Below are 43,104 nucleotides of genomic sequence, written 5' to 3'. Positions count from 1 at the left end.
AACATCAATGGAGGATAGGCCTGGTGAGTTGATTAACCTGTGGCCGTTTGCTTCCAAAATTATGGTGCCTGGAACGGATATCGTATCTCGATCGTTCATTCGCATTGCTGAGTCCACTAGGCCACCCATCCCTTCCCCGAAGCAAATTACGCTGCTCGTGCAGGGATTGGAGCCGTTTTGAGGGTTGGGGGCGGTGCCCAGCATCGTCAACAACACGGACGAGTGGTTTGCGATGCTCAAGCGTGCGGCGAGTGCAGGTGTAAAGAAATTGGTCTTGGCTGATCCGGGTCGTAGTCCTTTCTTAAAACTAGTGGATAAATGTTATAAACGCTGGGATTGCGACATGCATACCTGGTATTGCCTCGAGCCGAAACGTTTCACCGGTAGTTTGCTGATTGTGAATCTGGATAAGAAAGCTGACTAATGGAAGCAGTAAGCAAGGGCATCGTCCCTGATGCGCTGGGCAATTATTTTGTTCATGAGAAATTCCTTCTCGTATCGTTATTGTCAGGTTTTGGTGTTACTTCAAGCGTTTAGATAATTACACCTCGTTGGGTTCAGTTTCAATTGCACGGGTACCGAACACCTTGGTGTAATCCAATTGTGGCTCGGCAAATCGCTGGCCAATTGCTGCCACCTTTTCCACTTCTTTGATGGGAGTTGCGGGAATCGCAGTTGTTGCAGGAATAAAAGGCGCAATTGGTTTAACGTGTTCATAACGGCCAGATGCAATCACTTCATTTTCATCCAATGCCTTCTTCAATAGTTGTTGCACTTGCGCGCTGGGAGACTCGGCAGGGCAGGCGATCATATCCATATAATCAATACCCAAGCGATAGGGTGGCCAACCATTTTCCAAACCGGTTTTTACCAATTGGCGATAGCAATTTTTCGCACGCGCGACATCTTCGGGGTTTTTACGATCAAACAACACTGGAATCGTGCCTGACAGTGTACGCGATGAGCGTGAAGTTACGGCGAGCAGCGGGTCAAATCCGTTATCGGTCAAACATTTGCTCATCACGGTGCGATAGCGTTCCACTTCATCGGATGTAAACGGCACCAGCGGCGCATACCATAAAATGCCGGCGCCATCTTTTGCGGGGTGTGAATTCACATCGAGTTTTTTTGCGGTCGGGTCGAGTGCGTAAGCAATTTTTAAAAACGCGACTATCGGATAACCTTCAACAGTACCGAGAGTATTCACCAGTGCACCAAAGTGACGGCGCAAGGATGAGAAACCCCATTGTGGTAAATAATTCTGGATTTTTTGCAGTTGTTTAATTTGGTTCGGACTAAAACTCCATACGCGGCAATTTTTTAACCGGCGGCGAATATCTTTTACTGAGCCTGCAACCGCTGCACGTGAACCGTACAGTGTCCCTAGTCCTGTCCATGCAGAAATTTTGCGCTCTTTGGCGAGTTGTTTTAAATAATTTGCACGCGCTTCATCCGTTAGGGTCGATGCTAAAGGCGTATCGACTTGAGTGGAGAGAATACGGCAATCGTTCATCATAATAATGCCGCCGATACCGGGAATATCTTCTGCAAGTTTATTCAATTCGGATTGGCTATTGATGAAAGCGTCATTGGTTTTCCATTCGAAGACTAAAATTCGGGTAGCTTCGGGTGAGCGAGCCAATTGCACACGCGCTTTGGTGACTATGCCGAAATTGCCTTGCCGTAATAATCCCGCCCATGAGTAACCGGTGCCCGCATTCCAGCGCTTGGCCATCTCGGGGCAATTTAAATCCTGATAGGTGTGGCGAAACTCGGTGCCGTTGCCCCAGTAACCTTCCAATTCACTGATGGCATCAAAGTGATCGGTAATGGGTGTTAAGCCATAACCGCCGTCGAGTGCATTGCCGAGAATATTGCCGTTAGGGCCAACGCCGGTGGTGGGAACTAATAAATCCGCGCCGCTTTTTTTAATCGCCGCATGTAAATCCGCTTGAGTAACGCCCGGTTCAATTAATGCGGTAGACGATTGCACATCGATATATACGCGGCGCAGTTGCGATAAATCCACAATAAAACTGCGGCTGTCTACGGGTAGCGAAGTACCGTAACCAAAATTGCGTCCTCCGCTGATTGGCCAGAGCGGTATTTTAAATTCATTGGCGAGCGCTAATACTTCCTGAATTGCATCCACTTCTTTAATGACAATGGCACCGGCGGGCAAACGTTGGCTTGCGCCTGTATCTGCTCCGTAATGAAAAGCCGCTTCTTCACGACTCAAGACTTTGGCACCGGGAATACGCAATACTTCGCTGAAAAAAGAGGTAGTCATGTTCATCTTCCTTTCAAATGCTGAATGACAAAAATTGCTTGAAGAGCAAAGGTGGGCTTGTTACTGCTCGCTTAAAAATGTTCAAAAATTCGACACATTTGCAGCAGTCAGACAAGCATCAGCAAGAACTATGACAAAACTAAATTTCTTAATGTTTTCAATGAGTTTAATTATTATTTTGTGAATGATGCCATCAAATTGACGCTTCAATCCTGTGGCGCGTTTTTAGTTTTAGTGATTTAAGCGACAGCGGGGCAGATAAGAAGTGCGGTTGTAATAATAAAAAAATGTGCACTATTAATTTTGCGGAAGTAGGTAAGGGTGGATAATTTGCGTGGAGTGTTAATGGATTAATAATCAAAAATTATGTGCTGCATTCGAATGGAATAAAGCGAGCATTGCTCGCCTTATTACACTGGATTCTTTGCTGTGTTTGTACCAGCAGATCCGTTTGTTTACACCAGCAATTTCTCCAGCGTGCGCTCATAAATTCTGGTCAGCTTATTCAAATCCTCGGCACTAATACATTCATTCACTTTATGGATGGTTGCATTGATGGGGCCAAGTTCAACTACCTGCGCACCTGTTGGAGCAATAAAGCGACCGTCTGAAGTGCCACCCGAGGTTGATAATTCCGTATCCAATCCCGTTTCCATTTTGATCGCATCTACCACCGCATTTACCAAATCCCCGCGCGGTGTTAAAAACGGTTGGCCGCTTAAAATCCACTGCAGGTCGTAGTTAACCTTGTGCTTGTTCAAAATCGCTTCGGTGCGCTCACGTAAAATTTGCTCAGTCAATTCGGTAGAAAAACGGAAGTTAAATACCACCTCCACTTCACCGGGAATCACATTGGTAGCTCCGGTTCCGCCATTGATATTGGATACCTGAAAACTGGTTGCCGGGAAAAATTCATTGCCATTATCCCAATGTTCGGCAGCAAGTTCGGCGAGGGCAGGGGCGAGCTTATGGATAGGGTTGTCCGCTAGGTGCGGATAGGCAACGTGACCTTGGATGCCCTTCACTTTCAAAATCGCGCCCAGTGAACCGCGGCGGCCATTTTTAATCACATCACCCACCACCTTGGTACTGGAAGGCTCACCCACAATGCACCAGGTCATTTTGGTGTTCTGCGCTTCCAGCCATTCCACGACTTTCACGGTGCCGTTAATAGATGGGCCTTCCTCATCGCTGGTGATCAAAAACGCAATGCGGCCTCTGTGGTTAGGATGTTGCGCAATAAAGTTTTCGCAGGCGATTACCATGCAAGCGAGCGAGCCTTTCATGTCCGCCGCACCGCGGCCATGTAACATGCCATCAATAATTTGCGGCTCAAAGGGAGGGTTGTTCCAGTTGGCCTCGGGGCCTGTGGGTACTACATCAGTGTGGCCCGCAAAAGCGAGAAGAGGGCCGCTATCACCACGAATGGCCCAGAAGTTGTCCACTTCGCCAAAACGCAACCGCGAGGTTTTAAAGCCAATCGCTTCAAGGCGTTTAATCATCATTTCCTGGCAGCCGTCATCTTCAGGGGTTACTGAGCGGCAGCGGATCAGGTCGGTGGCGAGTTGCAAAGTGGGGGTTAACGCAGCAGTCATGGTGTCATCCGGCAGTTGGGCATCAATTCGGGAAAAGTTCGCGGTGAATTTTACGCGATTTTGCGCCGGATTCGATGAGTCCTGCGGATAAAAAAGCCCCTGCCGCAATTGAGCCAAGGCTGCGGCAGAGGAGGTGCATTAAAACGGGTTAGTTGATGGGGATACGTTTGGTCTCACTGGCTGGCAACGCCTTGCGCGCGACACTAATGTCCAGTACGCCATTTTTCATGCTCGCGTTGATACTGCCTTGATCACAGTCATCGGGTAGTGCCAGCACGCGTTGGAAACTGCCGTAACTGCGCTCAACGCGATAGTAATGGCGATCTTTTGTTTCCGATTCTTCTTTCTTCTCGCCACGAATGGTGAGCACGCCTTTATTGAGCTCAAGGGTAATATCTTTTTCGGTCACACCGGGTGCTTCCTGGCTGTTGTGGTATGCCTTGTCATCACTCGCTACGTTCAGTTTGGCTTGAAAGCCAGCTGCACTGAAGATGCCGTCGTCTGGCCAGCGGGCGTTGAATGCCGGCAGCGAAAAACCGCGAAATGCATTATCAAACAATCGATCAATTTCACGATGTAATTGCAGAATCGGGTGCGCTGTGTTTGGAGCGGTTTTCTCCTCGGTTTTTTCCAGGTTACGTTTTACGGGAATAGTGGATGTTTTATTGGTTTCTTCATGGGTAAACCAATTCCAGGGGTTAAGTTGTTGCAGGTTCATAAATGCCTCCTATCGCAAAGCAAATATCGCAAAGAAGATGTCATCACTGCTCAATCAATTGAGTAAATCAGCGGGAGCAAAACAATTGCCCCCGCTGTTTACCTTAAGCGGCTTTGCTGGTATCAGCATTGTGTTGGATCAAGTTTCCGCTGTTGTTAATGGCGATGTTTCTGGGTTTCATCGCCTCCGGAATTTCTTTTACCAAACTGATACTCAACAAGCCGTTATTGAGCTGGGCACCAGTCACTTCTACGTGGTCGGCCAAGCTGAACTTGCGCTCGAAACTGCGTGTGGCTATGCCCTGATGCAGATACTTGCGCTCCTCTTTACTGTCTTCGGCTTTTTTGCCGCGCACAGTCAGTACGCCGCGCTCGGTTTGGATATCCAACTCGTGTTGCTCAAAGCCCGCCACCGCCAGGGTGATGCCGTAGCGATTTTCGCCGGTAACTTCGATGTTGTAAGGTGGATAGCCAGCCGCGCTTTGATCGGCGCGTAGAGCTGTATCTAACAATGCACCTAAACGGTCGAAACCTATGGTGCTGCGATAGAGGGGAGAAAGATCAATTGCGTTCATAAAATATCCTCCGTAGGAAGCGATAGAAAATAAAAACAATTAATAGGTGATGGCTCGCACGCGACACCAATCACGTTTCTTATCTAGGGTTACGCCGGGAGGATTCAAGCTTTTGTTTTAATAATAAATATTTATTCTGCGCTAAATGTTTATAAAAATTATTACTAATATTTTTGTGTAATGGGATCTTGAACTTTTTATTAACGTCCCTATCTAATCTCGCGTCTTCGTCCACTACGATTGTTTTCTGGGAATCATCCCGTTACTGAGGAAAAAACAATGTATAACGCGATCACTCAGCTGCGTTCCCGGCGTGCCTTGTATTGGCGTCCGCCGCCAAATTAATTCCCCTGTTTTCCCTAACTGATTTGTGCTACTTCCTCGCCTGAAGGAAGTTGTTACGCCCATTATTTTTGCTGCTTTTTCATTCGTTCATCTAGTTACTTTAATTTGTCTATCCAAGGGAGGCTTTTATGCTGACAGTGTCAAAACTCAAGCGTGCCTATGGTGATTTTGTCGCGGCAGATGCTGTGGATTTTTCCATCGCCAAAGGTGAAATTGTCGGTTTGCTTGGCCATAACGGTGCGGGTAAAACCACCGTGATGAAAATGCTCAGTGGCTATCTTGAACCTAGCGCCGGCCAGATATTCTTCGAGGGAAAACTGCTTGCCGATCACTTGAAAACCCTGCAGCAAAAAATTGGTTATCTGCCCGAGAGTTTGCCGGTGTACCCGGAATTATCGGTTGGCGAGTATTTGGATTATGCCGCTGAACTAAAAGGATTGCGTGGCCTTGAAAAACAACAGGAGGTAAAACGTGTTGTTAATGCAACGGATATTGCTGCGAAATTACTCGCGCCTATTGCAACACTATCGCGCGGTTACAAACAGCGTGTGGGTGTTGCGCAGGCTTTGCTGGGTAAGCCACGGCTGCTCATTTTGGATGAGCCTACCAACGGCCTTGATCCGCAACAAACGTTGCAGATGCGCGAGTTAATTCGCGCAATCGCTAAAGATGCCACCGTTATTTTATCTACTCATATCATGCAGGAAGTAGATGCACTCTGTGACCGTGTATTGATGATGCGCGCAGGGCACTTGGTGCTAGATGAAAAGTTGGCGGATTTGCGTATTAGCCGCTCGCTGTTGCTGAGATCCAGTCTCGCGGCTGACGCGCTGCAAAAAACACTCAGTGTTGTAACGGGAGTGAAGGCAATTGATTTGCTTGTGCACAATCAAGATGAGAGCCATGCGCGTGTGCATTTGGGTGAGGCTGGCGATGTAAAAGCAATCAGCGCTGCAATTGGCAAAGCGATTATCGCCAGCGGTGCAGAACTTTATCAATTGCAACCGGAAACCCGTGACCTTGAAAGTCTGTTCCGCGAAGTGAACAGCAATCTCCCTTTAACCAATGTATCGTCCAATAATAAAAAGGAGGTGCTAGATCATGCAGCCTAAAAATACGATTGTGCGCATCGCTAACAAAGAAATCTCATTGTTCTTTTCATCGCCTATTGCCTATTTATTTTTAGCAGCTTTTGCGGGCATAACCCTGTTTACGTTTTTCTGGGGTGAAGCCTTTTTTGCGCGCAATATTGCCGATGTTCGCCCGCTGTTCGAGTGGATGCCACTCTTGCTGATATTCCTCGCCAGCACGCTCACTATGCGGATGTGGAGTGAAGAGCGGCGCAGCGGTACTTTGGAATATGTACTGACTCAGCCTGTGCCCTTGTGGCATTTTGTGTTAGGGAAATTTCTCGGTTGCGTTGCATTGTTGGTGGTTGCATTGGTGATTACCTTACCGCTGCCGATCACCGTTGCTGTTCTGGGTGATTTGGATTGGGGGCCGGTAATTGCAGGCTATCTTGCAACATTGCTGTTGGGAGCGGCTTATTTAAGTATTGGTTTGTTTGTGTCTTCGCGCAGCGATAATCAAATTGTGAGTTTGATTACTGCGGTGGCCTTGTGCGGTGTGTTTTATTTGTTGGGCAGCAAAGCGATTACCGACTTTTTTGGAACCGCTGCCAGCGAATGGCTGCGCCTGCTCGGCACAGGTTCGCGCTTTGAATCGATTACACGCGGTGTGATTGATGTGCGCGATCTTTATTACTACCTCAGCCTGATTCTGATTTTCCTTGCACTCAATACCTTCGCGCTGGAGCGCGAGCGCTGGGCGGCAACAGGTAATAGGCAACATCACCAAGGCTGGCGTGTGCTTACCGGTTTATTGCTGGTTAATGCCCTTGGCGCAAATCTTTGGCTTGGGCAAATCAACAGCCTGCGGGTTGATGCAACACAAGGTAATCAATATTCCATTTCTTCAGCGACTGAGCATTATCTGAATCAACTGCAAGAACCGCTGTTGATTCGCGGTTATTTCAGTAGCAAAACCCATCCTTTACTATCGCCTTTGGTGCCGCAAATTCGCGACTTGATTAAAGAGTATGAAATTGAAAGTCACGGAAAAGTGCGCGTGGAATTTATTGATCCGGCAACCAATCCTGAACTGGAGCAAGAGGCTAATCAGAAATACGCGATACAACCTGTGCCTTTCCAAATTTCTGATAGATATCAAGCATCGGTGGTGAACTCCTATTTCAATGTGCTGGTGCAATATGGCGATGAGTATCAAGTGCTCGGTTTTCGCGATTTGATCGAAGTCAAAACCGGTGGTGAAGCCGATCTGGATGTCAAATTGCGCAACCCCGAACACGATTTGACGCGCGCAATCAAAAAAGTGTTGCACAGCTATCAAGCTGGGGGGAATTTATTTGACACCGTAAAAGGCGAGCTGGTCTTCAATGCCTATGTATCAGCTGATTCCGCTCTGCCGCAGCCACTACAAGAATTTAAACGCGCGCTTGAAACTGAAATGAAAAAGCAGCAAGAAAAATCGGCTAATCGTTTGAAAGTCAATTTCATCGACCCTGCTGCAGACGGCGGAAAAGTGGGTGAGCAAATCGCGCAGGACTACGGTTTTAATCCCATGGCAACCAGTCTGTTGAGCAATGAGCGTTTTTATTTTTATCTGACCCTCGCACAGGGTGATCAGGTGGTGCAAATTCCACTCGATGATATGAGTGCTGCCAGCTTTGAGCGTAACTTTGCATCGGCATTAAAACGCTTTGCCAGCGGCTTTACCAAAACGGTTGCTTTTGTTGCACCTGAAGCGGCCATGGCAAGTCACTACCAAGCGCAAGGAACACAGTTTGGTCAGTTGGAACAATTTCTCGGTGCTGAATTAAATGTGGTGCGCGAAGATCTGCGCGATGGTTCGGTCAGTGGTGAAGCGGATGTACTCTTCCTTGCTGCGCCTAAAGATCTGGATGAGAAACAATTATTTGCTGTGGACCAATTCCTGATGCAGGGCGGTACTGTTATCGCAGCCACTTCGCCTTATGCTGCATCTTTAAGTCAGCGTAGCCTGAGTTTGCAAAAGCAGGAAAGTGGCTTGAGTGCTTGGTTAAAACATCACGGCCTAAGCATTGATGAAAAACTAGTGATGGATAAGCAAAGTGTGCCTTTCCCGCTGCCGGTTAACCGCAACATCGGCGGCTTTAGTGTGCAGGAAATGCGCATGTTGGATTATCCCTATTTTATTGATGTGCGTGCGGATGGATTAAATGCTGAGAGTGCAATCACCAATAGTTTGCCACAAGCGACAATGGCTTGGGCTTCGCCGATTGTGTTGGATGTTGATAAACAAAAATCGCGCAAAGTAACTGAGCTATTGCGCAGCTCGGATAAATCCTGGGTTAGCGGCGATATGAATATTGCGCCGCAAATTACCAGCGAAGGCATTACGCGCTACCTGCCTAGCGGCGAACAAAAATCGCAATTGTTAGGCGTAATTACCCAGGGGCGTTTTGATTCATTCTTTGCAGGAAAAGAATCGCCGCTATTGAAAAAAGAGAATGCCGATTCCACCAATACGCAGAGCGCGCAATCTGATGCAAGTAAGAATATCGGCAGTGTTATCCAACACTCGCCCGATTCTGCACGCATCATTTTGTTTAGCTCAAATGACTTCCTAAGCGACCCTGTGGTGTCTATGGCGGGCATGGCTAATGGCGGCCAATATTTGAATAGTTTGCAATTAATGGCCAACACATTTGATTGGGCGCTGGAAGATGAAGGGTTGATGAGCATTCGCGCGCGCAGCAACTTCAACCGTACCTTGCCAACCATGGAGCAAAGTACACAAGCATTCTGGGAATACTTGAATTATGGATTGGCTTTGCTGGCGCTGGCGGTCGTCGGGTTTGTTCAGTACCGCGTCAAGCGCGCACGCGAACAACAATATCGCCAATGGTTGGCCAGTTAATCGCAAATACAATTTGCCCTGACTAGAGGTAATTATGATGAATCAATCAGTCACTATTGATGTAAGCAAGGCGCAGGAACAGTTATCCGCATCTGCGTCACCGCTAAAATTATGGCAGCGGCGCTTGACGATTTTATTTATAGCGCAAGTGTTGTTGATACTAGGTGTCTTCGCGTACCAAGAAAATTCGCGCGTACAGGTCGATGCACAACCCTTGCTTGGCATTAAATCTGCCGACATAGACCGAATGGTCATTCAGGATGCCAGCAACAAAGTCACCTTGCAAAAAACCGGCAGCCAATGGCAGTTGCCGGAGTTGCATCAACTTCCTGTTGATAAGCAAAAGTTGGATGAGATATTGCAAAAACTGGATGGCACAAAACTGACCTGGCCGGTGACAACCACAGCAAGCAGTCATCAACGATTTGAAGTTTCCGGAACCAAATTCCAACGGCGAATCGAACTGTTTCAGGGCGATGCCAAAAAAGCAGATCTTTGGTTGGGATCCACACCCGGCTTCAAAAAAATTCATCTACGGCGTGAGGGTGAGAATCAGGTTTACGCTGTCGAGCTAACAGCATTTGAATTTGCGACTGCATCAAATGATTGGCTCAAATCCGATTTGTTGGCAGTCAAGGATGTAACCTCAATCAAAGCTTCTGACTATGAGCTGCAAAAGAATGGTGAAGCCTGGACGTTCGTTGCCACCACTCACGATGCAAATACACAAAAGGTAAATGCAACTAAAGTAACGGAGTTGATGAATGCGTTTGGTAACTTGCAAGTTCAGGAGGTGGTAGCACAAGTACCCCAAGGCGAAACCACAAAAGTATCAGCCAAATCTGCTGCGGGTGAATTTCACTATGAATTTACTAAAGCGGGGAGCGACTATTTTGTGAAACGTAGCGATCGCGATCTGTATTTCAAGCTGTCGCAGAATGAGTTTGAACGCATAGCTAATGTGAAAAAGGTTTCACTACTCGCAAGTGAATCCACTTCCAGCAATACAGCAGCTGATCCTGTTTCTAATTTGGTAAATCAGTCAATGCAGGGGATATTAAATGGCGAGAAATCCAACTAACCGCTATATTTATCTCTGTTGAAAAAAAGCCCGACAGGAAACTGCCGGGCTTTTTTGCAAACAATGGCACGATAACTTTATGTGGGACTTACCCCGCCAACCCCACATAAACCTCATGCACGTCATCGTCATTATCAATCGCAGCAAGGAATGCTTCGACTTCTTCCAGCGCCTCGCCAGATAAGCTCACAGGGTTTTTAGGTTTGTAGCCGAGTTTGGCTGACACTACAGTAAAACCTTGGTCGGGTAATGCTTTTTGTACCAGATCCAAATCGGTTGGGTCTGTATAAAAGGTTGCGGTGCCATCATCGTCTAATTCGAAATCTTGTGCGCCTGCTTCAATCGCTGCGGTTTCGATATCGGCATCTTTATTCGCGGCATTCGCTTCGATAATGCCCAAGTGATCAAAATCCCATGAGACAGAACCTGAGGTGCCGAGTTGGCCTTTGCGGAATAAACCGCGAATATTGGAGATGGTGCGGTTGACGTTGTCGGTGAGGCATTCAACGATCACAGGAACTTGATGTGGTGCATAACCTTCGTAGGTTACTTTTTCATAACTGGCGGCGCCGTCGAGTTGGCCTGAGCCTTTTTTGATCGCGCGCTCTAACGTTTCGCGTGTCATTGAGGCTTTTTTTGCTTGGACGATGGCAAGGCGCAGGCGTGGGTTCATGTCCGGGTCTGCACCGGCGCGTGCAGCGATCATGATTTCTTTGGTGAGTTTGGTAAAAATTTTACCTTTAGCACTCGCCGCTTCTTCTTTGTGTTTTGCTTTCCATTGTGCGCCCATAATTATCGCCTCGTTGTTTGCACAAACCCACTGTGCCTGGTTTATTGTTAGAGGCGCTGCTTACTGCGCCCACCTTGAATGTCGAAAAATAATGCGTTGAAAGCAGGGCGCTGCAAGCGGCGCCCCTACTATTAATTTTTGTGCAGTGCAGTATTTAATTGCAGCGCACTTTTATTGGTTACTACTTCCACTCGACCAGTGATGGAGTTGCGACGGAATACCAAATCAGAAACGCCTGCCAGTTCGCGCGCTTTTACCGTTTTTACTTCGCTACCTGCATCATCCAGCACCACTACTTTTGTACCTGCCGTGATGTAAAGGCCAGATTCTACTTTGCAGCGGTCGCCCAAGGGAATACCGATACCAGCGTTGGCGCCGATCAAGGATTCCTTGCCAACAGAGATCACAATATTACCACCGCCGGAGAGGGTGCCCATAGTGGAGCTACCGCCGCCCAGATCGGAACCGGCGCCTACAAATACACCGGCAGAGATGCGTCCTTCAATCATCGCTGGGCCTTCGGTGCCCGCGTTAAAGTTAACAAAACCTTCGTGCATGATGGTGGTGCCTTCGCCTAAATAGGCACCCAAGCGCACGCGCGCGGTGTGTGCAACACGTACACCTTTAGGTACAACGTAGTTGGTCATTTTAGGGAATTTATCGACGCAGGAAACTTCCAGTTCTTCGCCATTCAAACGAGCTTGCAGTTGACGCGCAGGCAGTTCGTTGACATCGATAGCGCCCTGGTTGGTCCAGGCAACATTCGGCAGTACACCGAAAATACCGGCGAGCACAGTGTTGTGCGGTTTAACCAAGCGGTGCGATAACAAATGCAATTTCAAATAGCCTTCCGGCACTGATGCGGGGTTGGTATCTGTTGCGAGTAAGGTGGCAACCAGTGGGCGTTTGCTATTGATCAGCGCTTTTGCGATTTCAGCTTGCGCGCTATCGCCCGCTATCGTGAGTGCCTGTGCAATTTCGCCCGCTTGATTATTGGTTAAGGCGATCGCTTGGTTACCTTCGGTGTAACCTACAATATTGGCAATGGCTCGCGCGCTTGCTTCTGAAGGACTCAATACTGGGTGCGCATAAAACACCTCCAGCCATTCACCTTTTGCGTTCTGTGTGCCTATACCTAAACCGAGTGCGTAGAGTTGAGTCATTTTTTTTCCTGACGATAGTTCAAATAATTAATTAAAAATGGTGGTGTATTCAGTGTCTTTAAACCGGACATGTTTTTTGTCGCGGGTATCGAGCAATGGGCGCTTTATGAGTGTTGGATTTTCACTGATAACCGTTGCCGCATTGGCTTCGTTGAAGTTGGTTTTAGTGGCTTCGCTCAATTCTTTCCAGGTGGTGCTGCGTTTATTGACGAGCGTTTCCAAACCGATTTCTTCAATCCAGATTTTTACTTGCGCTGCGTTTAAACCATCGGTACGAAAATCGTGAAAGTGATAATCGACCTTATGTTGTTCAAGCCAGATGCGCGCCTTTTTGACTGTGTCGCAATTTTTTATACCGTATAAAGTGATCATAGGTTTAGGGTTTCAATACAATTTTTGGTTTTTTTCGCGTCGGGTAACAAGTCCTGCATATTTCACACACGGTGCCATCGCAACCCCGTGCCGAGCAGAACTCACGGCCGTAATAAATAATTTGTAAATGCAATGCATTCCAGGTGTCTTGTGGAAAAAGACGTTTTAAATCTTTTTCGGTTTGCACCACATTTTTTCCGTTCGTTAGACCCCAGCGCTGCGCGAGGCGGTGGATATGGGTATCCACAGCAAATGCTGGCACATCAAACGCCTGACTCATGACCACGCTTGCCGTTTTGTGGCCTACACCCGGTAAACGTTCAAGCGCGTCCCAATCAGCGGGAACCTGGCCTTGGTGTTCATCAACCAGCATTTGCGATAACACCGAAATCGCTTTGGATTTTTGTGGCGACAAACCGCAGGGACGAATAATTTCCTGAATTTTTTCGACGGGCACTTTTGCCATATCGAAAGGGTTATCTGCCAGTGCAAAAAGCGCTGGTGTTACTGTGTTGACTCGTTCGTCTGTACACTGGGCCGAGAGCAAAACGGCGATTAATAGTGTGTAAGCGTCCTTGTGGTGCAGTGGAATCGGCGGGTTAGGGTAGAGGCTTTGCAGTTTGTGCAAAATAAATTCTACCCGTGCCGCCTTACTTAGGCTCTTGCTCTCACTCATAGCGATTGCACAAATGCCTTGATTCGCTCTGCTGCCTGGATGCATTCAGCCAGTGGTGCAACCAGTGCGAGACGCACATAATGTTCGCCGGGATTAATGCCGCCCGCTTCACGCGCTAAGTAACTGCCGGGTAACACTGTGACTTTTTGTTGGGCAAATAATTGCTGGGCAAAATTTTCGCCTTTGATCGTTGTTTTAGGCCAGAGATAAAAACTGGCATCGGGTTTTGCTACATCCAGCACCCCGTCCAGTATTGCCAGGACTGCATCGAACTTTTGGCGATAGGCTTCGCGGTTGTCGATCACGTGACTCTCATCCTGCCATGCGGCAACACTGGCAAGTTGGGTTGGAACCGGCATGGCGCAGCCATGGTAAGTGCGATAGAGCAAAAACTTTTCCAGGATTTTTGCATCACCGCCAACAAAGCCGGAACGCAATCCCGGCAAGTTGGAGCGTTTGGATAGACTGTGAAATACCACACAGCGGGCAAAATCATCGCGACCTAATTCTGCGCAGGCTTGTAATAATCCAATCGGTGGGTGTTGTTCATCAAAATACAATTCTGAATAGCACTCGTCCGAGGCGATAACAAAATCATATTGGTCAGCAAGCGCAATTAATTGTTTTAGTTGCGCGCTACTCATGACTGCGCCAGTTGGATTGCCCGGCGAGCAAATAAATAATAGCTGACAGCGTTCCCACACGGATGCTGGCACTGCGGCAAAGTCGGGGATAAAATTATTTTCCGGTGTGCAGTTTAAAAAGTAAGGCTCAGCACCGGATAAAATCGCGGCACCTTCATAAATCTGGTAAAAAGGATTAGGTGATACAATTAACGGGTTTGGTTTGCTGCGGTCAACAATCGCCTGTGCAAATGCAAAGAGCGCTTCGCGGGTGCCATTTACGGGCAGTACATGTTTTTCCGCTGTAAAGGTTCCGCTTTTTAAATGGAAGCGTCTGCTTGCCCAAGAGGCGATAGCTTCGCGCAATTCCGGCAAACCCTTGGTGGTGGGGTAATTGGATAATTTACCCAAATTTTTCACCAGAGTTTCCAGAACAAATGCCGGCGGCTCATGTTTGGGTTCGCCGATGGACAACATAATATCGGTGAGCTGTGCAGGTGCAGTTACTGCCGCTTTGAGGGCGGCGAGCTTTTCAAACGGGTAGGGATGTAACTGGTTTAAATCCGGGTTCATAGTGTGTTGTCAAAATAAATTAAAGTTTATCGACGCGCTTATCCAATTGCTCGCAAATTTGTTGTTGTAGTTTTTCGCAGAGCTCTGGGTCGCTCAGGGGTTTTCCTTCGCTGGTGGCGATAAAAAACATATCTTCTACGCGCTCGCCCAGGGTTGCGATGCGTGCATTCAATAATTGGATATCAAAATCCATAAAAATACGGCCAATACAGGCAAGCAGGCCAGGGCGATCCGGGCTGATGACTTCAAGCACGCTGCAATTGCGAATCGTATCGGTATTGAGTGTGGTGCGCGTAGGTGATGCAAAATATTTCAGGCGACGCGGTGTGCGGCGGCCGATTACGTCGCGGTAGTTTTCGTCCACCAAACTGAGTTCATCCATTAGTGCTTGCTGGATTTTTTTCAGCAGAGTGGGGTTGTTGCCTAGCGGCTGACTGTTTTCATTGAGCACAAAAAAGGTATCAATAGTGTAGCCGGATTTGGAGCTGTAAATCTTCGCATCCTGAATGCTGAGATTCGAGTTGCTGAGTGCCGTTGCGGCAGCAACAAATACGTTTTTCTGATTTTTGCTGTACACGAAAATTTGTGTTGCACCGGCCAATTCTTTACTAGTGGTTTTTTTGATCAGCACCAACGGTTTGTCATCGGTACGGGCAGCAATTGCTTCTGTGTGCCATGCGATATCAACAAAGTTTTCGCGTAGGAAGTAGTCGTCACCCATGTCGCCCCAGAGTGCGAGTACTTGCTCTTTGCTCAAACCTTTGCGCGCAAGTTTGCGAATCGCTGCTTGTTGCGTCTCGTCAATTAAATCCTGCTTATCGACGTTGTTTTCCAAGCCGCGACGTAGTGCGCGGCGGGTATCCAAATACAAATTGCGCAGCAAGCTCGCGCGCCAGGTGTTCCACAATTCTTTGTTGGTGCCATTGATGTCGGCAACGGTGAGGCAATATAAATAATCCAAATGTAACTGGTCGCCCACAGTCAGCGCGAAATTATGGATGACCTCTGGATCGGAAATATCTTGCTTTTGTGATACCTGCGACATCAACAAATGTTTTTCAACCAGCCAGCAAATCAAACGCGTTTCGCGCGGTGATATGCCGTGGCGCGCGCAAAATTCTTCTGCATCGACTGCACCGAGCGTGGAGTGATCGCCACCGCGACCTTTACCGATATCGTGATACAAACCGGCGATATAAAGCAGCTCCAGTTTGGGTAGGCGATTCATAATAGTCGCGGCGACCGGAAAATCTTCTTTTGCCGATGGCAACAGGAAGTTACACATGTTCTGCACTACTTTGAGCGTGTGCGCATCGACAGTGTATATGTGAAATAAATCGTGTTGCATTTGGCCGGTAACCTGGCCGAATTCCGGCAGGTACAAACCGAGAATGCCATAGCGCGACATGCGCTTTAATTGTTCAACCAAACCGGCGGGCTGCTGCAGTAATTTAATAAACAGCTGGGTGTTTTTTGGACTGGAGCGGAAGCTGTCATCAATTAAGTGGCGGCTCTCGCGAATCCACCGAATAGTAGATGCACGCACGCCTTCAATCTGTGGGTTTTGCGCCATCAGCACAAACATTTCCAGCAGTGCCGACGGGTTTTCTTCAAAGACATAGGTATGTGTTGCTTCGATATAGTTGTCGCGCAATTGGAAGCGTTCGTTGATCGATACCACGCTTTTGGTTTTGCCTTTTTGCAATATGGCTTCGGACAAAAATTGCAGTACTACATCGTTGAGTTCGCGCAACGCGAGCACGGTGCGGTAGTACTTGTGCATGAATTGCTCTACTGCCAAGCCTTCCTTGCCATCGACGTAGCCAAAAAATTTTGCGATCTCGCGCTGGTAATCAAACAGCAAGCGCTCTTCCGGACGTTTGGCTGTCATGTGCAGCGCATAGCGCACGCGCCATAAATATTCTTCACCGGAATTGAGCAGGGAAAATTCTTCGTCGGTAAAAAATCCTTTACCTTCCAGCTGTTTAATCGTGCGTACACCAAAGTAACGCTTGGTAACCCAATTGATGGTTTGGATGTCGCGCAAGCCGCCGGGGGCGTTTTTGATATTGGGTTCGAGGTTGTATTCGGTATCGTTGTACTTTTTATGGCGATCCAATTGTTCCTGATATTTTGCGCGGAAAAATTCTTCGATCGGCCAAATTTTATCGGGGTTTGATTCTTGTAGCAGTTCATAGCGCAGCGATTGGTCGCCGACCAAAGTGCGCGATTCCATAATGTTGGTGGCGACGGTGATATCTGTGCGTGCAATTTCAATCGTTTGTTTGACGGTGCGCACGCTGCTGCCGATTTCCAAACCTATGTCCCACAGGAGCGTGAGAAATTTTTCGATATTGTCTTTGCAGCTTTCCAATATTTCAGGGCGGTGCAAAATTAACAAATCGATATCGGACCCTGGATGCAACTCGCCGCGTCCATAGCCGCCAACGGCTTCAAGACTTATGCTGTCCGGCCATTCAAATTGATACCAGGCGTAGTGCAATACACAGTCGATAAATAACGCTCGTTCATACACCAGTGCGCGTATGTCTTCACCTTCAATAAAGCGGCGATTGGCTTGGGTGCCCGCTGCGTTAATTGCGTCCTTAAAAACCGTGATGATGGGTTTTTCGGCCAGCGCACGACGAAAGCGGCTCTGGTCAAAGAAAAACAATGGCCGCTCAAAGTAGGGCACCGCATTAATCGACATGGGTTTACTGGATTCCTGAGGAATTGACGGCTGGGCTGTTGCGGTGGTTGAGGCGGGTTTGTTAAAAACCCGCTTTAAAAAATCCGGCAGGCTCATCGCTTAAAAAACTTCGCCGGTGCGTGCGGTTAGTACTTCCACGCCGTCTTTAGTCACCACCATGGTGTGCTCCCATTGCGCGGAAAGGCGGCCGTCTTTTGTCTCTACTGTCCAGCCGTCATTTTTCAATTTGGTTTGCGGTTTGCCCGCGTTAATCATTGGCTCGATGGTAAAGGCCATGCCTTCTTTTAATTCCATGCCGGTGCCCGGGCGACCGTAATGCAGGATTTGTGGATCTTCATGGAATACTTTGCCGATCCCATGGCCGCAATATTCGCGCACCACCGAGTAATAGGCGCCTTCAGCATGCTGTTGGATGACATGGCCGATATCGCCCAAGCGACATCCTGGTTTCACCAGTTTGATGGCTTTGTACATGCATTCCTGGGTGATATTAACCAAGCGCTCAGCGTGCGGGGCGGGCGGGCCGACAAAATACATAGCGCTGGTGTCGCCGTGGTAGCCCTCGTAAATCACGGTCACATCAATATTGATGATGTCGCCGGTTTTAAGGACTTTTTTATCGGAGGGGATTCCGTGGCAGACCACTTGATTGACCGAGGTGCAAATCGATTTGGGAAAACCGCGATAGCCGAGGCAGGCGGGAATGGCTTTTTGCACATTCACTATATGATCGTGGCAGAGCTTATCCAGCTCGGCGGTGGTCACGCCCGGTTGTACGTGTGGTCCAATCATTTCCAGCACTTCGGCAGCCATACGGCCAGCGATGCGCATTTTCTCGATTTCTTCCGGAGTTTTGATAGTAACTGACATGAATTCAGGCAATCTCGGCGGGTAATTAAAAAGATGCCGCATTCTAAACGATTCTATGCCGGTTTGACCAAGATCAATCCTTTATTGGTGTAATAGCCAGAACTCGTAGCCCGCTATGAAGCTTAGCGGAATACGGGATGCCTCCCGTTTCCGCCCTAACACTTGTTATTGTGCAGCTCGCGCTCGCAAACTGGTCAGGGTATGAATCACCCCGCGCAATTCTGCCAGGCCTTTCATCCGCCCAGCGTATGAGTAGCCTGGGTTGATGCCTGGCTTGCCAATTTCATCGCCCATTAAATGGCCGTGATCCGGACGCATGGCGATCTTGGGAAGATTGATTCCCGCTTTTGTCCGACGCTCTTCTTCATCTAATAAGGCATCAATCAGGCCGACCATATCGTTGTCGCCGTCGAGATGATCCGATTCAAAGAAGGAGCCGTCATCTTCGCGTTTGATATTGCGCAGATGCACAAAGTAAATCCGCTCGCCAAATTCACGCGCCATGGCAACCAGATCGTTATCGCAGCGCGCGCCGTAAGAGCCCGCACACAGTGTCAGTCCATTGGCGGGGCTGGGGACGGCGTTGAGCAGCGCGCGGGCGTCATCAGCAGTTGAAACTACGCGCGGCAATCCGAATAACGAGAATGGTGGGTCATCGGGGTGGATGCACATGCGTACGCCCGCTGCTTCGGCGACGGGGATAATCTCGCGCAGGAACGCAAACAAGTTGGCGCGCATGCCTTCATCGCCCATTTGGATAAACAGGTCGATAGCGGCGCGGATACCATCGCGATCATAGGAGCCTTCACCGCCCGGTAAGCCGGCGATGATATTTTTTTCCAACAGGACTTTTTCTTCATCGCTCATGACATCCAGGCGCGCCTTGGCTTTGGCGAGCACATCCGGGCGATAGGATTGTTCGGCACCGGGGCGCTTCAGTATATAGGCATCGTAAGCGGCAAAATCGCTCATTTCAAAACGCAGGGCGCGCGCATTATTGGGCAAGGTGTAATTGAGGTTGGTGCGCGTCCAATCGACCACTGGCATAAAGTTGTAGCAGACATCGTAAACACCGGCAGCGCCGACGTTGCGGATCGACTCTTTATAGTTGTCGATATAGTGCTGGAAGTTGCCGGTGCGGGTTTTGATGTCGTTGTGCAACGGGATGCTTTCGATCACCGCCCATTCAAGGTCGCTGGCTTCGATTAAGCGTTTGCGTTCGAGGATGTCCGCCATCGGCCAGGCAGCTCCAGTCGGGATATGGTGCAAGGAAGTCACTATGCCGGTTGCGCCGGCTTGGGCGATATTTTCAAGGCTGACTGTGTCTTTAGGGCCAAACCAACGCCAGGTTTCTTTCATTGTGGGCTCTCTGGAGATCATTATGGTTGATTGCACTAGTGTACAAGTTGAAGTCGGCGCAGCCTAGGGGGCTAAGCAGTTCCTTACACTGTGAAAATCCGCCCCAAACTGTGTTTTGGGTTCCTCCAGTGGGATTTTTGTGGTATAAAGCGCGCCTCTTTTTGGGATGACTAGTTCACCCGCAAGAGAATCATTGTTTTTTAACGTAATTTACCAACGTCACATATATACCGACACGCAAAACCTGGGTGCCCAATGCTCGCTCAAGCGAACATGATGGTTGGTTAGCGGGGTATGTAGAGGCCTAACCCAGTAGGAATACTAAAATGCCACAAGTAAGCATGCGCGACATGTTGTCTGCCGGTGTCCACTTCGGTCACCAAACCCGTTACTGGAACCCAAAGATGGGTAAATACATCTTCGGTGCACGTAACAAGATCCATATTATTAACCTTGAGCACACCGTTCCTGCATTCAACGAAGCTTTGGCTTTGGTGCAGCAAATGGCGTCGCAAAAGAAAAAAATTCTGTTTGTTGGTACCAAGCGCGCTGCGCAAAAAATTATCAAAGAGCAGGCTGAACGTGCTGGCCAGCCTTTCGTAAGCCACCGTTGGTTAGGTGGTATGTTGACCAACTACAAAACCATCCGTGCGTCTATCCGTCGTCTGTCAGAGCTGACTACCCAAAGCCAGGACGGTACCTTCACCAAGCTGACCAAAAAAGAAGCTTTGATGCGTACCCGCGATATGGAAAAGCTGGAGCGTTCTATCGGTGGTATCAAAAACATTGCTGGCTTGCCTGATGCAATGTTTGTAATCGACGTTGATCACGAGCGTATTGCCATTCAAGAAGCTAACAAGTTGGGAATCCCTGTTATTGGTATCGTTGATACTAACAGCAACCCTGAAGGCGTTGACTATGTAATTCCAGGTAACGACGACGCCATTCGTGCGATCAAGTTGTACGTTGCTGCTATTGCTGACGCTTGTCTGGAAGGTGGTAAATCAGCATCTTCAGTTCCAAACAAAGATGAATACGTAGCTGCCGAAGGCGCTGCTGAGTAATCGCAAGCAGTAATCAAACGACCATAAAACTCCAGTAGCCTGCATACAGGTACTGAGTTGTCGGAAGAGGGGGCTTGGCCCCCTTTTTTCAAAATTGAATTCGAACATTTCTATAGAGGAAACAACCATGACAGCTGTTACTCCTGCATTGGTAAAAGAACTGCGCGACCGTACTGGTTTGGGCATGATGGAATGTAAAAAAGCGCTGGGCGAAGCCAATGGTGATGTTGATTTGGCGATCGAAAACCTGCGTAAAGTATCTGGCTTGAAAGCGGCTAAAAAAGAAGGCCGTACTGCGGCTGATGGTGTTGTTGCGGTTAAGGTTGCTCCAGACAACAGCTACGGTGTAATCGTAGAAGTTAACTCTGAAACTGATTTCGTTGCGCGCGATGCCGGCTTCCTGGCTTTCGTAAACACTGTGTTGGATAAAGCGTTCACTACCAAGCAATCTGACGTTGCTGCTGTTATGGCGGGCGAGTTGGAAGCGGCACGTGAAGCACTGGTACAGAAAATCGGTGAAAAAATCAGCGTTCGTCGCATCAGCTTGGTTGAAGGTGGCGTAGTTGGTGGTTACTTGCATTTGAACAACCGCATCGCGGTATTGGTTCAATTGGAAGGTGGCAACGAAGAAACTGCTAAAGACGTTGCTATGCACGTGGCTGCGGTTAACCCACAAGTGGTTAGCTCTGACCAGATGCCGGCTGACGTAGTAGAGAAAGAAAAAGAAATCATCCGTGCTCAACCAGACATGGCTGGTAAACCAGCTGAGATCGTTGAGAAGATGATTGTTGGCCGTATCAGCAAGTTCCTGAAAGAAGCTAGCTTGGTTGATCAAGCTTTCGTTAAGAACCCGGAGCAAACTGTTGCCCAATTCGCTAAAGCAGCGGGTGCAACTGTGAAGAATTTTGTGCGTCTGGAAGTGGGCGAAGGTATCGAAGTTGCAGTAGTAGACTTCGCCGCTGAAGTTGCTGCACAAGTTGCTGCATCAAAAGCCTAATTAGTTGTTGCTGATCAGCTTTTAAAAACCCGCACAGGGTAGCCTGTGCGGGTTTTTTGTTGGCGGCGGGATGTGAGTTGGGTTGTGAAAAAGAGGCTGGGTGGGCGCCACCCCGCCTCTTTTTTTCTGTTACACTGCACCGATTTTTTCGGCCCCTCAGCATGGGTGGGCATTAGCGGCTAACTCATTGTTTTGGAGAGCATTTATGTCCGGCCCAAGAGATAAAAAGTACAAGCGTATTTTATTGAAACTCAGCGGCGAAGAGCTGATGGGTACCGAGGGTTTCGGGATTGACCCCAAGGTGCTCGACAAAATGGCCTTGGAAATTGGCCAGTTAGTGGGCATAGGTGTGCAGGTGGGATTGGTAATCGGCGGTGGCAATTTGTTCCGCGGTGCGGCGCTCAGTGCCGCTGGCTTGGATCGTGTTACCGGCGACCATATGGGCATGTTGGCCACAGTGATGAATGCCTTGGCGATGCGTGATGCCTTGGAGCGGTCCAATATTTCTTCCCGTGTTATGTCGGCCATTCCCATGAGTGGTGTGGTTGAACATTATGATCGCCGCCGCGCCGTACGTTTTTTGAATTCTGGTGAAGTGGTTATTTTTTCTGCCGGTACCGGAAATCCCTTTTTTACTACGGATTCCGCCGCTTGTTTGCGCGGTATTGAAGTCGATGCCGATATCGTGTTGAAGGCAACCAAGGTGGATGGTGTTTACTCCGCTGACCCGAAAAAAGATCCAACCGCAACCAAATATGATCGCCTTTCTTACGATGAAGTCTTGGATAAAAAGTTGGGTGTGATGGATCTGACGGCTATTTGTTTGTGCCGTGAGCACGATATGCCGGTGCGTGTATTCCGCATGAATAAAACCGGCGCACTGTTAAATATCGTTGTAGGTAGCAACGAAGGTACTTTGATCGAAGAGGACAAATCATGATTAATGACATCAAAAAAGACGCCGAAGCGCGTATGAAAAAAGCCGTTGAAGTGCTTTCTTTGAATTTCAATAAAATTCGCACTGGCCGCGCACATCCAAGCTTGTTGGATGGCATTCTTGTTGATTACTACGGCACTCCAACGCCGCTGGCGCAAGTGGGTAACATTAATATTGAAGATGCACGTACCCTGTCTATTAGCCCATGGGAGCGCAACCTGGTTCCGGCTATTGAAAAAGCGATTATGAAGTCGGATTTGGGTCTAAATCCATCCACCAACAATGGCTTGATCCGTATTCCGCTGCCGATGTTGACGGAAGAAACGCGCAAGAATTTTATCAAGCAGGCGCGTGCTGAAGCAGAGAATGGCCGTGTTGCTGTGCGCAACGTGCGCCGCGACGTATTGGGCGATGTAAAAGCGCTGCTCAAAGACAAGGCAATCGGCGAAGACGATGATCGTCGTGCACAAGATGAAATCCAAAAAATTACCGACAAATATATCGCCGAAGTTGATAAGGCTCTCGCTGCAAAAGAAGTGGATTTAATGGCTGTTTAATCCGCATCACCCGGTTGGGGCTGGCGCTGTGTATGGCTGCCCCGATCTCACCACACAGCACCACTACACAATACTTATAGACACCAGATTACAAAAAGCAAAAACGGGTTATCGATCTATTCGATAAAAACCTGCTGCCGGGAGAGTATGCGTGACTGACAATAGCCTTCGCCACGTGGCGATCATTATGGATGGCAATAATCGCTGGGCTAAACAGCGCGGTATGGCGGGAGTTTCCGGACATAAAGTGGGTGTGGAGCGCATCCGCGATGTGATGGCGGCATGTCAGGAAGTGGGAGTGGAAGTCCTCACTGTATTTGCATTTAGTAGCGAAAATTGGCGTCGCCCGCCGGTGGAGGTGGAGGCACTTATGTCGCTGTTTCTGCTGTATCTCAAAAACGAAGCCAAAGCGCTCAAGAAAAAAGATGTGGCACTGCGTGTGATTGGCAATCGCGAGCGCTTTAGTCCTTCTATCCAAAAAGCCATAGCTGCCGCAGAAGAATTGACGCGCGGTGGTAAAACTACGTTGGTCATTGCGGCCGATTACGGCGGCCGCTGGGATATTGCTGAGGCGGCAAAAAAGCTCGCACTCCAGGTTGCGGGAGGTGAATTGGATCCGGCGGCAATTACCGAAGACTCACTACACGAGCACACTTGTCTTGCAGACTTGCCGCCGCTGGATTTATTGATCCGCACCGGTGGTGAAGTGCGCATCAGTAATTTTTTATTGTGGCAGTGCGCTTATGCCGAGTTGTTTTTCAGCGAAAAACTCTGGCCGGATTTTGATGGTGACGAGCTGAAAAAAGCCGCTGCCAGTTTCCATGAGCGCCAACGCCGTTTTGGTATGACGGGCGATCAAATCGATGCGGGGGCAGTCCATGCTTAAACAGCGTGTTATTACCGCTCTGGTGCTTGCCGTTATTTTCCTCTCGGCCTTATTTGGTTTGCCTGCCGGTTATTTTTCATTTTTTATTGGTGCTGTTTTATTAATTGGCGCTTGGGAATGGGCTAGTTTGTCTGGGTTTTCCGCCCTGTGGCAGCGCCTTGTTTACTCTTTCACGCTCCTGATTCTCCTGATTATTGCGTCGCGCTATTTGGGTTTTGAAGGAGAGGCTAGCCCCCAACTCAATAATTTGGTTATCCGCGATTTATTAATTATGGGTTGTGGTTGGTGGGCGCTGGCGTTGTTGTTGGTGCAAGGCTATCCCAGCAGCAGTGTGCTCTGGGGGCATAAAGTATTGCGTCTAGCGATGGGCGTAATGGTGTTGATCCCCACGTGGGTCGCTCTGGTTTACGTTCGCCAGCAACACAATGGCGCTTGGTTGGTGCTCTTGCTGATGCTGGTTGTCGCGGTAGCGGATAGTGGCGGCTATTTTGCCGGGCGCCGTTTTGGCAAGCACAAGTTGGCACCGGCAGTCAGCCCGGGTAAAACCTGGGAAGGATTTGCTGGGGGATTTTTAGCAAATTGCCTGCTTGCTCTGATTCTTAGTGAGGTGTTGGGCGCGAGCCTGCTGCTTATGCTGGCGTTGATTGTCCCTACCAGTTTGATTTCGGTATTAGGTGATTTGTTGGAGAGCATGGTCAAGCGTCATGCAGGGGCAAAGGACAGTGGTAGCATTTTACCCGGCCACGGCGGCATTCTTGATCGTGTAGACGGTATTACTGCCGGTGCTCCGGTATTTGCGTTGGCGCTGCTGGCAAGCGGCGCGTTTAGCTCGGGTGTGGGTGTTTAAATGCAGACTATGCCTCAGCAAATTACTATCCTTGGTGCGACCGGCTCAATCGGCGTCAGTACATTGGATGTTATTGCTCGCCATCCGGGGCGCTATCAGGTATTTGCGTTAAGTGCCGATCGTCGTTGGCAGCTATTGGCAACTCAATGTTTGATACACAAACCCCGTTATGCAGTACTTAATGATCCAGCCGCTGCGCTTGAATTGGAGCGCGAGCTGCGCCGTCAGGGCGGTGCAACGGAAGTGCTACAAGGCGCAGATGCTTTAGCAGCAGTTGCAGCGCATGAGCAAGTCGATACCGTTATGGCTGCAATTGTGGGGGCGGTTGGATTGCTACCAACTTTGGCTGCGGTTAAGGCGGGCAAAAAAGTTTTGCTTGCCAATAAAGAGGCCTTGGTAATGGCGGGTGGATTGTTTACCCGCGCTGTGGCTGAACACGGTGCAGTCCTGTTGCCCATCGACAGCCAACACAACGCTATCTTTCAATCTCTCCCCAATCATCGCACTGATTATCTGGCCGAAGGCCTTAAATCGAGTGGTGTGAGAAAAATCCTGTTGACGGCGTCTGGCGGCCCTTTCCGTAATACCCCCATCGCCGATCTTGCCAAAGTGACGCCCGAGCAAGCTTGCGCCCATCCCAACTGGAGTATGGGGCAAAAAATTTCGGTCGATTCAGCCACTATGCTGAATAAAGGGCTGGAGCTAATTGAAGCCTGCTGGCTGTTCAATACCCACCCGCAGCAGGTGCAGGTGGTAATCCATCCGCAGAGCGTTATTCACTCTATGGTCGAATATATCGACGGTTCGGTATTGGCGCAGCTGGGTAATCCCGATATGCGCACACCTATTGCCCATGCCTTGGCTTGGCCAGAGCGGATTGAATCGGGTGTGTCCAGCCTTGATCTTATCGCTACCGCCCGGCTCGACTTCAGTGCGCCGGACTATGAGCGTTTTCCATGTTTGCGCCTGGCGCAGCAGGCTGCAGAGGTTTCTGGCTCAGCACCGGCAATACTCAATGCTGCCAATGAAATCGCAGTAGCTGCATTTTTGAATCGTACAATCCGCTTTGACCAGATAGCCTCGGTTATCGACCATGTGCTTTCGCATCTTTCATCCTGTGATCCGCACAATCTGGCACAGATCCAAAGCGCCGATGCAGAAGCTCGCGCTCTGGCGCAGCAGTTGATTGCGCGCTGGTGACTTTTATCCTGAGGCAGTATCCATGGAATTAATCCAGACGATTGTGTCTTTTCTGGTGGCTTTGCTAATTCTGGTTTCAATCCATGAATTCGGACATTTTTATGTTGCGCGGCGCTGTGGCGTGAAGGTGCATCGCTTTTCCATTGGTTTTGGCAAAGTACTTTGGTCATGGCGGGATAAGCTGGGTACCGAGTATGCTTTGGCAGCATTGCCGTTGGGTGGTTACGTCAAAATGCTGGATGAGCGCGAGGGCGATGTGGTGCCGGAAGAACGCCATTTGGCCTTTAACAATAAAACGGTATGGCAGCGTATTGCGATAGTAGCGGCTGGCCCGCTGGCTAATTTTTTATTGGCGATACTGCTGTTTTGGATACTATTGCTGCAAGGGCAGCGCGATTTAATTCCAGTCATTGATAAGGTGGTGCCGGGTTCAGTAGCGGCCCAAGCGAGCTTGGAATCGGGGCAGGAAATTGTCGCAGTCGATGGGGAGCCAACGCCGACCTGGCAAGCACTCAACAAGGCTTTGCTGAATCGTTTGGGTGAAACAGGCAAAATCAGCTTTACGGTTGCCTATCCGGACTCTCATTTTAATTATGAATCTGAAGCCCAGTTGGTTGAGTGGCTGCGTGATTCAGCCGATCCCAATCCGATAGAGGGGTTGGGCATTACTTTATCCCTCCCAAAAATCCCCCCTATTGTGGGCGAGGTTCTTACCTCCAGCCCCGCAGAGAAAGCCGGTCTAAAAACAGGCGATAAGATTCTCAAGGTGGATGATTTGGCGATCGATGACTGGCAAACCTGGGTTGAATACGTGCGCAAACATCCAGGCAACGCATTGCAAGTCAGTTTCGAGCGAGATGCGCAGATTTTGCAAGTAACCCTTATTCCAGAATCGGTGGAGGAAGATGGGCAGCGTCTTGGGCGTATAGGTGTTGGGGTAAAAGCTTACACTGTACCGGAAGAGATGATCCGCTCTTATGACTATTCTATTGCCGGTGCCTTTGTGGCCAGCGTCAACAAAACCTGGGAAACCTCGGGATTTGTTCTTTTATCAGTCAAAAAATTGATTCTTGGCGAAATTTCCACGAAAAACTTGAGTGGACCGATAACCATTGCTAAGGTGGCGGGCTCTTCGGCCGAGAGCGGCCTGAGGAGCTTTATTGGTTTTGTCGCCCTGCTCAGTGTATTCCTGGCAGTCTTCAACCTTTTACCTATCCCGGTACTGGATGGTGGGCACTTATTTTATTACTTGATTGAAGTAATTAAGCGGAAACCGGTGTCCGACAAAGTGCAGATGCTGGGGTATCAGGTTGGGCTCTTTCTGGTGATCAGTCTAAGTATCCTGGCGCTGTATAACGACATAATGCGGCTTTGATCTGGCAGTTCTGTGCCGGGCTGCGACCAACATTCATTTATGATTAGAACAGATTCTATGAAGCGAGTTTTGATGCGAGTTATTGGCTGTTTTCTGGCGCTATTCCTGTCTTTTGCGGTACAGGCGCAAACCTTTCGTGTAAGCGACATTCGTGTAGAAGGTTTACAACGTGTGTCCGCAGGTACCGTCTTTAGTGCCATGCCTATCCGTGTTGGCGATGTTCTTACCCAGGCTGATATTCAAAATGCGACCCGCGAATTATTTAAAATCGGCTACTTCTCCGATGTTGCTATCAAGCGTGATGGCGATGTACTGGTATTGGTGATCAAAGAGCGCCCAGCCATCAACAAGATCGAGCTGAAAGGCAACAAAGCCATCAAAACTGAAAACCTGATGGACAGTTTGAAAGATAATAATTTGTCTGAAGGGCAAATTTTCCAGCGTGCAACTTTGGAAGGTATCACCCAGGCATTGCAGCGTGAATATGTGAACCAGGGCCGCTATGGTGCGAGCGTGAATATCGAAATTGAAGATATGCCGCGCAATCAGGTAAAAGTATTGGTAAAAATTGATGAAGGCAGCCCTTCGCGCATTAAGCAAATCAATATTGTAGGCAACAGTAGTTACACTGAAGAAGAGCTGATTGATTTGTTTGAATTGAAAACGACCGGTATGTGGTCGTGGATTTCTGGCAATGACAAATACAACAAAGAGAAAATGAAAGGGGATTTGGAGCGCCTTGAATCCTGGTACATGGATCGCGGCTACCTGAATTTCAAAATTGATTCATCGCAAATTTCACTGAGTCCCGACAAAGCTAAAATTTTTATCACAGTGAACATTACCGAAGGTGATATTTACCGTGTCAGTGACATAGATCTCGCGGGTGATCCGGCCATTGATGAGCAGATTATTCGCAGTATGATTTTGATGCGTAAAGATCAAATCTTTTCGCAAATACTTATGACTACGTCAGAAGAATATGTCACCAAGCGTTTAGGTAATGAGGGTTATACCTTTGCCAAGGTAGAAGGTATGCCTGAGCGTAACGATGCTGACAAAACGGTAAAGATTACTTTTTTCATCGAACCCGGTAAGCGCGCTTATGTAAACCGGATTAATTTCCGCGGCAACACTAAAACTGTCGATGAAGTATTGCGGCGTGAAATGCGCCAGATGGAAGGCGGCTCAGCTAATTCTGCACAAATCGAAAATTCCAAAGTGCGCTTGGAACGCTTGGGCTACTTTAAAGAAGTGAAAGTAGAAAACAAAGAAGTTCCCGGCACATCTGATCAAATTGACGTTGAATACACCGTTGAAGAGCAACCATCAGGCAGCATGGGACTGCAAGTGGGTTATGCACAATATTCAGGTTTGCTTTTCTCTGCGAGCATCCAGCAAAACAACTGGTTTGGTACGGGCAAACAAGTGGGCTTCAGTTTTAGTCACAATCGTTATCAAACTGCCTATAACTTCAATTACAACGATCCTTACTTCACGCCTGACGGTGTAAGCCGTGGTATGAGTTTGTATTACACCAAGAGCGACTATGGTTCATACAACGTAACGCCATATAGTACTAACGTTTATGGTGGTAAGCTGAATTTTGGTTACCCGATTTCTGATATCGAGCGTATTGGTTTTGATATTGGTTTGCGCAGTCTGGAAGTGGAGCCGACAAGTTATTCTTCTCAGGAAATTATTCGTTCACCACTTTGGAATCCAAACACAGGCTACATCACGCAGGCTCAATATTACGAGTTAGTTCAAAAATTGAATAATGGTATCGATTTTCCTAATGGCATTTTTACGCCACAGGCATATAGCGAAGAAATGCTAAATGCACCTGGCTTTCTGGATGTCTATGGTGACACGTTTAATGATGCACAAGTGAGCATGTATTGGTTGCGCTCAACACTAAACCGCGGAGTGTTGGCTAATCGTGGAGCGTCACAACAACTTACATTCGAGCTGTCGTTACCTGGCGGTGATTTGCAATATTATAAATTTGACTACACAGGGCAAATATTTACACCGCTTACAAGATCACTGACTTTGCGGTTGCATACCCGTTTGGGATATGCGGGAGCATATGGTGATCTGGATGAATTGCCCTTCTTTGAGCATTATTACGCGGGAGGGTTTGGTTCAGTGCGTGGTTTTGAACGCAATACACTCGGCCCGCGTAGTTCACCGCAACGCACTGCTGTTAGTACGCCAACGATATGGGACGACCTAAATGGTGATGGTGACTATACTGGTGATGCCGGAGAGGTCGGGGGGGGGGCTTACATACTGTGTGAAGACCCTGATGCGCCTGGGGTTGGTTCCAGCGGTCAGAATGGTGTAGTGCGTGTATGCAATCCCGGTGAATTGATCAGTGATGCGATTCTAGGTAGTACGTATACCAGTAGAACCCGTGGTGCATTTGGTGGAAATGTGCTGATTCAGGGCGGCGCGGAAATTTTATTCCCGCTACCCTTCATCAAGGATCAGCGTTCTATTCAGACAACGTTCTTTTTGGATGCAGGTAATGTCTTTGATACAGATTGCGGTGCAACACAGCTCAATTGTTATGGTGTTGATATAGACCGTATTAACGCATCTGTGGGCTTCGGTTTAACCTGGATTTCAGGTTTTGGTCCTATGACGTTTAGTATCGCCGAACCGTTTAGGGAGAATGAGGCAGATCGTACAGAGGTGTTCCAGTTCTCCTTGGGACAAACTTTCTAACAATAATTTTTCAATATCATTTCAAGAGGAATAGATTGTGACTGTCACACAAAAAATGTTTGCTGTAGTTGCATTGTCGCTTATGTCAGCTGTTTCATGGGCACAAGGTAAAGTGGTTGTGCTCGATCCAACTGGTGCAGTGATGGGTACTGCCGCAGCAAAAGCTAAATTTGAAAAATTGCAAAAGAGCGCAGAATTTGCTGCCGCTAAAGCAAAGTTAGAAGGTTTACAAGCAGACATAAAAGCATTGCAAACCGAATACCAAAAAGATGGATTGACTTGGAGTGCAGAAAAGCGTGCCGAGAGCGAAAAGAAATTGCAGAGCCTTGGTCAGGACTACCAATTCCAAGGTAAAAAATTGCAGACCGAGCAACAAGCTTTGATGCAACAAATCATGCAAGAGATCGGCCCAAAAATGGAGGCGGTTGTTAAGCAATTAGTTGAGTCAGAAAATATCAGCATGATTGTTGATGCGAAGGCCGTCATGATGTCAAAGCCAGAAAATGATTTGACTCCCAAGGTGACTGCCTTGCTTGATAAAGCCAAATAAGATCGGGCTTTCTGTACATGAAGCGTTCTTATCTATTGGCTGAATTGGCGCAACTGCTGGGTGCAGAGTTGCGTGGTAATGCAGAGCAAGAGATAAGCGCGCTCGCCACTTTGCAGTCTGCTGGTTCAACAGACTTAAGTTTTATTGCTAATCCTGCCTACAAAAAGTACTTGTCTGCAACGCAAGCTGGCGCATTGCTTGTCAATGCCGAGCTTGCCGGTGCGTTTGAGGGTAATAAGTTAGTGGTTAAAAACCCTTATGTCGCTTACGCCAGGTTGTCTGCGATATTTGAATTTCTCCGCGCCCCATATTCCGGCATTCATCCCGCAGCAGTTGTAGGCAATGATTGCATCTTGGGTGAAAGAGTTTCTATTAGCGCAAATGCAGTTATTGGCGATGGAGTGATCTTGGCTGATGGTGTGATTATTGGTGCAGGCAGCTATGTGGGTAATGACAGCGTAATTGGAGCCAATACCCGAATTGCGGCTAATGTCAGTATCTATCATGGTGTTAGCATTGGCGCTGACTGCATGCTACATAGCGGATGTGTAATTGGCGCTGATGGATTTGGTTTTGCACCTGATGCTAGTGGCTGGATTAAAATCCACCAACTAGGTGGAGTACAGATTGGCAACAAGGTTGAAATTGGGGCTTGTACTTGCATTGATCGCGGCGCGCTTGACGATACTGTTATCGGTGATGGCGCTATTATCGATAATCAGGTCCAGATTGGCCACAATGTGCGCATAGGCAAAAATACCGCCATAGCTGCGCATACTGCCATCGCAGGTAGCACTACAATTGGTGCTGGTTGCACTATTGCAGGTGCAGTTGCTATCGCCGGTCATTTAACACTTGCAGATAAAGTGCATATTACGGGTAGGAGTATGGTGTCTGCGTCAATTTCTGAACCAGGTTCTTATTCATCCGGTACACCCTTGGCTCCAACAAAAGACTGGCGTAAAAACGCAGCACGTTTTCGCCAGTTAGATGCATTGGCAACACGCTTAATAAAACTCGAACGCACTCATGGTGCGGAATAATTTTTTCATTGATCGCTTGGGGTTTGTACCATGATGGACGTTAACGAAATTCGCGAATACTTACCACACCGCTATCCCTTTTTGTTGGTGGATCGCGTGGTGGAATTGATTGAAGGTGAGTCAATTATCGCGTACAAAAATATTACTGTTAACGAAGAAGTCTTTAATGGTCACTTTCCGCAAAGCCCCGTATTTCCAGGCGTTATGATTATTGAAGCTATGGCGCAGGCATCAGGTATCCTTGGTTTCAAAACCATGAATAAAAAACCGCAGGATGGGTCGATCTATTTGTTTGCCGGTGTGGATGATGTGCGTTTTAAGCGGCAGGTAATTCCTGGTGACCGTTTGCAACTGGAATCGCGGGTTATTTCGGAAAAACGTGGTATTTGGAAATTTGAATGTAAAGCCAGTGTTGACGGCGTATTGGCAGCATCTGCCACTATTCTTTGTGCAGATCGCAAAATTTAATTCGCGTTAGCCTGATATTAGCGAGAAGATATTTTGATAGATTCATCTGCAATTATTCATCCTAGTGCCAAACTGGCGGCTGATGTTCAGGTCGGCCCTTGGACTGTCATTGGCCCTGATGTTGAAATAGGTGAGGGCAGTGTAATTGCCTCTCATGTCGTGCTTAAAGGCCCGACCACTATCGGCAAGCACAACCGTATTTATCAATTTTCATCGGTCGGCGAAGATACTCCTGACCTGAAGTACAAAGGTGAACCAACCCGTTTAGTTATTGGCGATAATAATGTGATTCGCGAAGGCGTAACTATTCACCGCGGTACTGTGCAGGACAGGGGGGAGACGACTATTGGTGATCACAATCTATTAATGGCGTATGTCCATGTCGGGCATGACAGTGTGATCGGCAATCACTGCATTCTGGTGAATAACGCAGCGCTTGCTGGCCATGTGCATATTGGCGATTGGGCAATTCTGAGCGGATTTACCTTGGTGCACCAGTTTTGCAAAATCGGTGCGCACAGCTTCTCTGGTATGGGCAGCGCGATTGGAAAAGATGTGCCCGCTTATGTGATGGTCAATGGCAGCCCTGCTGAAGCAAAAAATATTAATGTGGAAGGGTTGCGTCGGCGTGGCTTTACCAAAGACGATATCAATTTGCTAACCAAGGCCTATAAAACGATTTATCGGCGTGGTTTGACGCTCGATGAGGCACTGACTGAATTGAATCCATTAGCTGCAGAATCCCCAGCATTACAGGTGTTGATTGATTCTTTAAACAGTTCAACGCGCGGTATTGTCCGTTAATTAGTTTTCTGTTGTGTAGTCACCTAGATAGTTGTCTAGAAAGTTACCTGCACAGTTTTCTCCTCGAAGAACACGCTAAAAATCTGGAGGCTGAGTGTCTGATCACATACACATAGGTATTGTTGTCGGAGAGGCATCCGGGGATATTCTTGGCGCAGCACTGATGCAAGAGTTGCGCCGCCACTTTCCCACAGCAGAATTTTCCGGTATTGGTGGCCCGCGTATGCTAGCGCAGGGTTTTCACTCGTATTTCCCCCAGGACCGTTTAGCGGTGATGGGGCTAGTTGAACCCTTGAAACGCTTACCGGAATTGTTGCGTATCCGAAAATTTTTACGCGAGCATTTTATTGCTAATCCTCCCGCCGTATTTATCGGGGTGGATTCACCCGACTTTACAATTCCTCTTGAAGCATCACTCAAAGAAAAAGGTATTAAAACGGTTCATTATGTCAGCCCATCCGTCTGGGCTTGGCGACAGAAACGCATTATTAAAATTGCGCGTGCAGTTGACTTAATGTTGACACTCTTGCCTTTCGAAGCAAAGTTTTATCAAGAACATAATGTGCCTGTGGAATTTGTTGGGCATCATCTTGCCGATGAAATTCCGTTGCATGTCGATAAAATTGCCGCACGCAAATTACTGGGCTTACCTGAAGAGGGGCGCATAGTTGCACTTTTGCCCGGTAGCCGCGCGAGCGAAGTGGAGCGGATGGGTGAATTGTTTATGCGCACGGCCGTTTACTGTTTAGAACAGGATCCCAGTTTGCAATTTATTATTCCTGCCGCCAGTCCGGATCGCTATCGCCAATTACATATTGAATTGAATGAGTTTGTCGATTTTCCTATCGAATTAATGAATGGTCATTCCCATGAGGCCATTGCAGCAGCAGATGTGGTTTTATTGGCATCAGGTACGGTGACGCTTGAAGCCTTGTTGTTGAAAAAACCCATGGTGGTTGCCTACAAGATGGCGCCACTCACATTCAAAATTTTATCTTGGTTAGTAAAAACACCTTGGGTTTCATTACCTAATTTGCTGGCGCAAAAAATGTTGGTGCCGGAATTGTTACAAAACAACGCCACTCCCGAAACGCTTAGTGCGGCGGTAATGAACTATTTTGAAAATCCTGATGAGGCACAAGCATTGAGTCAGACGTTTGCACAAATGCATATCGAATTAAAACGCGATGCTAGTGCCCGTGCTGCTGATGCAGTAGCTCGTTTAATTAAACAACAGTAATTTAAACAGGTGTTTTTGTGCTTGAACCTTTTATCAGTGTATATCAAGGCGTGCTCGGTGCTGGTTGTGATGAAGTTGGGCGTGGCCCTTTGGCGGGTGATGTAGTTGCCGCTGCCGTTATTCTTGATCCGGAAAATCCTATTGCAGGTTTGGATGATTCCAAAAAACTCACCGAAAAAAAGCGTGAACAACTATTTACTGAAATTCAGCTGAAAGCCAAGAGCTGGTGTATTGCTCGCGCGTCGGTTGCTGAAATTGATAAAGTAAATATTTTACAAGCCAGTTTGCTTGCTATGACTCGCGCGGTTCAAGGGCTACATATTCAGCCTGAGCACGTGCTGGTAGACGGCAATAAATTACCTAAATGGCATTATCCTGCTGAAGCCGTTGTGAAAGGTGATAGCCGGGTTGCCGCGATAAGCGCTGCTTCGATTCTGGCCAAGGTAACCCGTGACCGTGAAATGGTTGCGCTGGATAAAACCTATCCGGGATATGGTTTTGCAGACCACAAAGGTTATCCCACCAAAGTGCATATGGATGCCTTGGATAAATTGGGTATTACACCCATTCATCGCACTTCCTATGCGCCAGTGCGCGCCAAAATTGAACAAATGAAATTGTTTTAATATTCGAGCCCATTCAGAAAACGCTTATGCCTGCTGCTAATTTTGTCCACCTGCGTTTACACACTGAGTTTTCACTGAGCGATAGCTTGGTGCGAATTAAATCGCTCGTGAAGCGCACGGCAGAATTAAATATGCCTGCTTGTGCGATTACTGACCAAACCAATTTTTATGGTCTAATTAAATTTTATAAGGCGGCACAAGGTGCCGGCGTCAAGCCTATTGCCGGTAGCGATTTTTGGATTGCGAGCAGCGACAATGAAGGTAAGCCAACGCTCATCACTTTATTGGCGATGAATGATCGCGGGTACAAAAATATTATCGAGTTGATTTCGCGTGCATGGCGTCATGGCCAACAACAAGGTGTTGCCTACTTGCAGCGCGAATGGATTAGCGAGTACAGCGAAGGCGTAATTGCCTTGTCCGGTGGGAAATTTGGCGATGTGGGTATGGCGCTACTCGGCGGTAGGACACCGCAAGCTAGTGAGCTACTATATGGATGGATGCAGGATTTTCCCAATCGCTTTTATTTGGAATTACAGCGTACCGGGCGCGAGAACGACGAAAACCATTTGCACGCTGCAGTTGCACTTGCAGCAGAAATGAATTGCCCCGTTGTTGCAACTAATGATGTACGGTTTTTAAAAGCTAGTGAGTTTGAAGTACACGAAGCACGTGTGTGTATTAGTGAAGGTCGCGCACTCGATGATCCGCGTCGAGAGCGACGCTATAGTGATCAACAGTATTTGCGTTCTGCCGAAGAAATGACGGAATTATTCAGTGATATTCCGGAAGCAATCGCGAATACCATCGAAATTGCCAAGCGCTGTACTATTACGATTCAGATGGGCAAATACTTTTTGCCTGAGTATCCGGTTCCTGAGGGTTTAACCGAGGCAGAATTTTTTCGAAAAATTTCACATGAAGGATTGGATCAACGGCTCGAACGTATTCTCGACAAATCCTCTCCCGATTATACCGAGCGCCGCAAAGTCTACGAAGATCGTTTGACGTTTGAATTGGATATTATTAACCAGATGGGGTTCCCTGGTTACTTCCTGATTGTAATGGACTTTATCCAGTGGGCGAAAGATCACGATATTCCCGTAGGACCCGGTCGTGGTTCGGGCGCGGGCTCGCTCGTTGCCTATTCATTAAAAATTACCGATCTTGATCCGCTTCAATACGATTTGCTGTTCGAACGTTTTCTGAACCCTGAGCGGGTTTCCATGCCGGACTTCGATATCGATTTTTGCATGGACAACCGTGACAAGGTTATTTCTTACGTTGCCGATAATTACGGCCGCGATGCTGTAAGTCAAATCATTACCTTCGGTACCATGGCTGCAAAAGCGGTAGTGCGCGATGTGGCGCGGGTGCAGGGAAAATCTTACGGTCTCGCCGATAAACTTTCCAAGATGATTCCACCCACGCCGGGTATGACGCTTGCGCAAGCACTTGAAGAAGAGCCGCAACTTAAAGAATTTATCGAGCAGGATGGTGATGCCGGTGAAATCTGGGAAATGGCGGTGCAGCTTGAGGGGTTGACGCGTAACGTAGGTAAGCACGCAGGTGGTGTCGTTATTGCCCCCACCAAGCTTACGGATTTTTCGCCGCTCTATTGCGATGAAACTGGCGGTGGTTTGGTTACCCAATTTGATAAGGGTGATGTGGAAGAGGCGGGCTTGGTGAAGTTTGACTTCCTCGGTTTACGCACGCTCACGATTATTGATTGGGCGCGCATCATGATCGATAAGCAGCGTATTAAAAAAGGCGAGAATCCCCTCGATATCAGTGCAATTCCCCTCGATGATCCCAAAACATTTGGCTTATTAAAACGCGCTGAAACCACCGCGGTATTCCAGTTGGAATCGCGCGGTATGAAAGATTTGATCAAGCGCCTGCAACCGGACAATATCGAAGACCTGATTGCGCTGGTGGCACTGTTTCGCCCCGGCCCACTTGAGTCTGGCATGGTGGACGATTTTATCAACCGTAAACATGGTCGCGCGCAAGTCGCGTATCCCGATGCAAAATTCCAGCATCAAAGTTTAAAGCCGGTACTGGAGCCGACTTACGGCGTTATCGTTTATCAGGAACAGGTAATGCAGATTGCACAGGTGCTTGCCGGTTATACGCTCGGCGGTGCGGACATGTTGCGTCGTGCAATGGGTAAGAAAAAGCCAGAAGAGATGGCCAAGCAGCGTGAAGTGTTTGAAAGCGGTGCAAAAAATCAAGGCGTTGATCCTGAGCTAGCGATTAAAATTTTTGATTTGGTAGAAAAGTTTGCAGGTTACGGTTTTAACAAATCTCACTCTGCGGCCTATGCAATTGTCTCCTATCAAACCGCTTGGCTAAAAGCGCATTATCCTGCGCATTTTATGGCGGCGACTATGTCTTCGGACATGGATAAAACCGATAAGGTGGTTACCTTTATCGAAGAATGTCGCACCATGAAATTAAAATTGTTACCGCCGGATGTTAATTCCGGTGAGTTTCATTTTACAGTGGATGATGCTGGTAGAATTATTTATGGTCTGGGCGCTATTAAAGGATTGGGTGAAGGTCCGGTTGAATCGATTATTGCGGCGCGCAATGAAGGCGGCCCTTTCAAGGATTTATTTGATTTCTGTGCGCGTGTCGATCCACGCAAAGTAAATAAGCGTGCAATGGAAGCCATTATCCGCTCCGGCGCTGCCGACAACCTCGGACCGACGAGCAATACACCGCAACACAATATTGACCATGATCGCGCGGTGATGTTTGCAGCGATGGGTGAGGCTGTTAAAACAGCTGAACAAGCTATGGCAAATACGAATGCCGGTATGATGGATTTATTCGGCGCGGTGATTGCCAATGACGACTCCAATACTGATGTGTATAGGGAATTTCGCCGTGTACGTACTTGGACAATGAAAGAGCGTCTGAACGCAGAAAAAGAAACGCTCGGGTTGTATCTCACCGGCCATCCCATTGATGAATACGAAAGTGAACTCACGCATTTGGTTAGTTCGCGTATCGCCAATTTAAAACCTGAAAAAGGTACGCAGACCATTTCCGGTTTGGTTATTTCACAACGCATTGTGAAAACCAAACGCGGCGATAATATGGCGATCCTGACAATTGATGATCGCACTGGGCGCATGGACATTACTCTTTTCGCCGAAACGTTTAATAACTCGCGTGATGTTTTATCCAAAGATGGTCTGTTGGTTATTAGTGGTCAAGTCAGGTTCGACGATTTCAGTGGTATGTTAAAAATGAGTGCTGATAGTTTGCGCTTGCTCGCTGATGTGCGACAGGAAAAAGTGCGTGAACTTTGGCTTGAGTTGGAATCCGGCACGCTGCCTGCCAGTTTTTCACGCGAGTTGGGTGAGATGTTGGATCCCTATCGCCAGTCACCACAGCAAGAAGCACGTTGCGCGATTGTTGTTGATTATTTACGTAGCGATGCGCGTGCGCAATTGCGTTTCGGCAGTCAGTGGAATGTGCGCCCGGAAGATGAATTATTACAGCGCTTGCGCGATAGCTATGGCAGTGCAAAAGTGCGCTTGGTTTATTAAAACTCGCTTTGTGATCATCATCAAAAGGCTGCCATTTGCAGTCTTTTTCTTTTTTAATCTATAACTGTTCTTTAGATAAACTTGTTCTAAAAAACCAGTCGCTACAGATTCTTTCAGTCTCTCGCTGCCGCCACATCCATCTAAACTCTAATTGAAAGGTCTAAAAAACTGAATGATGGAGGGCAGTAATATGTCATCAATTCTTGTTAAAGATTATATGCAGGCCAATGTGCAGGCGATTAAAGCGGATGCCAGTGTGCGCGAGGTGGTTGAGCATTTACTCAAATGGAATATCACTGGCGCGCCGGTGGTGGATGCGAGCATGAGCGTGGTGGGTTTTGTGTCGGAACAGGATTGTATGAAAGAGATGTTAAACAGTGCTTTCTATGCTGAGGATTCGGCTCAGGTCGCCAGTATTATGCGGCGTGATGTGCTGAGCGTAACGCCGGATACCAGTATCCTGGAAATCGCGGAAACCATGCTTGGCAACAAACCTAAAAATTACCCCGTTGTTGAACATGGCAAGTTGGTGGGGTTGATCAATCGTCGGCACATATTACAGGCATTAAAACAGCACAACGGTAGTTATTTCTCTCCAGCGCGTGAGCGCACCTCGTTTTCTGTGGCACCAGTGATTGTGCAATAGCGTCTAGCCATCCCGGATTTATCCTCTGTAGGGTAAATCCAGGTGCGGCCTCTTTCCAGTCTGATTTAGCCCATGAGCATCCCTTCATTTTCGCTGGAAAAGATCGACTAAATCGCCCATTTCGCGTAAGGTAGCGCCCCAATTGTGTTGCCTGTCAGGCTGACTAAAAAGCCATCAAATAGCAGACTGCAGCACTCACCCCATAAGTCAAAATGGTAGTTTACTACCCGGATCAAGAGCTCGCTATGAATCTGAATTATCTGGATTTTGAACAGCCCATCGCCGAACTCGAAGGCAAGATTGGAGAGTTACAACTGGTTGGCAATAGTTCCGATGTGAACATTGCCGATGAAATCGCCAAGTTGCGTGAAAAGAGTACCAAGCTGACTGAGACAATCTATTCCAAGCTGACCGCTTGGGATATCGTAAAAGTCGCCCGTCACCCGCACCGCCCTTATACGTCTGACTATATTTCCCGTGTGTTTACCGAGTTTGACGAGTTGCATGGTGACCGTCATTTTGGCGATGACGCGGCAATTATTGGTGGCGTGGCACGTCTGGATGGCAAACCGGTGATGGTAATTGGCGAAGAAAAAGGCCGTACCGTTAGTGAAAAAGTCATGCGCAACTTTGGTATGCCGCGTCCGGAAGGTTACCGCAAAGCCCTGCGACTGATGGAAATGGCCGAGCGTTTCAAGCTCCCGGTATTGACACTGATTGATACTCCCGGTGCCTATCCCGGTATCGACTCGGAAGAGCGTGGTATTTCTGAATCTATCGCACAAAACCTGGCAGTGATGTCGCGTCTGCGCACACCGATTGTCTGTACAGTAATCGGTGAAGGTTCTTCTGGCGGCGCCTTGGCGATCGGTGTAGGTGACCAGCTCAACATGCTGCAGTATTCCACCTATTTCGTTATCTCCCCTGAGGGTTGCGCCAACATCATTTGGAAAACCGTTGCTAAAGCACCAGAAGCAGCCCAAGCTATGGGTGTTACCTCAAAAATTTTGCAAGACTTGGGCATTGTTGATGAAACTATTCCTGAGCCTCTGGGCGGCGCCCATCGCAATGTGGATGATATGGCGAAAAAACTGCAAGAGCGTTTAGTGGCTCAGGTTGATCGTTTGAGTAAAGAGCCAATCGATGCATTACTTGAGCGCCGCTATCAGCGTTTGATGAGTTATGGTAATTGATCCAAAATAAAATTTTGAATAGAAAAACCGCTGATGAGAGTCAGCGGTTTTTTTATTGGCGTCAATTGATGATCAATTTTCCCGCTTGAAAATGCTGTCGGAAATCTCGCGGAAAATATTGCGCCTGCGCGGTCTGTTTTCGTTTTTGATTTCATTCTCTATTTGCTGTGCCGGGGTTTCTTGTACCAAACGCAAACCAATGGACTTGCGCGACTTGCTCGCGGTAATTGCTACTTGTGAGTAGGCGGTAATAGCTTCGACTTTACTGACAAATGATCCACCGCGCACCGCACGTTTCAGGCAGGCTGTTGCTGGTGTTTTATCGGCACAATCATTTACCCATTCGGCTGCATTTCCCGCAGTATCGTGGATGCCAAAATCATTGGGTGGAAAACTGCCTACCGGCTGCGTTTTGTTATTGAAGAAACTTGCCCAGAAAGACTTGCAGCCACGGCGACAATTCGCTCGCTCTTGCGCATCATCTTCATTGTTACCCCACCAATAACTGCTGGTCGTGTTTCCACGCGCGGCATATTCCCATTCGGCTGCTGTTGGTAAGCGATAATGTTTTCCGGTGGTTTTGCTGAGCCAATTGGCGTAGGCGATGGCATCGTCCCAGCTGATATTAATGACCGGGCGCTCACCGCGACCCCAGCCCATATCGTCAGGTAACGCGCGATTGGTTGCCAGCGCAAAAAAATCGTATTCATTAAATGTAATTTCGTAGCGACTGATTAAAAAATTATTTTCCAGCACTACAGTGTTTGCGGTGTTGCTATTGGAATCACCCATTAAGAATGGGTTGCTATAAACCTCTACCATTTCTGGTAATGGCAGCTGGTTTGGGTTGGCAATCTGTGTGGATTTCTGCAGTGCAATATCCCAGGTTTGGTTGCGTGCATTAAGTCTTATCCATTTGGTTTTGGTGGTATAGCCCGGGTGGCTAATTTCAATATGGTAAGCGGCGGGGGCGAGCGGCATGCCGATAGAGTATTTTTCTTTGATATTGAGTATACGAACTCGTGCTTCAGCGGGTATAGGATTAATCGTTAGCGGCAATAAATTGTCGCTCATATTTTGGTGGGCGTTTGTTGTCTTATCACTCTCGTGTGCAGACAGCTGTGCCCATTGTTCGCGTGTGCTAGTGTCGGGTTGTTCATCAACGAACATAAAACCTATCGCCAATAGTGCAAGTAAACCTAGCGAACCATAAACCCAGCGCAGTTTGTTGCGGCTATCGCTAAATACGCTTGTTGTTGGATCAGCTATATGACCAGGTGCCGCGACAAGTGTCTGCTCTAATTGCGAGCCGGTGATGATGGCTGGCTCTGCTGGGGATGTGGAAAATTTTCTCGTTATCGTATTAAAAAAAGCGGCAGATTTATTTGCAAAAAATCGTAGGTCTTGTGCGATGAGACTGCCTAATGTCTTGATCAAATGAACAGATTTCACTGCGCCATCGCTACTCACCAGCGGCGATTTGTTGCTAGCAATAGGTTCGATCACATCAATCAACTCGCGCGCTGTTTGGAAGCGCTGCTCCGGCTTTTTGGCGAGCAGTTTGTCCATTATCGACTGTAGTGCAAATACATTCAGTGGAAGTTTGGGGGCTTGCTCGTGAATATGTTTTATTCCCAATGCGAGCGAACTATCTGCTTGAAACGGACGCTTGCCGGTAAGCATTTCATAGAGCACTACACCAAGGCTGTATAAATCTGAGCGTTCATCGCTGGTCTCGCCCTTGGCTTGTTCCGGGCTCATGTAATAGGGCGTGCCGATTACTGCTCCCACTTGCGTCATATTCGCTTTGGATTTAATCGTGCGTGCTATGCCAAAATCGGTGAGTACCGGTGAATCATCTTCACGGAATAAAATATTTTCTGGTTTGATATCGCGATGAACATAGCCTTTGCTGTGAGCATGTTCCAGCGCAGCGGCAATTCCCAGGGTAATCTTTAATGCAACTTCAGTGGTAATGCCTTGCGTGATTTTTTCATCCAATGAGCCTTTGGATAAAAACTCCATTGAAATGTAATTAAATTCTTCGTGTCGGCCTATGTCATAAATCGGGATAATATTCGGATGGGAAAGCTGGCCAATGATGGTAGCTTCGCGCTGAAAGCGCTGGTGAAATTCTGGATCCTTATCCAGCGACGGTTTCATGATTTTAAGTGCGACAGTGCGCCCAACGCTGTGCTGGGTGGCTAGATAAACAGTCGCCATGCCGCCACTGTTTATTTTTTTGATCAGGGTGTAGCCGGGGATTTGCATTTTTATAAATAAATCAGATTTGTATTGGCAATCAGGGAGGCTGTGCAAGCAGCTATTTTAGCGGAATTTGCTGAATAGAAACTGGCTAGTTTGCACAAATCCATTTGCGCAAAACAGATAGATCATTATTTTTTGGGTGCACCAGGTTTGCGGCCTGGAGTTTGTCCGGTGGGACGGTTGTGACTATGTTGGTTACCCGTTTTGGCGCCAGTGAATTCTTTTTTTACCGAGGCGCCAGTGCCTTTAGTTGCGGTAGTTTGTGCATTGAACTTCTTGGCGCTTTCAAATTTATCGCCAAAAGCTTTCGCCGCAGGCTTGCTTGCTGCTTTAGCCGTAGCCGGGTGATTGTTGGTCTTGCCCCTAAACTTACCTGCAGTGGGTTTGCCCCCT

At 48.0% G+C, this 43,104-nt stretch carries 37 protein-coding genes; 23 read left to right on the top strand and 14 right to left on the bottom strand.

What is annotated here, in order from left to right; translation table 11 throughout:
- A partial coding sequence (locus tag ACWA6V_RS00185) for a hypothetical protein (RefSeq protein ID WP_449520605.1) occupies positions 1-181 on the top strand: 181 nt, incomplete at its 5' end.
- A gap of 12 nt (positions 182-193) precedes the next feature.
- Entirely contained in the window at positions 194-424 is a 231-nt protein-coding gene (locus ACWA6V_RS00180; RefSeq protein ID WP_449520604.1) for a hypothetical protein, read from the top strand.
- Positions 425-541: 117 nt separating this feature from the next.
- Here the strand turns inward: ACWA6V_RS00180 and ACWA6V_RS00175 are convergent, their stop codons facing one another.
- The 4 genes from ACWA6V_RS00175 to ACWA6V_RS00160 all read right to left on the bottom strand — a co-directional run bounded on the left by ACWA6V_RS00175 (position 542) and on the right by ACWA6V_RS00160 (position 5,177).
- Complete coding sequence (locus ACWA6V_RS00175) at positions 542-2,290, bottom strand: FAD-binding oxidoreductase (RefSeq protein ID WP_449520603.1); 1,749 nt, start codon at positions 2,288-2,290, stop codon at positions 542-544.
- Between the two features lie 455 nt (positions 2,291-2,745).
- Positions 2,746-3,885, bottom strand: a complete 1,140-nt coding sequence (gene dapE, locus ACWA6V_RS00170) for a succinyl-diaminopimelate desuccinylase (protein WP_449520602.1) — start codon at positions 3,883-3,885, stop codon at positions 2,746-2,748.
- A 148-nt stretch (positions 3,886-4,033) separates the two neighbouring features.
- Positions 4,034-4,603, bottom strand: a complete 570-nt coding sequence (locus ACWA6V_RS00165) for an Hsp20/alpha crystallin family protein (protein ID WP_449520601.1) — start codon at positions 4,601-4,603, stop codon at positions 4,034-4,036.
- A 103-nt stretch (positions 4,604-4,706) separates the two neighbouring features.
- Positions 4,707-5,177, bottom strand: a complete 471-nt coding sequence (locus ACWA6V_RS00160) for an Hsp20 family protein (RefSeq protein ID WP_449520600.1) — start codon at positions 5,175-5,177, stop codon at positions 4,707-4,709.
- A gap of 473 nt (positions 5,178-5,650) precedes the next feature.
- Here ACWA6V_RS00160 and ACWA6V_RS00155 point away from each other — a divergent pair, with 473 nt between their 5' ends.
- The 3 genes from ACWA6V_RS00155 to ACWA6V_RS00145 are packed head-to-tail and all read left to right on the top strand — an operon-like array spanning position 5,651 to position 10,581.
- Entirely contained in the window at positions 5,651-6,634 is a 984-nt protein-coding gene (locus ACWA6V_RS00155; RefSeq protein WP_449520599.1) for an ABC transporter ATP-binding protein, read from the top strand.
- Positions 6,624-9,500, top strand: coding sequence for a Gldg family protein (locus ACWA6V_RS00150; protein ID WP_449520598.1), 2,877 nt, complete (start codon positions 6,624-6,626; stop codon positions 9,498-9,500). The genes ACWA6V_RS00155 and ACWA6V_RS00150 overlap by 11 nt, the downstream gene beginning before the upstream one ends.
- Before the next feature lie 34 nt (positions 9,501-9,534).
- Positions 9,535-10,581: a DUF4340 domain-containing protein gene (locus ACWA6V_RS00145; protein WP_449520597.1), complete on the top strand. Its 1,047-nt coding sequence runs from the start codon at positions 9,535-9,537 to the stop codon at positions 10,579-10,581.
- A gap of 88 nt (positions 10,582-10,669) precedes the next feature.
- On the opposite strand, the gene ACWA6V_RS00140 is transcribed toward ACWA6V_RS00145, so the two are convergent.
- The 8 genes from ACWA6V_RS00140 to uxuA all read right to left on the bottom strand — a co-directional run bounded on the left by ACWA6V_RS00140 (position 10,670) and on the right by uxuA (position 19,717).
- Positions 10,670-11,371, bottom strand: coding sequence for a YebC/PmpR family DNA-binding transcriptional regulator (locus ACWA6V_RS00140; protein WP_449520596.1), 702 nt, complete (start codon positions 11,369-11,371; stop codon positions 10,670-10,672).
- 131 nt (positions 11,372-11,502) lie between these two features.
- Entirely contained in the window at positions 11,503-12,534 is a 1,032-nt protein-coding gene (gene dapD, locus ACWA6V_RS00135; RefSeq protein WP_449520595.1) for a 2,3,4,5-tetrahydropyridine-2,6-dicarboxylate N-succinyltransferase, read from the bottom strand.
- A 27-nt stretch (positions 12,535-12,561) separates the two neighbouring features.
- Positions 12,562-12,906: an ArsC family reductase gene (locus ACWA6V_RS00130; protein WP_449520594.1), complete on the bottom strand. Its 345-nt coding sequence runs from the start codon at positions 12,904-12,906 to the stop codon at positions 12,562-12,564.
- 4 nt (positions 12,907-12,910) lie between these two features.
- On the bottom strand, positions 12,911-13,582 hold the full coding sequence (nth, locus tag ACWA6V_RS00125; protein WP_449520593.1) for an endonuclease III: 672 nt from the start codon (positions 13,580-13,582) through the stop codon (positions 12,911-12,913).
- Positions 13,579-14,778 (bottom strand): succinyldiaminopimelate transaminase, encoded by a 1,200-nt coding sequence (gene dapC, locus ACWA6V_RS00120; protein ID WP_449520592.1) that lies wholly within the window; start codon positions 14,776-14,778, stop codon positions 13,579-13,581. Before dapC ends, nth begins: the two co-directional genes overlap by 4 nt.
- A 19-nt stretch (positions 14,779-14,797) precedes the next feature.
- Positions 14,798-17,488 (bottom strand): [protein-PII] uridylyltransferase, encoded by a 2,691-nt coding sequence (locus ACWA6V_RS00115; RefSeq protein WP_449520609.1) that lies wholly within the window; start codon positions 17,486-17,488, stop codon positions 14,798-14,800.
- A gap of 99 nt (positions 17,489-17,587) precedes the next feature.
- Positions 17,588-18,358, bottom strand: a complete 771-nt coding sequence (gene map / locus ACWA6V_RS00110) for a type I methionyl aminopeptidase (protein ID WP_449520591.1) — start codon at positions 18,356-18,358, stop codon at positions 17,588-17,590.
- Between the two features lie 165 nt (positions 18,359-18,523).
- On the bottom strand, positions 18,524-19,717 hold the full coding sequence (gene uxuA / locus ACWA6V_RS00105) for a mannonate dehydratase (protein ID WP_449520590.1): 1,194 nt from the start codon (positions 19,715-19,717) through the stop codon (positions 18,524-18,526).
- Positions 19,718-20,043: 326 nt separating this feature from the next.
- Between uxuA and rpsB the strand changes: the two genes are divergently transcribed.
- The 18 genes from rpsB to ACWA6V_RS00015 all read left to right on the top strand — a co-directional run bounded on the left by rpsB (position 20,044) and on the right by ACWA6V_RS00015 (position 40,443).
- Positions 20,044-20,781, top strand: coding sequence for a 30S ribosomal protein S2 (gene rpsB / locus ACWA6V_RS00100; protein ID WP_310071629.1), 738 nt, complete (start codon positions 20,044-20,046; stop codon positions 20,779-20,781).
- Positions 20,782-20,908: 127 nt separating this feature from the next.
- Entirely contained in the window at positions 20,909-21,778 is an 870-nt protein-coding gene (gene tsf / locus ACWA6V_RS00095) for a translation elongation factor Ts (protein WP_310071632.1), read from the top strand.
- A 205-nt stretch (positions 21,779-21,983) separates the two neighbouring features.
- Entirely contained in the window at positions 21,984-22,718 is a 735-nt protein-coding gene (gene pyrH / locus ACWA6V_RS00090) for a UMP kinase (RefSeq protein WP_133683125.1), read from the top strand.
- Entirely contained in the window at positions 22,715-23,272 is a 558-nt protein-coding gene (gene frr, locus ACWA6V_RS00085) for a ribosome recycling factor (RefSeq protein WP_310071639.1), read from the top strand. The genes pyrH and frr overlap by 4 nt, the downstream gene beginning before the upstream one ends.
- 151 nt (positions 23,273-23,423) lie before the next feature.
- A complete protein-coding gene (gene uppS / locus ACWA6V_RS00080; protein WP_449520589.1) occupies positions 23,424-24,158 on the top strand; it encodes a polyprenyl diphosphate synthase in 735 nt (244 codons plus the stop codon).
- On the top strand, positions 24,151-25,005 hold the full coding sequence (locus ACWA6V_RS00075) for a phosphatidate cytidylyltransferase (RefSeq protein WP_449520588.1): 855 nt from the start codon (positions 24,151-24,153) through the stop codon (positions 25,003-25,005). The genes uppS and ACWA6V_RS00075 overlap by 8 nt, the downstream gene beginning before the upstream one ends.
- A complete protein-coding gene (ispC, locus tag ACWA6V_RS00070) occupies positions 25,006-26,205 on the top strand; it encodes a 1-deoxy-D-xylulose-5-phosphate reductoisomerase (RefSeq protein WP_449520587.1) in 1,200 nt (399 codons plus the stop codon). It abuts the gene before it with no gap.
- 22 nt (positions 26,206-26,227) lie between these two features.
- Positions 26,228-27,580, top strand: coding sequence for a sigma E protease regulator RseP (gene rseP / locus ACWA6V_RS00065; protein WP_449520586.1), 1,353 nt, complete (start codon positions 26,228-26,230; stop codon positions 27,578-27,580).
- Positions 27,581-27,652: 72 nt separating this feature from the next.
- Positions 27,653-30,313 (top strand): outer membrane protein assembly factor BamA, encoded by a 2,661-nt coding sequence (gene bamA, locus ACWA6V_RS00060; RefSeq protein ID WP_449520608.1) that lies wholly within the window; start codon positions 27,653-27,655, stop codon positions 30,311-30,313.
- Positions 30,314-30,368: 55 nt separating this feature from the next.
- On the top strand, positions 30,369-30,863 hold the full coding sequence (locus tag ACWA6V_RS00055) for an OmpH family outer membrane protein (RefSeq protein ID WP_449520607.1): 495 nt from the start codon (positions 30,369-30,371) through the stop codon (positions 30,861-30,863).
- 17 nt (positions 30,864-30,880) lie between these two features.
- Entirely contained in the window at positions 30,881-31,906 is a 1,026-nt protein-coding gene (lpxD, locus tag ACWA6V_RS00050; protein ID WP_449520585.1) for a UDP-3-O-(3-hydroxymyristoyl)glucosamine N-acyltransferase, read from the top strand.
- Positions 31,907-31,936: 30 nt separating this feature from the next.
- Positions 31,937-32,374 carry a 3-hydroxyacyl-ACP dehydratase FabZ gene (gene fabZ, locus ACWA6V_RS00045; protein ID WP_310071660.1) on the top strand — a complete coding sequence of 146 codons (438 nt, stop codon included), beginning with the start codon at positions 31,937-31,939 and terminating at the stop codon, positions 32,372-32,374.
- A gap of 33 nt (positions 32,375-32,407) precedes the next feature.
- Positions 32,408-33,178 carry an acyl-ACP--UDP-N-acetylglucosamine O-acyltransferase gene (gene lpxA / locus ACWA6V_RS00040; protein ID WP_310071663.1) on the top strand — a complete coding sequence of 257 codons (771 nt, stop codon included), beginning with the start codon at positions 32,408-32,410 and terminating at the stop codon, positions 33,176-33,178.
- A gap of 94 nt (positions 33,179-33,272) precedes the next feature.
- Complete coding sequence (lpxB, locus tag ACWA6V_RS00035; RefSeq protein ID WP_449520584.1) at positions 33,273-34,418, top strand: lipid-A-disaccharide synthase; 1,146 nt, start codon at positions 33,273-33,275, stop codon at positions 34,416-34,418.
- Positions 34,419-34,468: 50 nt separating this feature from the next.
- Positions 34,469-35,044 (top strand): ribonuclease HII, encoded by a 576-nt coding sequence (gene rnhB, locus ACWA6V_RS00030; protein ID WP_449520606.1) that lies wholly within the window; start codon positions 34,469-34,471, stop codon positions 35,042-35,044.
- A gap of 26 nt (positions 35,045-35,070) precedes the next feature.
- Complete coding sequence (gene dnaE, locus ACWA6V_RS00025; RefSeq protein WP_449520583.1) at positions 35,071-38,604, top strand: DNA polymerase III subunit alpha; 3,534 nt, start codon at positions 35,071-35,073, stop codon at positions 38,602-38,604.
- A 190-nt stretch (positions 38,605-38,794) separates the two neighbouring features.
- The gene (locus tag ACWA6V_RS00020) at positions 38,795-39,250 is read left to right on the top strand and encodes a CBS domain-containing protein (protein ID WP_449520582.1); all 456 of its coding nucleotides are present in this window, start codon (positions 38,795-38,797) and stop codon (positions 39,248-39,250) included.
- 245 nt (positions 39,251-39,495) lie between these two features.
- The gene (locus tag ACWA6V_RS00015; RefSeq protein WP_449520581.1) at positions 39,496-40,443 is read left to right on the top strand and encodes an acetyl-CoA carboxylase carboxyltransferase subunit alpha; all 948 of its coding nucleotides are present in this window, start codon (positions 39,496-39,498) and stop codon (positions 40,441-40,443) included.
- A 72-nt stretch (positions 40,444-40,515) separates the two neighbouring features.
- On the opposite strand, the gene ACWA6V_RS00010 is transcribed toward ACWA6V_RS00015, so the two are convergent.
- Together ACWA6V_RS00010 and ACWA6V_RS00005 are read right to left on the bottom strand one after the other, a co-directional pair.
- Positions 40,516-42,714 (bottom strand): bifunctional serine/threonine-protein kinase/formylglycine-generating enzyme family protein, encoded by a 2,199-nt coding sequence (locus ACWA6V_RS00010; protein ID WP_449520580.1) that lies wholly within the window; start codon positions 42,712-42,714, stop codon positions 40,516-40,518.
- 125 nt (positions 42,715-42,839) lie between these two features.
- The coding region (locus tag ACWA6V_RS00005; RefSeq protein WP_449520579.1) for a hypothetical protein at positions 42,840-43,104 on the bottom strand (265 nt) is incomplete at its 5' end.

The sequence above is a fragment of the Cellvibrio sp. genome (assembly GCF_053579595.1).
The sequence above is the reverse complement of the archived record's forward strand: the minus strand, read 5'-3'. Positions and strand labels throughout refer to the sequence as shown.

Coding starts and splice junctions, on each gene's coding strand:
- ACWA6V_RS00165 (WP_449520601.1), bottom strand. CDS start 4,603: ATGAACCTGCAACAACTTAACCCCTGGAATTGGTTTACCCATGAAGAA.
- ACWA6V_RS00155 (WP_449520599.1), top strand. CDS start 5,651: ATGCTGACAGTGTCAAAACTCAAGCGTGCCTATGGTGATTTTGTCGCG.
- frr (WP_310071639.1), top strand. CDS start 22,715: ATGATTAATGACATCAAAAAAGACGCCGAAGCGCGTATGAAAAAAGCC.
- ACWA6V_RS00145 (WP_449520597.1), top strand. CDS start 9,535: ATGATGAATCAATCAGTCACTATTGATGTAAGCAAGGCGCAGGAACAG.
- dnaE (WP_449520583.1), top strand. CDS start 35,071: ATGCCTGCTGCTAATTTTGTCCACCTGCGTTTACACACTGAGTTTTCA.
- ACWA6V_RS00015 (WP_449520581.1), top strand. CDS start 39,496: ATGAATCTGAATTATCTGGATTTTGAACAGCCCATCGCCGAACTCGAA.
- nth (WP_449520593.1), bottom strand. CDS start 13,582: ATGAGTGAGAGCAAGAGCCTAAGTAAGGCGGCACGGGTAGAATTTATT.
- tsf (WP_310071632.1), top strand. CDS start 20,909: ATGACAGCTGTTACTCCTGCATTGGTAAAAGAACTGCGCGACCGTACT.
- rseP (WP_449520586.1), top strand. CDS start 26,228: ATGGAATTAATCCAGACGATTGTGTCTTTTCTGGTGGCTTTGCTAATT.
- ispC (WP_449520587.1), top strand. CDS start 25,006: ATGCAGACTATGCCTCAGCAAATTACTATCCTTGGTGCGACCGGCTCA.
- ACWA6V_RS00140 (WP_449520596.1), bottom strand. CDS start 11,371: ATGGGCGCACAATGGAAAGCAAAACACAAAGAAGAAGCGGCGAGTGCT.
- pyrH (WP_133683125.1), top strand. CDS start 21,984: ATGTCCGGCCCAAGAGATAAAAAGTACAAGCGTATTTTATTGAAACTC.
- ACWA6V_RS00115 (WP_449520609.1), bottom strand. CDS start 17,488: ATGTCGATTAATGCGGTGCCCTACTTTGAGCGGCCATTGTTTTTCTTT.
- fabZ (WP_310071660.1), top strand. CDS start 31,937: ATGATGGACGTTAACGAAATTCGCGAATACTTACCACACCGCTATCCC.
- ACWA6V_RS00175 (WP_449520603.1), bottom strand. CDS start 2,290: ATGACTACCTCTTTTTTCAGCGAAGTATTGCGTATTCCCGGTGCCAAA.
- map (WP_449520591.1), bottom strand. CDS start 18,358: ATGTCAGTTACTATCAAAACTCCGGAAGAAATCGAGAAAATGCGCATC.
- bamA (WP_449520608.1), top strand. CDS start 27,653: ATGCGAGTTATTGGCTGTTTTCTGGCGCTATTCCTGTCTTTTGCGGTA.
- dapE (WP_449520602.1), bottom strand. CDS start 3,885: ATGACTGCTGCGTTAACCCCCACTTTGCAACTCGCCACCGACCTGATC.
- ACWA6V_RS00075 (WP_449520588.1), top strand. CDS start 24,151: ATGCTTAAACAGCGTGTTATTACCGCTCTGGTGCTTGCCGTTATTTTC.
- ACWA6V_RS00020 (WP_449520582.1), top strand. CDS start 38,795: ATGTCATCAATTCTTGTTAAAGATTATATGCAGGCCAATGTGCAGGCG.
- dapD (WP_449520595.1), bottom strand. CDS start 12,534: ATGACTCAACTCTACGCACTCGGTTTAGGTATAGGCACACAGAACGCA.
- ACWA6V_RS00150 (WP_449520598.1), top strand. CDS start 6,624: ATGCAGCCTAAAAATACGATTGTGCGCATCGCTAACAAAGAAATCTCA.
- ACWA6V_RS00160 (WP_449520600.1), bottom strand. CDS start 5,177: ATGAACGCAATTGATCTTTCTCCCCTCTATCGCAGCACCATAGGTTTC.
- uxuA (WP_449520590.1), bottom strand. CDS start 19,717: ATGAAAGAAACCTGGCGTTGGTTTGGCCCTAAAGACACAGTCAGCCTT.
- ACWA6V_RS00010 (WP_449520580.1), bottom strand. CDS start 42,714: ATGCAAATCCCCGGCTACACCCTGATCAAAAAAATAAACAGTGGCGGC.
- ACWA6V_RS00055 (WP_449520607.1), top strand. CDS start 30,369: ATGTTTGCTGTAGTTGCATTGTCGCTTATGTCAGCTGTTTCATGGGCA.
- dapC (WP_449520592.1), bottom strand. CDS start 14,778: ATGAACCCGGATTTAAACCAGTTACATCCCTACCCGTTTGAAAAGCTC.
- lpxD (WP_449520585.1), top strand. CDS start 30,881: ATGAAGCGTTCTTATCTATTGGCTGAATTGGCGCAACTGCTGGGTGCA.
- ACWA6V_RS00130 (WP_449520594.1), bottom strand. CDS start 12,906: ATGATCACTTTATACGGTATAAAAAATTGCGACACAGTCAAAAAGGCG.
- rpsB (WP_310071629.1), top strand. CDS start 20,044: ATGCCACAAGTAAGCATGCGCGACATGTTGTCTGCCGGTGTCCACTTC.